At 67.0% G+C, this 52,015-nt stretch carries 49 protein-coding genes and 1 tRNA gene; 32 read left to right on the plus strand and 18 right to left on the minus strand.

What is annotated here, in order from left to right; genetic code table 11:
* Positions 1-145: 145 nt before the first annotated feature.
* The 3 genes from Q7V15_RS03740 (at position 146) to Q7V15_RS03750 (ending at position 1,794) form a co-directional block, all read left to right on the plus strand.
* The gene (locus Q7V15_RS03740; RefSeq protein ID WP_304753900.1) at positions 146-838 is read left to right on the plus strand and encodes a TVP38/TMEM64 family protein; all 693 of its coding nucleotides are present in this window, start codon (positions 146-148) and stop codon (positions 836-838) included.
* A gap of 44 nt (positions 839-882) precedes the next feature.
* Positions 883-1,362 carry a transcription elongation factor GreA gene (gene greA, locus Q7V15_RS03745; protein WP_304753901.1) on the plus strand — a complete coding sequence of 160 codons (480 nt, stop codon included), beginning with the start codon at positions 883-885 and terminating at the stop codon, positions 1,360-1,362.
* A gap of 72 nt (positions 1,363-1,434) precedes the next feature.
* Positions 1,435-1,794, plus strand: coding sequence for an argininosuccinate lyase (locus tag Q7V15_RS03750; RefSeq protein ID WP_304753902.1), 360 nt, complete (start codon positions 1,435-1,437; stop codon positions 1,792-1,794).
* Positions 1,795-1,842: 48 nt separating this feature from the next.
* Here the strand turns inward: Q7V15_RS03750 and Q7V15_RS03755 are convergent, their stop codons facing one another.
* Positions 1,843-2,037, minus strand: coding sequence for an alkylphosphonate utilization protein (locus tag Q7V15_RS03755; RefSeq protein WP_304753953.1), 195 nt, complete (start codon positions 2,035-2,037; stop codon positions 1,843-1,845).
* A 252-nt stretch (positions 2,038-2,289) separates the two neighbouring features.
* On the opposite strand from Q7V15_RS03755, the gene Q7V15_RS03760 reads away from it, so the two are divergent.
* Together Q7V15_RS03760 and Q7V15_RS03765 are read left to right on the plus strand one after the other, a co-directional pair.
* Positions 2,290-2,583, plus strand: a complete 294-nt coding sequence (locus Q7V15_RS03760; RefSeq protein ID WP_304753903.1) for a hypothetical protein — start codon at positions 2,290-2,292, stop codon at positions 2,581-2,583.
* Positions 2,584-2,608: 25 nt separating this feature from the next.
* Positions 2,609-3,766, plus strand: coding sequence for an iron-containing alcohol dehydrogenase family protein (locus tag Q7V15_RS03765; RefSeq protein WP_304753904.1), 1,158 nt, complete (start codon positions 2,609-2,611; stop codon positions 3,764-3,766).
* 6 nt (positions 3,767-3,772) lie between these two features.
* On the opposite strand, the gene Q7V15_RS03770 is transcribed toward Q7V15_RS03765, so the two are convergent.
* Complete coding sequence (locus Q7V15_RS03770; RefSeq protein ID WP_304753905.1) at positions 3,773-4,402, minus strand: TetR/AcrR family transcriptional regulator; 630 nt, start codon at positions 4,400-4,402, stop codon at positions 3,773-3,775.
* Positions 4,403-4,540: 138 nt separating this feature from the next.
* Between Q7V15_RS03770 and Q7V15_RS03775 the strand changes: the two genes are divergently transcribed.
* Both Q7V15_RS03775 and Q7V15_RS03780 read left to right on the plus strand, forming a co-directional pair.
* A complete protein-coding gene (locus Q7V15_RS03775) occupies positions 4,541-5,524 on the plus strand; it encodes an NADP-dependent oxidoreductase (protein WP_304753906.1) in 984 nt (327 codons plus the stop codon).
* Between the two features lie 63 nt (positions 5,525-5,587).
* Positions 5,588-6,727, plus strand: coding sequence for a zinc-binding dehydrogenase (locus Q7V15_RS03780; RefSeq protein ID WP_304753907.1), 1,140 nt, complete (start codon positions 5,588-5,590; stop codon positions 6,725-6,727).
* 113 nt (positions 6,728-6,840) lie between these two features.
* Here the strand turns inward: Q7V15_RS03780 and Q7V15_RS03785 are convergent.
* Positions 6,841-6,914, minus strand: a tRNA-Cys gene (locus Q7V15_RS03785).
* A 160-nt stretch (positions 6,915-7,074) separates the two neighbouring features.
* Between Q7V15_RS03785 and Q7V15_RS03790 the strand changes: the two genes are divergently transcribed.
* The 4 genes from Q7V15_RS03790 (at position 7,075) to Q7V15_RS03805 (ending at position 12,774) form a co-directional block, all read left to right on the plus strand.
* Entirely contained in the window at positions 7,075-7,644 is a 570-nt protein-coding gene (locus Q7V15_RS03790) for a protein-L-isoaspartate O-methyltransferase (protein ID WP_304753908.1), read from the plus strand.
* 123 nt (positions 7,645-7,767) lie between these two features.
* Positions 7,768-9,270 (plus strand): TolC family outer membrane protein, encoded by a 1,503-nt coding sequence (locus tag Q7V15_RS03795; protein ID WP_304753909.1) that lies wholly within the window; start codon positions 7,768-7,770, stop codon positions 9,268-9,270.
* A 112-nt stretch (positions 9,271-9,382) separates the two neighbouring features.
* Positions 9,383-9,982, plus strand: coding sequence for a DUF2497 domain-containing protein (locus Q7V15_RS03800; RefSeq protein WP_304753910.1), 600 nt, complete (start codon positions 9,383-9,385; stop codon positions 9,980-9,982).
* Positions 9,983-10,107: 125 nt separating this feature from the next.
* On the plus strand, positions 10,108-12,774 hold the full coding sequence (locus Q7V15_RS03805) for a valine--tRNA ligase (protein ID WP_304753911.1): 2,667 nt from the start codon (positions 10,108-10,110) through the stop codon (positions 12,772-12,774).
* A 13-nt stretch (positions 12,775-12,787) separates the two neighbouring features.
* Here the strand turns inward: Q7V15_RS03805 and Q7V15_RS03810 are convergent, their stop codons facing one another.
* A complete protein-coding gene (locus Q7V15_RS03810; RefSeq protein WP_304753912.1) occupies positions 12,788-14,857 on the minus strand; it encodes an ATP-binding protein in 2,070 nt (689 codons plus the stop codon).
* 193 nt (positions 14,858-15,050) lie between these two features.
* Here Q7V15_RS03810 and Q7V15_RS03815 point away from each other — a divergent pair, with 193 nt between their 5' ends.
* Both Q7V15_RS03815 and Q7V15_RS03820 read left to right on the plus strand, forming a co-directional pair.
* A complete protein-coding gene (locus tag Q7V15_RS03815; protein ID WP_304753913.1) occupies positions 15,051-16,808 on the plus strand; it encodes a class I adenylate-forming enzyme family protein in 1,758 nt (585 codons plus the stop codon).
* Positions 16,809-16,811: 3 nt separating this feature from the next.
* Positions 16,812-17,552 (plus strand): TlyA family RNA methyltransferase, encoded by a 741-nt coding sequence (locus tag Q7V15_RS03820; protein ID WP_304753914.1) that lies wholly within the window; start codon positions 16,812-16,814, stop codon positions 17,550-17,552.
* A gap of 26 nt (positions 17,553-17,578) precedes the next feature.
* Here Q7V15_RS03820 and Q7V15_RS03825 read toward each other — a convergent pair whose 3' ends face one another.
* Positions 17,579-18,268 carry a hypothetical protein gene (locus Q7V15_RS03825; protein ID WP_304753915.1) on the minus strand — a complete coding sequence of 230 codons (690 nt, stop codon included), beginning with the start codon at positions 18,266-18,268 and terminating at the stop codon, positions 17,579-17,581.
* A gap of 174 nt (positions 18,269-18,442) precedes the next feature.
* Between Q7V15_RS03825 and Q7V15_RS03830 the strand changes: the two genes are divergently transcribed.
* Positions 18,443-19,738, plus strand: coding sequence for a class I SAM-dependent RNA methyltransferase (locus Q7V15_RS03830; RefSeq protein WP_370689763.1), 1,296 nt, complete (start codon positions 18,443-18,445; stop codon positions 19,736-19,738).
* Here the strand turns inward: Q7V15_RS03830 and Q7V15_RS03835 are convergent, their stop codons facing one another.
* Positions 19,739-20,815, minus strand: a complete 1,077-nt coding sequence (locus Q7V15_RS03835) for a PA0069 family radical SAM protein (RefSeq protein WP_304753916.1) — start codon at positions 20,813-20,815, stop codon at positions 19,739-19,741.
* 100 nt (positions 20,816-20,915) lie between these two features.
* On the opposite strand from Q7V15_RS03835, the gene Q7V15_RS03840 reads away from it, so the two are divergent.
* Positions 20,916-21,347, plus strand: coding sequence for a universal stress protein (locus tag Q7V15_RS03840; RefSeq protein ID WP_304753917.1), 432 nt, complete (start codon positions 20,916-20,918; stop codon positions 21,345-21,347).
* Between the two features lie 31 nt (positions 21,348-21,378).
* Here the strand turns inward: Q7V15_RS03840 and Q7V15_RS03845 are convergent, their stop codons facing one another.
* A complete protein-coding gene (locus Q7V15_RS03845; protein WP_304753918.1) occupies positions 21,379-22,344 on the minus strand; it encodes a magnesium transporter CorA family protein in 966 nt (321 codons plus the stop codon).
* A 116-nt stretch (positions 22,345-22,460) separates the two neighbouring features.
* Here Q7V15_RS03845 and Q7V15_RS03850 point away from each other — a divergent pair, with 116 nt between their 5' ends.
* Entirely contained in the window at positions 22,461-22,919 is a 459-nt protein-coding gene (locus tag Q7V15_RS03850) for a hypothetical protein (protein WP_304753919.1), read from the plus strand.
* 24 nt (positions 22,920-22,943) lie between these two features.
* On the opposite strand, the gene Q7V15_RS03855 is transcribed toward Q7V15_RS03850, so the two are convergent.
* Together Q7V15_RS03855 and Q7V15_RS03860 are read right to left on the minus strand one after the other, a co-directional pair.
* Positions 22,944-24,563: a lytic transglycosylase domain-containing protein gene (locus Q7V15_RS03855; RefSeq protein WP_304753920.1), complete on the minus strand. Its 1,620-nt coding sequence runs from the start codon at positions 24,561-24,563 to the stop codon at positions 22,944-22,946.
* 69 nt (positions 24,564-24,632) lie between these two features.
* Complete coding sequence (locus tag Q7V15_RS03860) at positions 24,633-25,460, minus strand: uracil-DNA glycosylase (protein ID WP_304753921.1); 828 nt, start codon at positions 25,458-25,460, stop codon at positions 24,633-24,635.
* A 143-nt stretch (positions 25,461-25,603) separates the two neighbouring features.
* Here Q7V15_RS03860 and Q7V15_RS03865 point away from each other — a divergent pair, with 143 nt between their 5' ends.
* From Q7V15_RS03865 to Q7V15_RS03875, 3 genes are read left to right on the plus strand one after another with little or no spacing between them, the layout of a single operon-like run.
* On the plus strand, positions 25,604-27,277 hold the full coding sequence (locus tag Q7V15_RS03865; RefSeq protein WP_304753922.1) for an electron transfer flavoprotein-ubiquinone oxidoreductase: 1,674 nt from the start codon (positions 25,604-25,606) through the stop codon (positions 27,275-27,277).
* A gap of 48 nt (positions 27,278-27,325) precedes the next feature.
* A complete protein-coding gene (locus tag Q7V15_RS03870) occupies positions 27,326-29,038 on the plus strand; it encodes a tetratricopeptide repeat protein (RefSeq protein WP_304753923.1) in 1,713 nt (570 codons plus the stop codon).
* Positions 29,039-29,043: 5 nt separating this feature from the next.
* Entirely contained in the window at positions 29,044-29,937 is an 894-nt protein-coding gene (locus tag Q7V15_RS03875) for a 4-(cytidine 5'-diphospho)-2-C-methyl-D-erythritol kinase (protein ID WP_304753924.1), read from the plus strand.
* 93 nt (positions 29,938-30,030) lie between these two features.
* Here Q7V15_RS03875 and Q7V15_RS03880 read toward each other — a convergent pair whose 3' ends face one another.
* Positions 30,031-31,401 (minus strand): ammonium transporter, encoded by a 1,371-nt coding sequence (locus Q7V15_RS03880; RefSeq protein ID WP_304753925.1) that lies wholly within the window; start codon positions 31,399-31,401, stop codon positions 30,031-30,033.
* A gap of 70 nt (positions 31,402-31,471) precedes the next feature.
* On the minus strand, positions 31,472-31,810 hold the full coding sequence (locus tag Q7V15_RS03885; protein WP_304753956.1) for a P-II family nitrogen regulator: 339 nt from the start codon (positions 31,808-31,810) through the stop codon (positions 31,472-31,474).
* 377 nt (positions 31,811-32,187) lie between these two features.
* Here Q7V15_RS03885 and Q7V15_RS03890 point away from each other — a divergent pair, with 377 nt between their 5' ends.
* From Q7V15_RS03890 to ppdK, 5 genes are all read left to right on the plus strand, one after another.
* Positions 32,188-33,033, plus strand: a complete 846-nt coding sequence (locus Q7V15_RS03890; protein WP_304753926.1) for a fasciclin domain-containing protein — start codon at positions 32,188-32,190, stop codon at positions 33,031-33,033.
* A gap of 60 nt (positions 33,034-33,093) precedes the next feature.
* Positions 33,094-33,639 (plus strand): hypothetical protein, encoded by a 546-nt coding sequence (locus Q7V15_RS03895; protein WP_304753927.1) that lies wholly within the window; start codon positions 33,094-33,096, stop codon positions 33,637-33,639.
* Between the two features lie 78 nt (positions 33,640-33,717).
* Complete coding sequence (locus Q7V15_RS03900; RefSeq protein ID WP_293317788.1) at positions 33,718-34,620, plus strand: glycine--tRNA ligase subunit alpha; 903 nt, start codon at positions 33,718-33,720, stop codon at positions 34,618-34,620.
* Between the two features lie 3 nt (positions 34,621-34,623).
* Entirely contained in the window at positions 34,624-36,624 is a 2,001-nt protein-coding gene (glyS, locus tag Q7V15_RS03905; RefSeq protein ID WP_304753928.1) for a glycine--tRNA ligase subunit beta, read from the plus strand.
* Between the two features lie 8 nt (positions 36,625-36,632).
* Entirely contained in the window at positions 36,633-39,323 is a 2,691-nt protein-coding gene (gene ppdK, locus Q7V15_RS03910) for a pyruvate, phosphate dikinase (RefSeq protein ID WP_304753929.1), read from the plus strand.
* A gap of 63 nt (positions 39,324-39,386) precedes the next feature.
* On the opposite strand, the gene Q7V15_RS03915 is transcribed toward ppdK, so the two are convergent.
* Entirely contained in the window at positions 39,387-40,508 is a 1,122-nt protein-coding gene (locus Q7V15_RS03915; RefSeq protein WP_304753930.1) for a beta-ketoacyl-ACP synthase III, read from the minus strand.
* A gap of 204 nt (positions 40,509-40,712) precedes the next feature.
* Between Q7V15_RS03915 and Q7V15_RS03920 the strand changes: the two genes are divergently transcribed.
* The 3 genes from Q7V15_RS03920 (at position 40,713) to Q7V15_RS03930 (ending at position 42,730) form a co-directional block, all read left to right on the plus strand.
* Positions 40,713-41,261 carry a porin family protein gene (locus Q7V15_RS03920; RefSeq protein ID WP_304753931.1) on the plus strand — a complete coding sequence of 183 codons (549 nt, stop codon included), beginning with the start codon at positions 40,713-40,715 and terminating at the stop codon, positions 41,259-41,261.
* A gap of 117 nt (positions 41,262-41,378) precedes the next feature.
* Positions 41,379-41,768, plus strand: coding sequence for a hypothetical protein (locus tag Q7V15_RS03925; RefSeq protein ID WP_304753932.1), 390 nt, complete (start codon positions 41,379-41,381; stop codon positions 41,766-41,768).
* Positions 41,768-42,730 (plus strand): sterol desaturase family protein, encoded by a 963-nt coding sequence (locus Q7V15_RS03930; protein WP_304753933.1) that lies wholly within the window; start codon positions 41,768-41,770, stop codon positions 42,728-42,730. Before Q7V15_RS03925 ends, Q7V15_RS03930 begins: the two co-directional genes overlap by 1 nt.
* On the opposite strand, the gene Q7V15_RS03935 is transcribed toward Q7V15_RS03930, so the two are convergent.
* Genes Q7V15_RS03935 through Q7V15_RS03945 form a run of 3 tightly spaced genes read right to left on the minus strand, consistent with a single transcriptional unit; the run spans position 42,666 to position 44,848 of the window.
* Positions 42,666-43,685 (minus strand): NAD regulator, encoded by a 1,020-nt coding sequence (locus Q7V15_RS03935; RefSeq protein WP_304753935.1) that lies wholly within the window; start codon positions 43,683-43,685, stop codon positions 42,666-42,668. The genes Q7V15_RS03930 and Q7V15_RS03935 overlap by 65 nt on opposite strands.
* Positions 43,685-44,197 (minus strand): tyrosine phosphatase family protein, encoded by a 513-nt coding sequence (locus tag Q7V15_RS03940; RefSeq protein ID WP_304753937.1) that lies wholly within the window; start codon positions 44,195-44,197, stop codon positions 43,685-43,687. The genes Q7V15_RS03935 and Q7V15_RS03940 overlap by 1 nt, the downstream gene beginning before the upstream one ends.
* 6 nt (positions 44,198-44,203) lie before the next feature.
* A complete protein-coding gene (locus tag Q7V15_RS03945; protein WP_304753938.1) occupies positions 44,204-44,848 on the minus strand; it encodes an HD family hydrolase in 645 nt (214 codons plus the stop codon).
* Positions 44,849-44,966: 118 nt separating this feature from the next.
* Here Q7V15_RS03945 and Q7V15_RS03950 point away from each other — a divergent pair, with 118 nt between their 5' ends.
* Positions 44,967-45,779 carry a universal stress protein gene (locus Q7V15_RS03950; protein WP_304753940.1) on the plus strand — a complete coding sequence of 271 codons (813 nt, stop codon included), beginning with the start codon at positions 44,967-44,969 and terminating at the stop codon, positions 45,777-45,779.
* A gap of 13 nt (positions 45,780-45,792) precedes the next feature.
* Complete coding sequence (locus Q7V15_RS03955) at positions 45,793-46,164, plus strand: hypothetical protein (RefSeq protein WP_304753942.1); 372 nt, start codon at positions 45,793-45,795, stop codon at positions 46,162-46,164.
* A 17-nt stretch (positions 46,165-46,181) separates the two neighbouring features.
* Here Q7V15_RS03955 and Q7V15_RS03960 read toward each other — a convergent pair whose 3' ends face one another.
* From Q7V15_RS03960 to Q7V15_RS03970, 3 genes are all read right to left on the minus strand, one after another.
* Positions 46,182-47,000: a hypothetical protein gene (locus Q7V15_RS03960; protein WP_304753944.1), complete on the minus strand. Its 819-nt coding sequence runs from the start codon at positions 46,998-47,000 to the stop codon at positions 46,182-46,184.
* Between the two features lie 81 nt (positions 47,001-47,081).
* Positions 47,082-47,951 carry a MoxR family ATPase gene (locus tag Q7V15_RS03965; RefSeq protein ID WP_304753946.1) on the minus strand — a complete coding sequence of 290 codons (870 nt, stop codon included), beginning with the start codon at positions 47,949-47,951 and terminating at the stop codon, positions 47,082-47,084.
* Positions 47,952-48,099: 148 nt separating this feature from the next.
* Positions 48,100-49,914 (minus strand): tetratricopeptide repeat protein, encoded by a 1,815-nt coding sequence (locus Q7V15_RS03970; RefSeq protein ID WP_304753948.1) that lies wholly within the window; start codon positions 49,912-49,914, stop codon positions 48,100-48,102.
* Positions 49,915-50,110: 196 nt separating this feature from the next.
* Between Q7V15_RS03970 and flbT the strand changes: the two genes are divergently transcribed.
* The 3 genes from flbT (at position 50,111) to Q7V15_RS03985 (ending at position 51,978) form a co-directional block, all read left to right on the plus strand.
* Complete coding sequence (flbT, locus tag Q7V15_RS03975) at positions 50,111-50,536, plus strand: flagellar biosynthesis repressor FlbT (RefSeq protein WP_304753949.1); 426 nt, start codon at positions 50,111-50,113, stop codon at positions 50,534-50,536.
* A complete protein-coding gene (gene flaF, locus Q7V15_RS03980; RefSeq protein WP_304753950.1) occupies positions 50,496-50,861 on the plus strand; it encodes a flagellar biosynthesis regulator FlaF in 366 nt (121 codons plus the stop codon). The genes flbT and flaF overlap by 41 nt, the downstream gene beginning before the upstream one ends.
* A gap of 283 nt (positions 50,862-51,144) precedes the next feature.
* Complete coding sequence (locus tag Q7V15_RS03985; protein ID WP_304753952.1) at positions 51,145-51,978, plus strand: flagellin; 834 nt, start codon at positions 51,145-51,147, stop codon at positions 51,976-51,978.
* The last annotated feature ends 37 nt before the right edge of the window (positions 51,979-52,015 follow it).

Consider the following 52,015-nt stretch of genomic DNA (forward strand, 5'->3'; position numbering starts at 1 on the left):
GTAATCGGCGCCGAGGAACGGGAAGCCTTCCTGCGCCGGGCGGCGGCGCTGGGCTTGACGCTCCGGCCCTCGGGCCAGGTGGTGGGCCAGAACTATTCCGATGGCGAGGACCGTGAGCTCACCCTCTATGTCACGGCGCCGGTCGATGGGACGGGACGTGTCGGCCCCTGATCCCCGCCCTGGGCGTCGCGGGGCTCTGGTCGCCATCGGCGTCCTGTCCCTGGTGACCCTGCTGGGGTTCGCCGCCCCCCTGCTGCCCCTGGGGGACGCCGAGAGCCTGGCGCGGACGGTGGACGCCCTGGGGGAAGGACCACAGGCGCCGGTTCTGGGAATCCTCACCTTCGCCGCCCTGGCCAGCCTCGGGGCGCCGCAATTCGTACTGATCACGGCGCTGGTGCTGGTGTTCGGTCCCTGGGCCGGATTCGCCTATAGCTGGATCGGCAAGATGATCGCCTGCAGCCTGGGTTTCCTGGTGGGGCGGAAGTTTGGCGCGCGGCTGCTCCTGCAGCACCAGTCGAAGTCCATCGCCGCCCTGATGATGGGGCTGGCGCGGCGCGGCTTCTGGGTCAGCGCCGGCATCCGTCTGGCGCCGACGGTTCCCTCGGTGATGGTCAATATCGCCGCCGGCGCTACGCCCATGGGCTATTGGCCTTTCATCGCCGGGGCCGGGATCGGCAGCCTGCCCAAGATGGCGCTCATGGTGTTCGGTGGGGCCGCCGCCATTCAGGCCCTGCGCACCGGCGATCCGAGCGCCTGGGGGGCGGTGGGCCTGGCCCTGGTCCTGACCCTGATCATGTTTCTGGGCGTCCGCGCCTGGCGTCGCCGGCTGTCGCCCTGAGCGTCCTCTTTGCATCTAGGGGGCGCAACCCCTAGATTCCCACGATGAGCGTCGCCTTCACCCGAGAGGAAGACTACGAGTCCCAGGCCGCCGACCTGCCGGACCGTCCCGTCTCCGCCCATCCAAACCTCGTCACCGCCTCAGGCCTCGCGGCCATTGAGGCGGAGCTCGCCCAGGCCCGGACCGCCTATGGCGCCGCCCAGCAGCAGGGCGGAGTCAGCGCCGACCGCACCGCCATGGCGCGCGCCACCCGCGATCTACGCTACTGGTCGGCCCGCCGGGCCACAGCCCAGCTCACCGAACCCGCGACGGAAGTCGACAAGGTCCAGTTCGGCCGGACGGTGGATCTTGAGCGGGAGGACGGCCGTCGGCAGACCTTCCGCATCGTCGGCGAGGATGAAGCCCAGCCGGGGCAGGGGAGCGTCTCGTATGTCTCGCCGATCGCCCGCGCGCTCCTGGGAAAAACGGTGGGGGAGGTGGCCCTGGTCAATGGCGCCGAGGTCGAGGTTCTCGCCGTCCGGTAGGCGGGGAAAACTCTGTCGCCTGAAAGTCTTGGGTGCTAACGCTCAAGCTTGATTCACACAGAGTGACCCCCAATGAAGACGCTTGCCGCGGGCCTTGCCGCCCTTCTGTTCCTGGCCGCCGCCCCAGCCGTGGCTGGCGATCAGGATTTCACCCTGACCAACGCCACCGGCTACACCATCGAGCAGGTCTATGTGGCCCCCAGCCGGTCCAATAACTGGGAAGAAGACGTCATGGGCGCCGACGTCCTCGGGGACGGGGAAGAGGTCGATATCGTGTTTGACGCCGCTGAAGGCGCCTGCAGCTTCGACCTCAAGGTCGTCTATGACGACGGCGAGGAGGCCGTGTGGTCGCGCCTCGACCTGTGTTCGATCTCCAGCGTGGCGATCTACTATAATCGCGCCACCGGCAGGACCTGGGCCGAAACCGAATAGTCCACCGCGTTCGGGGCTCCTGCGCTTCAGGGCGCGGGAGCCTTCACCTCAGGCCTTGCGTACGAACTCCGCGCGCAGCACCAGGCCCTTGATCCCCTCGTAGCGACAGTCGATCTCCTGGGCGTCCCCCGTGAGCCGGATCGACTTGATCACCGTGCCACGCTTCAGGGTCTGGCCGGCGCCCTTGACCTTCAGGTCCTTCACCAGGGTGACGCTGTCGCCGTCGGCCAGCAGGGTCCCCATGGCGTCACGCACCTCGACCTGGTCGGCCTTGGCCGCATTGGCCGCCGCCTCGCTGGCGGACACCCATTCGCCGGTGGTTTCGTCATAAACGAAGTCGTCGCCCTGCGCGCTCATGCGGATCTCCTGCTGCGCCTCCCCTTAGCCGATGATGGCTGACCACCTCAGGAAATTCTCCCGCCGGCTCATGCCAGGCGACAATTTGCAATGATATAACATTGCACGTTAGATGCCCTTTCCAGAGGGAGGCGGGGTATGGCGACGAGGCGGGACGGAAAGTCGGGCGGCCTGGCCCTTGACCCCCATGAGGCCCGGCGGCTCATCGAGGCCGTCGAACGGGAAGACCTCGAGCGGGCCCGCCGCGTCGTCAATGGCGCGCTCGAGGAGGCCGGCCGTCAGTGGATTCCCCTTGGCGCCACCGCCATGGCTCTGGCATTCGCCCTGGGAGAGCTGACCAACCGGGCCGGGAACGCCGCGGGGCTGGCCGACGCCCTGGAGCGGGCGGCGGCTCAGCTCCGCGCCAGTCCGAGCGACGGCGGCCTCCATTGATTGAAGAATTATTCGGGGAGACTCCATGCTTGCTAAACAGACCTTTCAGATCCGCCCCCTGCCGACCCTTGTGTTCGGCGTCGACGCCAGCCTGGATCTCGCCAGCCACGTAAAGGCGCTCGGTCGGACCTCGGCCCTGATCGTCACCGACAAGGGCCTGATGGCCAGCGGCGCGGCTACCGCCCTGCTGGAGAAGCTGGCCGCCGACGGCGTTCAGGTGGAGGTGTTCGACGGCGTGGCCGCCAATCCCACCGACGAGAATGTCGAGGCCGGCGCCCTGCGCCTGCGCGCCCTGGGCGACGCCGTCGTCATCGCTCTGGGCGGAGGATCGTCCATGGACTGCGGCAAGGCCATCGCGCTGCTGGCCACCAATGGCGACAAGGTCACCGACCTGCAGACCCGCGGGCGCAAGGAGCCTGGGGTTCCTGTGATCGCGGTGGCCACCACGGCGGGCACCGGATCGGAAACCAATTCGGCCTGCGTGATCACCAACACCGCCTTGGGCCGCAAGACCTATGTCATGCACCCAAGCATCGTGCCGGTGGTCTCGGTCCTGGACCCCAAGCTGACCCTGGGCCTGCCGAAGTATCCCACCGCCACCTGCGGCTTCGACGTGCTCACCCACGCCATCGAGGCCTTCACCTCGGCTCGCACCACGCCCTATTCGGACGCCGTGGCGCTCGGCGCCATCGAACTTGTGGCCAAATATGTGCGCACGGCGGTGGAGAATGGGGCTGACCTTGAGGCGCGCTCGCAGATGCTGATGGCTTCGAGCATGGCGGCGATCGCCTTCAACGTCTCGGGCCTCGGCGCCGCCCACGGCACCGGCCACGCCCTGTCGGCGCGGCTGAACGCGGCGCATGGCCAGACGCTGGCGACCATGCTGCCCCACGTCATGGGCTACAACCTCGAGGTCTGCGCGGCCAAGTACGCCCAGGTGGCGGAGGCCATGGGGGCGGCCAAGCCGGGCGCCTCCATCGAGGATCAGGCCCGGGCCGCCATCGAAGCGGTCGTCGCCCTGCGGGACGATATCGGCATCACCCGATCAATCCGCGACCTGGGCGGGACGGACGAGTTGCTCCCGTTGCTGGTGGGCGACGCCATGGCCGATGGGGTCAATCTGAGCAATGCCCGTCCCGTCGACGCCCAGGCCATCGAAGCCCTCTACCGCGCCGCCTGGTAGGCCGCCTCAGGACCGCCGCGGTCTGACGGCCGCGGCGGCCAGATCGGCGATCTGGCGCAGCCGCCCCCGATAGGCGGCCAGCTCCAGCGGTCCATCAGGTCCCTGCTTGGCGCCCCGGGTGGCGGCGAGCAGGGTCTCGACCACCGCCTGGGCGCTGAGACCTGCGCTCTCCAGATCAATCTCTCGGGCCGTGTCTGCGGCTTGGAACACCCGCAGCAGACGTTCGGCATAGGCCGCGTCCGCCGCCCGCCCCAGATCAGCGCCGATGCGGGTGCGCGTGTCGTCCAGCTCCAGCAGGTGCGCAGACCTTGCGTAGCGCTCATGGGCCTTGCCGCACTGGGCGTCGAGCAGCAGGTAGAGGCGTTCGGCGAAGGGCAGGTCGGCCGCCTCCGCATGGTCGCAGCTGCAGCTCAGCTCCGCCAGGGTGCGGGCGTGCATGGCCCGGAACACCGCCTCCTTGCCATCGAAATAGAGATAGAGCGTGCCCTTGGCGACGCCCGCGGCCCGGGCGATGTCGTCCATGGCCGTGCGCCGGAATCCGAAGGCGGCGAACAACTCCTGGGCCGCATCCAGGATGGCGGCGGTCTTGCCGCGGGCCTCGGCGGCGTCCCGCGCCTCGGGGATGGGATCGGACATGACCCCTGTTTGGCGCCTGCCGCGATTGACAGCAAGCGGCTGACTGCACCAAATGACCGTATAGACTCATTTGGTCATTTTTCCGGCTGGGGCCTGTCGTTCACACCCCTGGGCCGCGCCTGCGCAAGGACTATCGCCATGACCCTCTCCCGCCAGATCCATCTCGTGCGCCGCCCCAATGGCGTGCCGACCCTCGACGACTTCGCCCTGGTCGAGGCTCCCGTCGCCGACGCCGGGGAGGGGCAGGTGCAGGTCGAGGCCCTGATGATGTCGGTGGATCCCTATATGCGGCCGCGCCTGGACGCCGATCAGCCGCTCGGCGCGCCCCTGCTGGGCGGCGGCATCGGCCGGGTGGTCCAGTCACACAATGACCGCTTCGCCGTCGGCGATCTGGTGCGGCACGGGGCCGGCTTTCAGGAGCGCTTCGTCTCGGACGGGAAGGGACTGTCGGTCCTCAAGCGCGATCCTGAGCTTCCGCTCAGCGTCTATATGCACGCCCTGGGCGCCACCGGCATCACCGCCTATGGGGGCCTCTTGGAGACCGGCGCGCTGAAGGACGGCGAGCAGGTGTTCATCTCGACCGCCGCCGGCGCCGTGGGATCGGTCGCCGCCCAGATCGCCAAGATCAAGGGCTGCTATGTGGTGGGTTCCACCGGCTCTGACGACAAGGTCGCCTGGCTCCGCGACGAGGTCGGCCTGGATGCGGTGATCAACTACAAGACCCAGGATCTGGCCCAGGCCCTGAAGGACGCCACCCCCAAGGGGATCGACGTCTATTTCGAGAATGTCGGCGGCGGGCATCTGGACGCCGCCCTGCCGCGCATGAATGTCCGCGGCCGCATCCCGGTCTGCGGGATGATCTCGACCTATAACGGCGGCGGCGAGGGGGTGAAGAACCTGTTCAGCCTGATCTACGGCCGAATCCGCATGGAAGGCTTCGTGGCCAGCGACTTCGGCCACCTGAACGCGGCCTTTCTGTCCGACATGACTGGCTGGCTGAAGGGCGGGCGGGTCAAGTACCAGGAGACCATCCTGGAGGGCTTCGAGCGGGCGCCCGAGGGCCTGATCGGCCTGTTCTCCGGCGCCAACAACGGCAAGATGCTGATCCACATCGCCGACTGACGCCTGCTTAAGCGTCCTATCGATCCAATCACATAAAAACCTGAGATTATTGGGAGACTCTAGATGACCTTCGACATGCAGACGACCGGCCTCCAGTTGCGATCCCTGGTGAAGGCCAGCGGCGAACTGGAACTCTCCCTGGTCAGCGTTCCGGTGCAGCCGCCGGGGCCCGGCGAAGTCCTGGTCCGGGTGGAAGCCTCGCCCATCAACCCATCCGATCTCGGCCTGCTGGTCAGCGCCGCCGACATGAGCCAGGCCAAGGCCAGCGGAACCGCCGCAAGCCCGGTGATCACCGCGCCGATCCCCCCGGCCTATATGAAGGCCATCGCCGCGCGGGTGGATGAGTCCATGCCGGTGGGCAATGAGGGCGCGGGCGTCGTGGTGGCCGCCGGCGAAGGGGCGGAGGGTCTGGTGGGCAAGACCGTCGCCCTGCTGGGTGGGGCGATGTACGCGCAGTATCGCACCGTACGCGCGGCCGATATTCTTCTGCTGCCGGACGATGTGACGCCGGCCGAGGGCGCCTCCTGCTTCGTCAATCCCCTGACCGCCCTCGGCATGGTCGAAACCATGCGCCGCGAGGGTCACACCGCCCTGGTCCATACGGCGGCGGCCTCGAACCTTGGCCAGATGCTGAACCGCCTGTGCCTCAAGGACGGCGTGCCTCTGGTGAACATCGTCCGCAGCGCCGAACAGGCGGCTCTCCTGAAGGGGCAGGGCGCGGTCCATGTGCTCGACAGCACCTCGCCGAACTTCACTGAGGAACTCACCGAGGCCTTGGTGACCACCGGCGCGACTCTGGCCTTCGACGCCATCGGCGGAGGCCGCCTGGTGGGCCAGATCCTGACCGCCATGGAAGTGGCGGCCAATCGCAAGGCCACCGAGTACAGCCGCTATGGCTCCACCACCTACAAGCAGGCCTATATCTATGGCGGCCTCGACACCCGGCCGACTGAGCTGAACCGCGGCTTTGGGATGTCGTGGGGCGTCGGCGGCTGGCTGTTGACGCCGTTCCTCATGAAGATCGGGGCCGAAGCCGCACAGGCCCTGCGCCAGCGGGTGGCTTCGGAGCTCAAGACCACCTTCGCCAGCCACTACACGGCCGAGATCTCCCTGGCCGAGGCTCTGCAGCCGGACATTCTGGCGGCCTACAACCGCCGCGCCACGGGCGAGAAGTATCTGATCACCCCCAACAAGGGGGTCTGACACCCCCCAACGACTCTGGAATCCGACGCCCCCTGAGGCTCAGCCTCAGGGGGCGTCGACGCGCGTCTGGCGATTCGCGCCAGATGCTGGACGGGGCAGGGAGGGGAAAGGTTTGGAGGCCTGGCCCGGAATCGAACCGGGGTGCACGGATTTGCAATCCGCTGCGTAACCACTCCGCCACCAGGCCATCCGGTGACTGGCGCCCCTGATCCAGGCGCGCCGTCTCGTGCGGAGGCGGATCGCTAACAGAACCGCCCGCCCGCGGCAATCTCTCTTGCAGCGGGTGATTGCGCTCCGGTCCGGGCCGGACCTATAAGCGCGCTTCACCTGCACGCTTCCGAGGTCACATGGTCGACTTCTCCGCCGCCCGCCTGAACATGGTCGACAGTCAGGTCAGGACCAACGACGTGACGGATCTGCACGTGCAGGACGCCATGCGCGCCATCCCCCGCGAGGGCCTGCTGCCGCCTGAGAGGGCCTACTTGGCCTATGCGGACGCCGAGGTCCCCTACGCCCCCGGCCGCGCCCTCCTGGCGCCCCGGGACGTGGCCAAGCTGCTGCATGGCCTGGCCATCGCCCCAGGCCATAAGGCCCTGGCCATCGCCGCTCCCTATGGCGCTGCGGTCCTCGAACATGCGGGCCTGCGGGTTGAGCGTCTGGATGGCGAGGAGCTGATCCCTTCGGCGACCCAGGCCTATGACGCCATCATCTGCGAAGGCGCCGTGGTCAAGGCGCCGACGGCCTGGACCGACGCCCTGGCGCCCGGGGGCCGGCTGGCGGTGATCGAACGGCTCGGCCCGGTGGGCAAGGCGGTGATCTATACGCAGAGCCCCACAGGCCTGGCCCGTCGAGAAATCTTCGACGCCACTCCCAGCTATCTTGGCGGATTTGAGCCTGAGCAAGGATTCGCGTTCTGAGACGTGCTGAAACACATGCGAAAGCCGCGTGTGAAAAAAGCTTAAGGTTGCGCCCCCTGGCCGAGTTGGAAACAGCCGGCCATATAGGGCGTAGAGCTATTTCGCCTTAGTCGGGGACTACGTATGTTCATCAGCCGTCGCGGAGCCTTGGTGGCCGCCGTCTTCAGTACGGGTTTGACGCTTGGAGGGCCGGCGTCGGCCGAGTCCCTGGCTGATGCTATCGCGCTCGCCTACGAGACCAATCCTGTCCTTCAGGCGCAACGGGCGACCCAGCGAGCGTTGGACGAAAGCATCGTTCAGGCGCGTTCCGGTTGGCGTCCGTCGCTGAGCGCCTCGGCCTCAGGTCAGTACACTGAAACCCGCACCCCGCGGCAGTTTGCCGACCTGGATGGCGACGGCGTGCCTGAGACTTCGGTCGGCGGGATCACCGAGACGAACTCGGCGGCCACCAGTCTCAATCTGACCCAGCCGGTCTGGACCGGGGGACGGGTCGGGGCGACGGTCTCCGCGGCTCAGGCCGATGTGCTTGCTGGGCAGGAGAATCTGCGGCGCATTGAGGCGGAGGTCCTGGGCGGCGTCATCGTCGCCTATGTGGACGTCCGCCGTGACCAGGAGGCGCTGCGTATTCGCCAGGACAATGTCCAGGTCCTGACCCGGCAGCTGGAAGAAACCGACGCCCGCTTCGAAGTGGGCGAGATCACCCGGACCGACGTGGCCCAGGCCCAGGCCCGCCGCGCCGCCGCCGAGGCCCAGATGCGTTCGGCCGAGGCGCAACTGGCCATCAGCCGCGCAGCCTATGCCGCCATCGTCGGCCAAAATCCTGGCGACCTCGATCCCGAGCCGCCGCTGACCGCGGCGCTTCCGGCGACCGTCGATCAGGCCTACGAGGCCGCCGAGCGCAACAATCCGCAACTCCGGCAGGCGCGCTACAACGCCCAAGGCGCCGCTGCTCGGGTGGCCGCCGCCCGGGCCGAGCGGATGCCGAACCTGTCCTTGACCGGCAGTGTCGGCTGGAGCGGCCTGGCCGATCCCTTTGAGCCTTCGGACTATTCGCGAAACGTCACCGGCCGGGCGACCCTGACGGTGCCGCTCTTCACCGGCGGGCTGAACAACTCCCGGGTCCGTGCGGCGCGGGAGCGGGAGAACGCCAGCGAGCTTTCCGTCGAACAGGCCCGCCGCACCGCCCTCCAGAACGTGACCCAGGCCTGGAGCCAGCTCCTCGCCGCCCGGGCCAATATCGGCTCCACCGACGTTCAGGTTCGCGCCGCCCGGATCGCCGCCGAGGGTGTTCGTCAGGAACAGCAGGTGGGTCTGCGCACCACGATCGACGTGCTGAACGCCGAGCAGGAGTTGCGGGCCGCCGAACTGGCCCAGGTCTCCGCCCGTCGCGATGAATATGTCGCTGCGGCGTCTGTCCTGGCCGCTGTGGGTCGACTGGACGCGGCGAACCTTGCGCCTGATCTCGCCGCCTATGATCCCAAGGCCAATGGGCGGGCCCTGCGCTACACCTGGGGTTGGACCCCGTGGGAGGAGCCAATTGGCGTCGTCGACTCTGTTTTCGCCCCGCAGCCGGTGGAATACGCCCGCGACGCCCCAATGACCACTGCGGGCGCCCCGGCCCAGTAAGGCGGCGCGGCGACGACAACCGCCTTGCGTCGCAAAGCTAAAATTGCAGGATTGCTCTATCGCGCCTAGGCTGGCGCACGGATTCCCTACCGCATCAAACACGGCGCGCCTCATGTCCGATCAGACCTCCCAAGAACCGACGATGGAGGAGATTCTCGCCTCCATTCGCCGCATCATTTCGGAGGACGACGCTCCAGCGGACGAACCGAAGGCCGAAGAAGAGGCGCCGGCCGAGCCGGCCGCGCCCGAGCCGGTCGAAAGCTATGCGCCGGAACCCGAGCCGGAACCTGCGCCCGCCTACGAAGCCGCCGCCCCGGAGCCCGAGCCCGAGCCCGAGGATGACGCCCTGGAGCTGACCGATCGCGTCGATCAGGTCGGCGACCTGGATGTCTATAGTCCCACAGCGGCGCCGGCCTCCTCAGAACCTGAATCGGCGGTCTATTCGCCGCCGCCGGCCAGCTACGAGCCTGCCGCCAGCCAGGGCGGCGACGAGGGCCTGCTGAGCCAGACGGCGGCCACGGCCGCGGCCTCGGCCTTCGGCCAGCTTTCGGCGGCCATTGGCATGCCGCACACCGATCGCACCCTCGAGGACGTGGTTCGCGAAATGCTGCGCCCGCTGCTCAAGCAGTGGCTGGACGACAACCTTCCGCAGATTGTCGAGGCCTCGGTCCGCGAAGAGGTCGAGCGTATCGCCCGCGGGCGCGTACGCTAGGATCAGGCCTCCCACGCCCAGGCGTGTGAGCCGCCGAACCCGCCCCGCCCGGGCGGGTTCGTTCGTTTTCGGAGCCCCCGTCTTTCCTGGCGGGACTGGCGCCTGTATGGACCCCGTGATCCGCCATGCTTGAAAAGACCTTCCATCCCAAGACCGCCGAGCCCCGCCTCTATGAGGCCTGGGAGCAGTCGGGCGCCTTCGCCCCGACCGATGATCCGAACGCCGAGCCGTTCTCCATCGTCATACCGCCGCCGAATGTCACCGGCTCCCTGCACATCGGTCATGCGCTGAACAACACGCTGCAGGACGTGCTGATCCGATTTGAGCGGATGCGGGGCAAGGCTGCGCTCTGGCTGCCCGGCACCGACCATGCGGGCATCGCCACCCAGAACATCGTCGAGCGCCAGCTGGCGGAGGCCGGCAACATCAGCCGCCGCGAGATGGGCCGCGAGGCCTTTGTCGAGAAGATCTGGGAGTGGAAGGCCAAGTCCGGCGGGACCATCGTCAACCAGCTGCGCCGTCTCGGCGCCTCCTGCGACTGGAGCCGCGAGCGCTTCACCCTGGACGAGGGCCTGTCGGACGCCGTGCGCAAGGTGTTTGTCCAGCTCTACAAGGAAGGTCTGATCTATCGCGACAAGCGGCTGGTGAACTGGGACCCCCACTTCCAGACCGCCATCTCCGACATTGAGGTCGAGCAGCGAGAGGTCGATGGCCACTATTGGCACTTCGCCTATCCGCTGGAGGACGGCTCCGGCGAGATCGTCGTGGCCACCACGCGCCCTGAGACCATGCACGGCGACACGGCCGTGGCCGTCCATCCTGACGACGCCCGCGACAAGCATCTGGTCGGCAAGGCCGTCCGCCTGCCGATCGTGAACCGGCCCATTCCGATTATCGCCGACGAGTATCCCGATCCGGAAAAGGGCTCGGGCGCGGTCAAGATCACCCCGGCCCATGACTTCAACGACTTCCAGGTGGGCAAGCGCCACAACCTGCCGGTCATCAACGTTTTCGACGACTATGCGAAGATCAACGAGAACGCCCCGCCGGAATATCGCGGCCTGGACCGGTTCGCCGCCCGCAAGAAGGTGGTCGAGACGTTCGAGGCCCTCGGCCTGCTGCGCGAAATCGAGAAGACCCGCCATGTGGTGCCGCACGGGGACCGCTCGGGCGCCGTGGTCGAGCCCTATCTGACCGACCAGTGGTACGTTGACGCCAAGACCCTGGCCGGCCCCGCCATCAAGGCGGTGGAGGAGGGGCGGACCGTTTTCGAGCCCCGCAACTGGGACAAGACCTATTTCGAATGGATGCGGAACATCCAGCCCTGGTGCATCTCGCGCCAGCTCTGGTGGGGGCATCGCATCCCGGCCTGGTACGGCCCGGACGGCAAGCCCTTCGTGGCCGAGACCGAGGACGAGGCCAAGGCCGCGGCCCGCGAGCACTATGGCCGTGACGAACCTCTGAAGCAGGACGAGGACGTCCTCGACACCTGGTTCTCCTCAGGGCTGTGGCCGTTCTCCACCATGGGCTGGCCCGACAAGACCAGCGATCTGGCGCGCTTCTATCCGACCCACACCCTGATCACCGGCTTCGACATCATCTTCTTCTGGGTCGCCCGGATGATGATGCAGGGGATCCACTTCACCGGCGAAGCGCCCTTCAAGCGGGTCTTCATCAACGCCCTGGTCCGCGACGCCGAGGGCAAGAAGATGTCCAAGTCCAAGGGCAATGTCCTGGACCCGCTGGAGCTGGTGGACGAGTTCGGCGCTGACGCCCTGCGCTTCACCCTGACGGCCATGTCGGGCCAGGCCCGCGACATCAAGCTCTCGCGCCAGCGCATTGAAGGCTATCGGAATTTCGGCACCAAGCTGTGGAACGCCACGCGCTTCTGCCAGATGAACGGCTGCGCCCGAGCCGAAGGCTTCGATCCGGCGACCCTGCAGGTTCCGCTCAACCGCTGGATCGTCGGCGAGGCGGCCCGCACCAGTCAGGCCGTGACCAAGGCCCTGGACGGCTGCGGCTTCGATGAGGCCGCAGGCCTGCTCTACCGCTTCATCTGGAATGTCTACTGCGACTGGTACGTGGAACTCGCCAAGCCGCTGCTCAATGGCGAGGACGCCGCCGCCAAGGCCGAAACCCAGGCCACCGCCGCCTGGGCTCTGGACGTCATCCTGACCCTGCTGCACCCGATCATGCCCTTCCTCACCGAAGAGCTCTGGGCGCAGACGGCGGGCGAGGGGGCGGCGCGCAACCATCAGGGCTTCCTGATGACCGCGCCCTGGCCGGAGCTGGGCGAAGACCTGATCGACAAGGCGGCCGAGGCCGAGATCGGTCTGATCATCGCCGCGGTCAGCGAGGGCCGGTCGGTTCGCGCTGAGCTGAACGTGCCGCCGGCCGCGCGGCCCGACCTGCTGGTGATCGAGGCCAGCGCTGAGCAAAGGGACATCCTCGAACGCTCGGCGCCGGTCATCTGCCAGACCCTGCGCGTGGCGTCGGTCCAGGCGGTGGAGCGCGCCCCGGACGGCGCCATTCCCTTCGTGGTCGAAGGCGCGACCCTGGCCCTGCCAGTGGCGGCCTTCATCGACCTGGCCGCCGAGCGGGCGCGCCTGACGAAGGAGATCGCCACCCTGGCCTCAGATGTGCAGCACACGGCCAAGAAGCTGGGCAATCCCGACTTCGTGGCCCGCGCGCCTGAAGAGGTGGTTGAGGAAAATCGTGAGCGCATGGCGGAGGCGCAGGCCGCCAAGGCCAAGCTCGAAGTGGCCTTGGATCGGCTGGCTGGAGTCGGCTGACCCGGATGGCCGCCTAGGCGATTTTGACCTGCAGGGGGACTTGCGGGGTCAGGATCTGGGTGGCCAGGGCCAACAGGTCGGCGTGGGAAATAGGCTTGGACAGCACCCCGTCCATGCCGGCGTCGAAGCACTTTTCCTCGATCTCACTTCCGGTCTGCGCCGTCAGGGCGACGATGGGGGTGTCGGCGTTCATCGGGCAGCCGGAGCGGATGGCGGCGGCGGCGGCCAGCCCATCCATGACCGGCATGTTCACATCCATCAGGATCAGGTCGAAGCGCTCCACCGTCGCCCGCTCTACCGCTGTGCGGCCGTTTTCAGCCTCTGCGGTGGTCACATCCGGGGAAGCGAGAAACAGGCGGACCAGCTCGCGATTGACCGGATGGTCATCAACGATGAGCACTCGGCCAGCGATGCTGGGGGCTGGGCCGGAAGGCGCCACATCCTCAGCGGCCGAGGTGGGGATGGGGACGGCCGGAGCTGCGGGAATTTCAAGCCAGAAGCAGGCGCCGGGTTGGTCCCGGGCGTCGGCCCCGATCTGGCCCCCCATCAACTCAATGAGCTCCCGGCAAATCGCCAAGCCCAGGCCGGTGCCCCCATGACGACGGGTGACGCTGGAATCCCCCTGGGCGAAACGCCGGAACAGCTTTTTGCGGTGCGCCTCGGGGATGCCTGGACCGCTATCGATGACCTCGATACGCAGGTTTTCACCTGCCGGTCCGGCCGACTGCAGATGAATGCGCACCGCCCCGTGGTCGGTGAACTTGACCGCATTGCCGGCCAGGTTCAGCAGAACCTGCCGCAAGCGCAGGCCGTCAACCTTGCGGCAGGGATGGTTCAGGTCGTTGATGATCTGCAACCTCACACCCTTGACCAAGGCCTGCACCGAGAGAATGTCCCGAACCTCCTCGACCAGGGCGGGAATCTCCGTCGGTTCCAGTTCGAGCTCGATCTGGCCGGCCTCCAGCTTGGAGACGTCGAGCACATCATTGATCAGGGCCAGCAGCGCATCTCCAGCCGTCGCGATGCGCCGGACGTGGCCAGCAGCGGCTGCGGGCAGGAGGGTTTGTTGGAGCAAGGCGGTGAAGCCGAGGATGCTGGTAAGGGGAGTCCGGAGCTCATGGCTCATATTGGCGAGGAAGGCGGCCTTGGCCTCCACCGCGGCCTCGAGCCGCGCCTGCAAGGCCCGCTGCACCGTCACGTCCCGGTAGAGGCTGACCAGTTCTGAGGGGTGGCCGGCGGCGTCCCGGACCACGCGGGAAGCCCCCTCCAGCCAACGGGTCTCCCCGGTCTTGGTCAGAGCCGGGTAGGGCTTCTGCATCACCTCGTCTGGGGATGCGGGATCAAAGTCAGGTGCGGTAGGGTCAAACAGGGTCGCAAGGCCGGCCAGGACCGCGGACCGATGGTCTGGTGGAACGAAATCGGCCAGGCTGAGCCCGATCACCTCGTCCGGGTCATAGCCAATCATCCGGGTGGACGGCGAAGCGTAGGAAATCTTGCCCGTGTGGTCCGTGCGCAGCAGGATGTCATGGCAGTGGTCGGCGAGCATCCTGTAGCTGGCTTCACTCCGCGCCAGCTGCGCCTCTGTCTCCTTTCGCAGGGCAAGCTCCGTTCGCAGGCGCAGGGCGTCTTCCACGGCGTCGGCGAGGCTGCGGAGCTGTCCGCGGGCAAGGGCGCTCATGGGGGGCCGCGGCGCCGTGTCCAGAACACAAAGCGTACCGATCGCCGCCCCCGTCGGACAGCGGATGACCGCGCCGGCATAGTAGCGCAGACCCATTTCTCCCCAGACCAGGGGGTTGTGGTCAAAGCGCGGGTCGAGGGTGGTGTCGGGCGTCTCAAAAACGGCCTCGCCCGAAGCCAGGGCGTGGGTGCAGAAGGAAATGTCCAGGGGGGTCTCGGACACCGTCAGGCCAACCTTGGCCTTGAACCACTGTCGATCGCTGTCGAGGATTGAGAAGACGCTGATCGGCGCGGCGAAGATCTGTGACGCCAGCGACACCAGCGAATCAAATGAGGTCTCAGGCTCCGTATCCAGGAGGCCGAGCCGACGAACGGCTGTGAGGCGTGCAGCGATGGCGGGATCCATGGGGCGCGCTCCGAACTTGGTCCTCAACCTGGGCGATTGGTCCTTAACGACATGCTTCCTGGCGGTGCGGCCCGCCGCCGCAGGTTGAGCGCGTTGAGGCGAACACATGTTTGCCACCGCTCCCAGGTTATGCTTGTTCACCCAGGAAGATGCGGGGGCTGTCTGACCCCTGCGCAGCATTAGGAGAACGCTCATGACCGAGGCCGCTCTGCCTCCCGGCTGGCCTGCCATGTCCATCGCTGACGCCCACGCCCTGCTCACAGCACCGGGTGTCCCGTTCGAGATGGAAGAGGTCACCATCCGCGGTGTGACCATGAAGGCCTGGAAGAACTCGCCCCCGACCCTGCGTTCGGTGGTCGAGGCCGGCCGCGCCCACGGGGAGCGGATCTTCCTGGTCTATGAGGATGAGCGGGTTTCCTTCGAAGCCTTCCACCGGGCGGTGGCCAACCTCGCCAAGGAATTCGCCGCCCGCGGCGTCACCAAGGGCGACCGGGTCGCCATCGTCATGCGCAACCTGCCCGAATGGGTGGTGGCCTTCTATGCCGGCGCTTCGCTGGGCGCCATCGTCACGCCGCTCAACGCCTGGTGGACCGGGCCGGAGCTGGAGTACGGCCTGACCGATTCCGGCGCCAAGATCGTGGTGCTGGACGCCGAGCGCTATGAACGCCTCACCGAGCACCTGCCCAACTGCCCCGACCTGGTGCGGGTCTATGTGTCGCGGGAGTCCGATGAGATCGCCCACCCCGACGTGACCAAGCTTGAGGATGTGCTCGGCGAGACCAACGGCTGGGGCGACCTGCCCGACCTGGGCCTGCCCGACGTCGAGATCGACCAGGACGATGACGCCACCATCTTCTACACCTCAGGCACGACCGGTAAGCCGAAGGGCGCGCTTGGCACCCATCGGGGGGTCAATTCCAACATCCTGACCGCCGCCAGCGCCGGCGCGCGGCGGTTCCTGCGGCGCGGGGAAATGCCGCCGGCGCCCGATCCGGACGGTCCGCAGCGCTCGTCCCTGATCTCGGTGCCCTTCTTCCACGTCACCGGCTGTTTCGCGGTCCTCAACCCCAGCCTGTTCGCCGGCGCCAAACTGGTGATGATGCACAAGTGGGATGCGGTGCGGGCTTTCGAGCTGATTGAGCGCGAGAAGATCCAGTCGGCCGGCGGCGTGCCGACCATCGCCTGGCAGCTGATCGAGCACCCGGCCCGGGCCAATTACGACCTGTCGTCGCTGGAATCCGTGGCCTATGGCGGCGCGCCCTCGGCGCCCGAACTGGTCCGTCGGCTCAGCGAAACCTTCCCCAAGTCGCAGCCCGGCCAGGGCTGGGGCATGACTGAGACCTGCGCCACCGTCACCAGCAATGGGGCTGAGGACTACACCAACCGCCCCGACAGCTGCGGCCCGGCCGCCCCGGTGGCCGAACTGAAGATCGTCGATCCGGCGGACGGCGTGACCGAACTGCCCATCGGCGCCGTCGGCGAACTGTGGGCCAAGGGGCCGATGGTCGTGAAGGGCTATTGGAACAAGCCCGAGGCCACCGCCCAGACCTTTGTTGACGGCTGGGTGCGCACCGGCGACCTGGCGCGGCTGGATGAGGAAGGCTTCTGCTTCATCATCGACCGGGCCAAGGACATGCTGATCCGCGGGGGCGAGAACATCTACTGCGTCGAGGTCGAGAACGTCCTCTACGACCATCCGGCGATCATGGACGCCGCCATCGTCGGCGTGCCTCACCGTACGCTCGGCGAAGAGCCGGCCGCCGTGGTCACCCTGAAGCCCGGCGCCGAGGTGACCGAACAGGAGCTGCGCGCCCATGTCGCCGAGCACCTGGCGGCCTACAAGGTGCCGATCGCGGTGAAGTTCTGGCACGAGACCCTGCCGCGCAACGCCAATGGCAAGATCCTGAAGAACGAGCTCAAGAAGCTGTTCGAGGAACCGGCTGACGCCTGACCCATGGGCCGTAAGCGCGTCGACCTGCTCCTGGTCGAGCGCGGCCTGTTCGACAGCCGCGCCAAGGCCCGGGCCGCCATTGAGGCGGGCCGGGTCATGGTCGGCGGGCAGGCGGTTCGCCGGCCGGCCGACCTGTTGGATGACGATTGCGAGATCACGGCTACGCCGGCGCATCCTTGGGTGGGCCGCGGCGCGCTGAAGCTTGCCCACGCCCTGGATCTCTGGCCCATCGCGGTGGAGGGCCGACGGGTTCTCGATGTGGGGGCCTCAACGGGGGGGTTCACCGAGGTGTGCCTGAGCCGCGGGGCCGCGCGCATCTGCGCCGTCGATGTGGGGCGGGGGCAGTTACATCCGAGGATCGCCGCCGATCCGCGGGTGCTGAGCCTTGAAGCGACCGACGCCCGAAATGTCGATCTTGGCCTGGTGGGGTTCGCTCCGGATCTGATCGTCTGCGACGTCAGCTTCATCTCCCTGGCCAAGGCCCTGCCGCGCGCCCTCAGTCTCGCAGGGGCGGGCGCTGAGGCGATCGTGTTGGTGAAGCCGCAGTTTGAGGTGGGACCAGGGGCCGTGGGCAAGGGGGGCGTGGTCAAGGACGAGGCGGCCCGCGCCCGCGCCCTGGCAGAGGTTGAGGCGTTCCTGGGCGATGTCGGGTGGCAGGTGAACGCCGTGGCGCAGAGCCCGATCACCGGCTCGGACGGCAATCTTGAATTTCTGCTCTGGGCCGCGAAAAAGCCGCCCGGCTGAACCGGGCGGCTTGATGCTGTCAGACCTTAGTCGACGACCTGATAGCGCCCCGAGCTGTCGCGGCAGACCCGGACGAAACGCTTCTGGGTCGAACCATCGGGCATGTAGATCGGGCTTTCGGCGATGCTGCAGCCGTCCGCGCCGGGACGCTGGGCTACCGAATAGGTCCGACCGTAGCGGTCATGCGCCTGGCCATAGGCGGACGATGAAGAATAGCCGTAGCGGTTGGCGTCATAGGACGAGCCGTAATAGCCGGGCGCCGCGCCGCTCTGGTAGTAGCCGCCCTGATACTGGTGCTGGGGCTGGCTGTAGGTCTGGCCGTAGGGCGCCTGGGCGTAGTAGCCACCACCGTACTGGCTGTTCTGGGTGGCCTGGTTGTTGTAGCCCGGCGCGCAGGCTGCGGACCGGTTGCCGACCGCTGCGCCGGCTGCGGCGCCAAGGGCGCCGCCCAGCAGAGCCCCTTCGGTGCGCACACCGCCAGCCGCGGCGTTGGAGCCGATCACCGCGCCCAGAGCGCCGCCGATCAGGGCTGCGGTGGTGCTACGGTTGGTCTGGTCGCGGCGGCAGGGATCGTAATAGGTGTTCCCCTGGGTCTGACCGTAATAGCCGTAGGACTGGGCCGAGGCCATGGTCGGGACCGCCGCGGCGGCGGCGAGAGTGGCGACGCCCGCAACCGCGGCGACGGCGCCCTTGGCGATGGTGGAACGGGTGGACATCGTAGCTCTCCCTTGAGCGGAAAATCGTGAACGGGTGCGAAACTCGCCCTTGTCGATTTCCAATATGGCGGCGCTTTCCTGAACGGCCCTTGAGCGGGTTGTTCATCTTCGTTCATCTTGCCGGCGACGCACCAGTCGTGGCGTCGGGCGTCGAAATGTGAAATGGCCCTGGGGATGCGAAGTTCCAAGCCCACACGCCGCTCCTCCGTCCGCCCTCCAGCCGGGCCTGCGCCCGAGACAGAGGTGACGATCACCGAAATGGGCGGTGAGGGCGACGGCATGGCCCCGGGGCCCATCTTCGCCTCCTTCACCCTGCCCGGCGAGCGGGTGCGGGTGGCTGGTGTGGGAGAGCGCCGCAAGACCCTGGCGATCCTCGAGCCGAGCGCCGAGCGGGTTGAGCCCCCCTGTCCGCATTTTGGCCAGTGCGGGGGCTGCGCCCTGCAACACTGGCGCATGGACGCCTACCTTGGCTGGAAGCGCGAGCGGCTGATCGGAACCCTCGCCCGCCAGCATATCGAAACCGAGGTGTCGCCGATCTTCGCCTCGCCGCCGTTCAGCCGCCGGAGGGTGGCCCTGCACGCTCGGCAAGGCGTCCGGGGCGAGGCGCGCCTGGGCTACAAGATCCGCAATTCCTGGGACCTGGTGGACATTCAGGTCTGTCCTATCGCTGATCCCAAGATCACGGCCGCCCTGCCGGCCATGCGACGGCTGGCGGCCCCGCTGTTTGAGCATCCGAAATCAGCGCCAACTCTGCACGTCACCCTGACCGATGATGGAATCGACATCGACATCACCGGCGTAGAGCGCAAGAGCGGCGGACTTTCGGCTGACGCCCGCATGCGACTGGCCGAGCAGGCTGCGGCCAGCGGCTTCGCCCGGGTCTCCATGGATGGCGAGATCGCCTATATGGACCAGGCCGCCCCCAGCGTCCGTCTTGGCGACATCCGCGTGGTCCTGCCGCCGGGCGCCTTCCTGCAGGCCGTCCCCGCCGCCGAACGGGTCATGGTGGATTTCGTGGCCAAGGCCGCGGCCGGCGCCGAACGGATCGCCGACCTCTATTGCGGGGTGGGCACTTTCACCTTCGCCCTGGCGGAAATCGCGCCGGTCTACGCCGCCGATGGTTCAGCGCCCGCCATCGCCGCGCTGAACGCCGCCGTCGCCACCGCGCCGGGCCTGAAGGGCGTGACGGCCGAGGCGCGGGATCTGGTCCGGCGGCCGCTGCTGATTCAGGAAATGAAGAAGATCGACCTGGTCGTCTTCGATCCGCCCCGGGCCGGCGCCGCCGAGCAGGCCGGTGAGATCGCTGGCTCCAAGGTCAGTCGGGTCATCGGCGTTTCGTGCAACCCGGCGACCTTCGCCCGAGATGCGCGCACCCTGATCGATGCGGGCTTCCGCCTGGATCAGGTGCTGCCCGTGGATCAGTTCCTGTGGTCGCCGCATGTGGAGCTGGTGGGCGTCTTTTCCCGCTAGCTAGCCGAACAAGTCCACCTGATCGCCCACGCGGGGCGGGACCTTGAAGGCCGACAGATCGAGGTCAGGCAGAGGCCGGTCCAGGCCATAGCGCCGCCTGGCTACGCGAAACCTCTGGCCCATCATCTGGGCCACCGGCCCCTGGCCCTTCATCCGGGCGCCGAAGGTGGCGTCATAGGCCTTGCCGCCGCGCATCTGGCGCACCAGCGACATCACCCGCGCCGCACGGTCGGGGTGATCGGTGGCCAGCCATTCCTCGAACAGGTCCTTGATCTCCAGGGGCAGGCGAAGGGCCACATAGCCGGCGCCCACAGCGCCGGCCTGGGCGCTGCGCTCCAGCACCGCCTCCATCTCGTGGTCGTTCAGGCTTGGGATGGCCGGGGCGAACATCACCACCACGGGCACGCCAGTCTTGGCCAGGCCCTCGACGGCGGCCAGGCGACGCTCTGGCGTGGCGGCGCGTGGCTCCATGCTGCGGGCGAGCCTGCGGTCGAGGGTGGTGATGGAGATGGCGACGCGGGCGAGGCCCCGGGCGGCCATGTCGCCCAGTATGTCGGCGTCTCGCAAGATCAGGGCCGACTTGGTGATGATGGTGAAGGGGTGGGCGAACCGTTGCAGCACCTCCAGCACCTGGCGGGTCACCCGATGCTGGCGCTCAATGGGCTGATAGGGGTCGGTGTCGCCGCCGATGTGGATGACTCGCGGCGCATACCGGGGCGCAGACAACTCCCTTTCCAACAGTGTGGCGGCGTCGGGCTTGAAGAACAGCCGGCTCTCGAAATCCAGACCCGGCGACAGGCCAAGAAAGGCGTGGGCCGGCCGGGCGTAGCAGTAGATGCAGCCGTGCTCGCAGCCCCGATACGGATTGATCGAGCGGTCGAAACCGACATCGGGGCTGGTGTTGCGCGCGATGATCGTCCTCGCCTTGTCCGGCAAGACATGGGTTTGAAGCTGGGCCGGCGTCTCGTCGTCAAGGGTCCAGCCGTCATCGAAGGCCTCAAGCTTGCGACTCTCGAACCGACTGCTGGCGTTGGTGCGCGCCCCGCGGCCGCGGATCTGCTGGGTGAAGGTGACCACATTCCCAGGCTACCCAACCGGCGAGAACAAAGCAAGAACTCCTGGTGGGTGGGGGTGGCGGATGCTAGCTTGGCTTCAGGGTCAATCGCGGAGGTGATGTGTGTCCGGATCGGCCAAGAACGTCGAGCTTGTCTGCGGAATAGACGGCAGCCCCCATGCGGCGATCGCGATAGATCTGGCTTGCCGTCTATCCAAGGGGCTGGGCCTGGGCCTGTGTCTGATCGCGGTCAATCGTCTCCGCTCTGCAGGGGGCTACCCCGATCTGCGAGACTGGAGCGAGGTGGAGGCCAGGGCCATTTTGCGGGGGGCCGAAGATCAGGCGCGCCGGAGCGGGGCGGCCCCGCGGCTCATGCTTGCCGAGGGTCGGGATGTGGCCAAGGCGCTTCTGACTGCGGCCGAGGAAGTGGGCGCAAGGCACATCGTGGTGGGAACCGGAGACCCTAAGGGGTTGGGGAGATTGTTGATGGGGTCGGTCGCCACAGCCGTGGCCGAACAGGCCCACGTCAGCGTGACCATCGCCCGCGGCCCATAGCCAAGGGGCGTGCTGCGATAGGCAGGAGGGTTCAGAGCCAGCCGCGCTTCTTGAAGTAGAGGTAGGGCAGGCCGGCGGACAGGACCATGAGGCCTAGGGCGGCTGGATAGCCCCAGGGCTGAGACAGCTCGGGCATGTATTCGAAATTCATGCCGTAGATTGAGGCGATCAGGGTGGGGGGCAGCAGCGCGACCGAGGCCACCGAAAAGATCTTGATGATCTGAGTTTGCTGAACATTGATCAGGCCCAGGGTGGCGTCCAACAGGAAACTCAACTTCGCCGACATGCTGTCACACAGCTCCCCCAGCGCGGCGGCGTCCCGTTGCAGCATCCGCACCTTTTGTCGGCTCTCCCGGGGAGCGCGGCGCGCCGTGGAGTCCAGGGCGGCGTGGTAGGCGAGCAGCCGCTGAAAGCTCGAAAGGCTCTCCCGCACCATGCCCAGGAGGTCGCCCTTGCGACCGATATCGCCGATCAGGATTTCCAGGGCTTCGCTCTGGGTTCGCCCCATGGCGCTCCGACGGAAGACGCCGGCTGAAATCGCATCGATCTCAGCGGCGGTGTGCTCCATCGTATCGGCGTAGCGGTCGATCAGTCCTTCGATCAGCGAGAGCATGACGCTCTCCCCGTCCGTCAGCGGCTCCGGCGCCCGCGCCGATGCGCGGCTGATGAAGGAATCGAACGCCTTGATGCTGACGTGCCTGATCGTCACCAGCTGACGGTCGCGCAGGACGAAGGTTACTGGAGCCTTGCTCGGCGTCTCCGTGGTCAAGCCGATCGCCACCGTGGCCGTCATCACCTCGGCGCCGCCATCGGTGTAGAGCCGGGCCGAGGGCTCAATGTCCGACATTTCTTCCGGGGTCGGAAGATCAATCTTCTGCCAAGACTCGGCCAGCGCCGATTCTTCACTGGAGGGGGAGGTCAGGTCAGCCCACACCGCCTCGGGGTCCAGCGACCCCACTTCAAGGCGCCCCTCCCGCAACTGATAGACCATGAGCATGAAGGGCCTCCTGACTCTGCGGCGGCCGTCACACCAGCCGCGGGGAGGGCCGTCAACCCCGGCCCGTCAGGACAACGGCCCTTGACCAGATGGTTTCCGCACGGCTCATGCGGCCAATGCTCACCGTCATCATCCCCGCCCATGATTCTGCTGAGGCCCTCGCCGGCCTGCTCGCCGCCCTGGTGCCGGCCGCCGTCGATGGGCTGGTGCGGGAGGTGATCGTCGCCGACGGGGACTCAGACGCGGCCACCGCGGCGCTCTGCGAAGACGCCGGCGCGCAGCTGCTGAGGGGCTCGATCGCTGCGGCCGCGGCGGTCGCCAAGGGCAACTGGCTGTTGATCCTGGAGCCGGAAATGCGGTTTCCGAGCCGCTGGATCGAGGTGGTGGCTGACCACAGTTCGCGCGCCACCCAGCCGGCCCTGCTGCTGCCCCCGCTGGGGACGGGCTGGCTCGCTGGTCGTCGGCAGGCGAACAGCGCAGGTCTGCTCATTCGCACACGGGACTTCGGCGGAACCCAGGGGGATATGAAGACCCTGCGTGCGCAGTTCGGTCGTCGGGCCTTGCGTTTGGGTTGAGCCCCGCGGCTCTAACCAGCGGCTCTAAAAGGTCATCTTGCCGTCGAAGTCGAGACGGGCGTCGATCATGCGGGCGCCCCGGGCGGCGGCGTCCAGGGTGCGAGACGACTCACCAAAGTGATCGCGATAGGCCCAGTAGGCGGCGACGACCTTTTCCACATAGTTACGGGTCTCGACCGATGGCAGGCACTCGATGACCAGCAGGCTGTCGGCCTGCTCGCCGACCATGGCGACGGTCTTCTGCAGCGTGCCAGGGCCGCCATTATAGGCCGCCACAATCTGGAGCAGGTCATAGCCGACCCCACGCTCCATCAGCCAGGTCAGGTAGTCCTGGCCAACCCGCAGATTGAACGCCGGGTCAAACAGCGGGCTCATATCCTGTTTCAGCTTGTCGTCGCCGGCGGCCCGCGCGGCGGCTTCCGGCATGAGTTGCATCAGGCCGACAGCCCCGGCCGGAGAGACCGCCGCCGGATTGAACCGGCTCTCCTGGTGGACAATGGCGTAGACCAGGGCCTTGTCGATCGTGAAGCCCCACTTGGGCTCCAGGGATGGCGTGGGGTAGGCGAAGGTCGCCCGAAGCCGCGCCGGAGACCTGTCAGCCTGAGATGTGAGGGGGGCGTTGAGGGCGAGGGCCAGCGTCGTCCAACGGCTCCGCTCGGCCTCGGACCTGGCGAGCATGAGGCCAGCCCGCAACTCCATGCCAGCCTCAAGGGCCAGACCCAGTTGCGACAGCGCCACGGCGCGGTGAGCCCTGGGGTCAGACTTGGCGAAGCGAACGATTTCTATGCTGTCGCCGCCCAGGCCAGACGCCCGGAACAGCTGAGCCTTCGGCGCCTGTTCTGAGAGGCGAAGCGGCGCAGCCTCCTCGCCGCCGAGGGCCAGGCGTCGGTCGGCGATCATGCCGTAGAAGGTTTCAGGATGACCGGCGGCCACCCGGAGGTGGGCGATCGCCCGCTCGGCCTCGGACTCCCGTCCGGCCGCCCGGGCCGCCCAGAAGCCCGCGCCCGACTGGAGCCAGGCCCCTTCTTCAGGGTCCCGGGCCACGGCGCTGAAAAAGCCCTCAGCCTCCTCGTAGCGGCCCATCCGGTAGGCCGCCATGCCGGCGATCCAGCGTTCGCCGGCGCTGCCGGCGAGGTCATAGGCCCGGGTGACGTCGCCGCCATAGAAGGCCTGGCGGGCGGCGCGGCCCTTATCGGCGTTCAGCCGTCCGCCGACCCGCTGGGCTGCGTTCTCCACCCGGCCCCAGTCCAGGCCCGTGACCACCGGCGTCCGAGGCGCCGGCGCGCCGGTGGGACGGCGTTTCAGAGCCAGGGCGTAAACCCGCTCTGCGCCGGGGAGATCGGCATAGTCCGCCAGCCAGCCGCTGAGCTCCTGATAGGACGACACATGGGCTGTGGGGTGCATCAGCTGTCGCAGGGCCACATGTCCGGCGAGGCTGCGATCCTTCAGCTCGGCCATCTGCATCTGGGCGTCGATGAAGTCGCCCCGGTCCACCGCGGCGAAGACCCCGCGATAGCGGGCGAGGTCCCAGGGGTTCAACACCTGAGGCGCGGCCCAGGCACGGGTGGCGCCGCCTGCCGTCACAGCCGCGCTCACAGCGCCCAGACCCAGGCTAAAGACCTGCCTTCGCGTCGATGTCGTCATGCGACCTTCCACGTCCGCCGACATGTCGCAGCGGTTCCGTGGCCCTTTTCTCGAAGCTCAGCCCCCGGTCTAGTGGGGTCGCTCCGGGCGATCAAGTCTTTGCACCAATGACACGAGGTCGCTCCAGGCTTTCTTCTTGGCTGCGGGCTGACGCAGCAGAAAGGCCGGGTGCAGCGTCGGCATGGCGGGCAATTCCAGGTTTTCGTCCTCGGCCCGCCACTCGAACCAGCGGCCTCGCATCGCCAGGATGCCTTCCTCGCGCTTGAGCATGGCCTTGGCCGAGGCGCCGCCCACCAGCAGCAGCATCCTTGGTCGGACCAAGCTGATGGCCCGTTCCACAAACGGGGCGCAGACCCTCTGCTCGTCGAGAGTCGGGGTTCGGTTTCCTGGGGGGCGCCAGAAGACGGTGTTGGTGATGAAGGTCCGGTTTGTGAGGCCGGCGGCGTCGAGCATCCGGTCCAAAAGCTGCCCCGCGCGGCCGACGAAGGGCTCGCCCCGGGCGTCCTCTTCAGCGCCGGGGCCCTCGCCGATGATCATCACAGGAGCGTCCGCGGGACCGCGGCTGAACACCGCCTTGGTCGCCGCGCCGTCAAATCGGATGGGGCACCCCTGGAAGGCGGCGATGGCCTCGGCCAGGGCCGCCAGATCCTGCGCCTGGCCGGCCAGGACGCGGGCCTGCGCGATCGCCGCCTCGAGGTCCGACGCCTTGGAGCCTGCGGCGCTTGCGGCTGGCGAAGGGATGGGGGCGGGCTCGATCCGCCGGGGGGGCGGACGCAACCCCGCGGCGATGCGATCGATGGCCTCGTCCTGATAGAGGCAGTCCACGCCCACATCGGCCCAGAAGGCCAGCAGGCTCTCGGCCAGGATCTGGGGCGATGGCGAGTTGGTAAGGTCCATACTGTAGGGTCGAAATCCTTGAGATTCGCGGGGTTTGTCCTTGACCGCGTAGGGGCGACCTTCCGATAAGACGGCCAAAGGATCAACGCTGTCGGTGAAGGTGAGGGGGCCTGGCCGATGGATAATGGAGTTCAGAGGGGATCATGAGCGAAGACGTCGAACGTGAAGCCATGGAATACGACGTCGTCATCGTCGGCGCCGGACCTGCTGGCCTGTCGGCGGCGATCCGCCTCAAACAGCTGGCCGCCGAAGCCGGTTCGGAGATCAGCGTCGCCGTTCTGGAAAAAGGCTCCGAGGTTGGCGCTCATATCCTGTCGGGCGCGGTGATTGACCCGATCGCCCTCAATGAACTGATCCCCGACTGGAAGGACCAGGGCGCGCCCCTGGAGACTCCGGTCAAGAAGGACAAGTTCATCTATCTGGGCCCCCAGGGCGAGCTGGACATCACCTGGCTGCCCATGCCGAAGTTCATGCTGAACCACGGCAACTACATCGCCTCCCTGGCCAACGTGGCCCGGTGGCTCGGCCAGCAGGCTGAGGCGCTCGGCGTCGAAATCTATCCGGGCATGGCCGCCTCCGAAGTGGTCTTCGACGAGAATGGCGCCGTAAAGGGCGTCGTCGCTGGCGTGTTCGGCATCGACAAGGACGGGAACAAGGGGCCCGATTACCAGCCCGGCGTGGAGCTGCTGGCCAAGTACACCTTCATCGGCGAAGGCGTCCGCGGGTCGCTGGCCAAGCAGCTGATCGCCAAGTTCGGCCTGGCCGAGGACAGCGAGCCTCAGAAGTTCGGCATCGGCCTGAAGGAACTGTGGCAGGTTCCAGACGACAAGTTCCAGCCGGGCCTCGTTCAGCACACCCTGGGCTGGCCGCTGGACAACAAGACCGGCGGCGGCAGCTTCATGTACCACTTCGGGGACAACTACGTGGCCATCGGCTTCGTGGTTCACCTGAACTACAAGAACCCCTGGCTGTCGCCCTTCGACGAATTTCAGCGCTTCAAGCAGCACCCCGCGGTGCGTCCGCACTTGGAAGGGGGCAAGCGCATCGCCTATGGCGCTCGCGCCATCACCGAGGGCGGCCTGCAGTCGGTGCCCAAGCTGTTCTTCCCGGGCGGGGCCCTGATCGGCTGCTCGGCGGGTTTTGTGAACGTGCCCCGGATCAAGGGCAGCCATAACGCCATGAAGACCGGCATGCTGGCCGCCGAGGCCGCCTTCGCCGCCATCCAGGGCGGCCGTCAGGGCGATGAGCTTGCCGAGTACGAGGCCGCCTACAAGGCCTCCTGGGTCCATAAGGAACTCAAGATCGTCCGCAACGCCAAGCCGATCATCTCCAAGTACGGCACCGCGCTCGGCACCCTGCTGAGTGGCATGGACATGACGATCAGCAATCTGACCGGCGGTTTCTCGATCTTCGGGACGATGAAGCACGGCAAGACCGACGCGGAGTCCACGGGCCTGGCCAAGGACTACAAGCCCATCGTCTATCCCAAGCCCGACAATGAGATCAGCTTCGACAAATTGTCCTCGGTCTTCCTGTCGGCCACCAATCATGACGAGAACCAGCCCGCCCACCTGCGGCTCAAGGACCCCTCGATCCCGATCTCGGTGAATCTGCCGCGGTTTGGCGAGCCGGCCCGCCTCTATTGCCCCGCCGGGGTCTATGAGGTGCTCTATGATGAGGCCGGTCAGAACCCGAAGTTCCAGATCAACTTCCAGAACTGCGTCCACTGCAAGACCTGCGACATCAAGGATCCGTCGCAGAACATCGTCTGGACGACGCCTCAGGGCGGGGACGGGCCGAACTATCCCAATATGTGAGCCGCCGTCGCGCTTGCGGCGGGGGCCGGAAAAGGAAACCCTACGGGGATGCGCCTTCGTTCTCTGACCGTGACGGTCCCTGTGCTGCTCCTGGCCGCCTGCGCCAGTCCCTCTGCCGGTGGCGGGGGACTGGAGGCGCGCTCCCCCTATGGCCTGTTCCTGGCCGGGCAGGCGGCGCTCAATGACGGCGAAAGTCGGCAGGCTGCCGACTATTTCGAGCGCGCCACCCGCAGCAGCGAAACGACCAGCCTGATCTCTGAGCGCGCCTTCACGGCCGCTGTCCTGAGCGGGGAGATTGAGAAGGCCGCGGCCATGGCGCCCGCGACGGAGGAGGCCTCCGAAGGCGCCAAGCGGCTGGGCCGGCTGGTCATGGCGGTCGAGGCCCTGGCCTCTGGCCGCGGGCAGGCGGCCTATGACCTCCTGACCACCCAGGAGATCGGCTTTCCCCACCGTACGGCTGCGGCGCTGCTCACCCCTTGGGCGGCGGCCCAGGCGGGGGACATGCAATTGGCGACCCGTCGTCCCGACGTGCCCGGCGACAAGCTGGTGGAGTATTTCGGAATGCTCGGCCAGGCCCACCAGTATGAGCGGGTCCGGCGGTTTGACGAGGCCGAGACTGATTTCAAGGCCCTGACGGAAGGCGCAGACGCCCCGCCCATGCTAGTGGTCTATCACGGGGAGTTTCTTGAGCGCCGTGGCCGTCGGGATGACGCTGTCGCCCTCTATGAGCGGGCGATGGCGGTCTATCCACGGGATGTCTCCTTGAACCTCGCCCGGATGCGGGCCCTGGCGGGGCGCTCGCCCCCCGCTGCGCCGACCGTACGCCAGGGGGCGGCCCAAGCCCTGCTGACCCCGGCTGCGGCCATGCTGGCCGCGCGCCAGAGCCAGTTCGCCCTGGCCTATGTGCGCATGGCCCTGCGGCTCGACCCAGAGCGTATGGACGCCTGGATGATGGTGGGCGACCTCATGGGCGCCGCAGGCGATGTGACGGCGGCGCGCGCCGCCTATGGCCGTGTGCCGGCCGGACACCCCGACCATGCCGCCGCCCAGAGCAAGCTCGCCTGGAGTCTGCAAGGCGCAGGCGATATCGACGCCGCCCTTGAGACAGCCCGCGCCGCGGCCTCAGGCGGAGATCCCATCGGCCTGCTGACCCTGGCTGACCTGTTGCGGACCAATGAGCGGTACGAAGAGGCCATTGCGCCACTGAATGAGCTGGTGGAGTCGAGCCAGTCGCCCGACTGGCGGCTGCTGTTCGCCCGCGGGGCGGCCTATGAGCGGATGGGGGATTGGCCTCGGGCCGAAGCTGATCTGTCGGCCGCCCTCGCACTCAATCCCGATGAGCCTGATATTCTGAACTACCTGGCCTATGGCTGGATCGACCGGGGCGAGCGTCTGGAAGAGGCCCTGGCCATGGTTCAGACCGCCGTGGACGCCAATCCCCGATCTGGGGCGATGATCGACAGCCTGGGCTGGGGTTATTATCGCCTGGGTCAGTACGACAAGGCGGTCGAGGTGCTGGAAGAAGCCGTCGGGCTTGAGGCCGGCGACCCGGAAATCAATAACCACCTCGGGGACGCCTACTGGCAGGTGGGCCGGCGGGACGAGGCGGTCTTCCAGTGGCGTCGCGTCCTGACCCTTGAGCCCGATGCGCGCATCCGCGCCGATGCGGAGGCCAAGCTCGCCTCGGGTCTGGGCCCTGGGGCCACTGCGGCGGCGGCCCAGGCGGCGGCCGAACCAGTCATCCCGGCCCTTGTTCGATAAGTCTGATGCTCGGCCAGGCCTTCGCCCCCGCCAAGGTGAATCTGTTCCTGCATGTGGGTGCGCCAGCGGCCGATGGGTATCATCCCCTGTGTTCGCTGATGGTGTTCGCCGATGTCGGGGATCGGGTCTCGATCGCGCCGGCTGAAGCGCTGGACTTCGCCCTGACCGGCCCATTCGGTCGTGAACTGAGCGCTCAGGCCGGCGACAACCTCGTCCAACGGGCTGCGCAGGCCCTGTTGAAGCAGGTGCGGGGACCGCGGGCGCCAGTCCTGCTCGCCCTGGATAAGCAATTGCCCATCGCCGCAGGTCTGGGGGGCGGCTCCAGCGACGCCGGCGCGGCCCTGCGGCTGCTGCGGACGACCTGGGCGCCTGAACTGTCTGACGAGAATCTGCAGGCGATAGCGGGCGCGCTTGGCGCCGACGGCGCCGCGTGCCTTTGGGGGGCGCCCGTCATGGCGGAGGGGCGGGGAGAAGTGCTGTCTCAACCCCCGGCCTTGCCGGTCATTCCGGCCGTGCTGGTCAATCCCCGCGCCCTGGCTCCGACCGCCCAGGTCTATGGCCGTTACGACGCGCTCGGCCAGTTCGGTGACGTCGTACCGCCAGCTGCGCCCGCGGCGTTCGAAACGGTCGAGGAACTGGCGGGCTGGCTCAGCCTTCAGCGCAATGACCTGGAGGCCGCCGCTATCGAGCTGACGCCAGAGATCGGTGATGTGCTCGCCGCCCTGAGCGGGGAGCGCGAGACCTTGCTCGCCCGCATGTCGGGTTCGGGCGCCACCTGCTTTGCGATCTGCGGCAGCGATATCGAGGCCGAGCAACTGGCCGAAGGGGTCGAGCGGCTGCGTCCCGACTGGTGGGTGAGCCGCTGCCGCCTGGGCGGTCCCTGGCCAGATCCGGCCTGACCGCGCCCCTCGGCGACGACCTTCCTTTCCACCAAACGAAAACGGGGGCCCCGAAGGACCCCCGTTCCGCAATCCTGACCCGAAGGGTCCAGATCAGTTGTGGATGGCTTCCCCATGTTGGGAAAGATCCAGGCCCTCGACTTCTTCTTCCTCGGAGACCCGCAGCCCGATGGTGAACTTCAGGACCATCAGGATGACGAAGCTGGCGATGGCGGACCAGGCGACGGTCCCCAGCACTCCGATGAACTGGGTGCCCGCATTGGCCGCGGCCGCAGTCTCTTCGCCGGCGATGACCGCATCGGCGAGGACGCCGGTGAGGATGGCGCCGACGATGCCGGCGATGCCGTGCACGCCGAAGACGTCCAGGCTGTCGTCGTACTTCAGCAGCTTCTTCAGCCACACAGCGCCCACATAGGCCGCAGCGCCGCCGACAAGGCCGATGATCAGGGCGCCCTGCGGGCTGACAAAGCCAGCGGCCGGGGTGATCGCCACGAGACCCGCAATGGCGCCAGACGCCATGCCGAGCATGCCGGGCTTCTTACGCTCGACCCACTCGATGACCAGCCAGGACAGGATCGCGCCGGCAGTGGCCACTTGGGTGTTGAGCATGGCCACAGCGGCCAGACCATCGGCGGCGACGGCGGAGCCGGCGTTGAGGCCGAACCAGCCGACCCACAGCATGGCCGCGCCGATCATGGTCAGGACCAGGTTGTGCGGCGCCATATTGTCGACGCCGTAGCCCTTGCGCTTGCCCAGAACGATGGCGCAGACCAGACCGGCGATGCCGGCGTTGATGTGCACCACGGTGCCGCCGGCGAAGTCCAGCACGCCTTCGTCGCTGAGGAAGCCGCCGCCCCAGACCCAGTGGCAGACCGGCGCATAGACGATCAGCGACCACGCGACCATGAAGAGCAGCATGGCCGAGAACTTCATCCGCTCGGCGAAGGCGCCGGTGATGAGGGCCGGGGTGATGATGAAGAAGGTCATCTGGAACACCACGAACAGGTATTCCGGAATGGTGCCCGCCACGCCGTCATAGGCCACGCCCGCCAAGAAGGCGTTGCTGAGGCCACCGACGAAGGGCTGCAAAGCCGGATTGCTGTTTTCGGAGAAGGCCAGCGAATAGCCGACAACCATCCACAGTACGCTCATCACCGCGGTGATCGCGAAGCTCTGGGCGACCGTGGCGATGACGTTCTTCTTGCGGACCATACCGCCGTAGAACAGGGCCAGACCCGGAATGGTCATCATCAGGACGAGCGCAGTGGAGGTCAGCATCCAGGCGGTGTCGCCGCTATCGACGGTGGCGACCTCTTCCTCAGCCGGCGCCTCTTCGACCGGTGCGGCCTCGGCGACCGGCGCGGCCTCCTCGACCGGGGCTTCCATCATGGCCTCGGCCGGCGGCGGCGCCTCTTGCGCCCATGCCGAGGCGACCGGCGCCCCGACAATGGCGGCGGCGAGCATTAGGCCCGCCAACCCTTTGAATTTCAACGACATCATTGTGGCTATCCCCTTGTCCCGTTCAGTTGCGCCCTTAAAGGGCGGCGGCCCCGGTCTCGCCGGTGCGAATCCGCACCGCGTCTTCGACGTTGACGACGAAGATCTTTCCGTCGCCGATCTTGCCGGTGGCCGCTGCGGCCTTGATGGCCTCGACAGCCATGGCGGCGGCCGCGTCGTCCACGACGGCCTCCAGCTTGACCTTGGGCACGAAGTTCACCTGGTACTCCGCCCCTCGGTAGATTTCGGTCTGTCCCTTTTGCCGGCCGTAGCCTTTGACTTCGGAGACCGTCAGACCTTCAACGCCAGCCGAAACGAGCGCTTCGCGCACGTCGTCCAACTTGAAGGGTTTGACGATCGCAATGATCAGTTTCATCCGCTCGCTACCGCACGGGCTTTTACGCCGCGCGTCCCCTTTTTGGTTCGAGCCGTCACCAAGCCCCATGGCCCCATTCCGACGGTGTCGGTCGACGGCGACTGTGACGCTATCGGCGGGGAGGGATGCGGGGGCAGGTCTGGCCATGCCCAGTTAAGGAAAGCCAAGTCCTGCGCAAAAAATGGGCGCCAAAATGCGCCGGGCGCCGTGAAACCAAGCAAATGGATGGGGCGAGCTGGATTTGGCGCCCGGGTCCTCCGCCCACCAACGATCACGAACCCGTGATCGTTGGCAACCCCTGGGACGCCCCTGCGTAATGGTCTCGACCCGTGAGCCTGGCGTTGGCCGCCTCACACCCCACAGTCGATAGGATGACCATGCGTTTGTCTCGTCTCATGACCGCCACGGCGGTGGCTGCGCTGATCGCTGGCGCCGCCCAGGCTCAGCAGGTTCCGGCCGGTGGCGCGCCTGCGCCACAGACTGGGGCTACGGCCAGCGCCAATGTCGCGCCGGCTGGCGATATCGTCGAGACGGTCAAGGCCTCGGGGCAGTTTACGACCCTGGTTACGGCGCTCGAAGCCACGAACCTTGTTCAACTTCTGAAGACGACGCCGAACCTGACGGTCTTCGCCCCGACAGACGCCGCCTTCGCCGCCCTGCCGGCCGGGGAGCTGGACCGCCTGATGGCGGAGGAGAACCGTGCGGAGCTCCAGAAGCTGCTGACCTATCACGTGGTCAACGCCCGGGTGGAATCCAGCAAGATCCAAGGCGCCCAGGGGCCGGTCCCCACCGTTGCGGGCGAGAATCTCCAGGTCGACGGCGTGGGCGAGACCATGATGGTCGGCCAGGCCCAGATCACCCAGTCGGACATCAATGCTGAAAACGGCTTGATCCATGTGGTGGACAAGGTGCTGACGCCGGGCGCCATGCCGGTCCAGGCCAGTCCCGCGGCCGATGCAGGAACCGACGCTTCGGCGACGGCGGCCTCGAAGAAGGCTGCCAAGGCTGATCAGGTGATGTCGGAGCCCAGAGACGCGGCCGCCGTTCCGGCCGAGGAGGCGGTGGTGTCGGCCGAGGGCGCGCCCACCGGCTCGGCCGCCGACGTCGCAGCCACGGAACCTCAAACCGACATGCAGCCGATTCCGGACACTCCGGATAACCGCGCCACCCATGGCGCACCGCTCTCGAACGCCGGCAAGCGGACCTCCGCGGAAGGCAACTAGGGGAAACTGGCAGGACGCCGGGGGGACCTGCGGACGACTTCAACCCAAAGGAATCCAGCGATGAAACTCAATATGATCCTCAGCGTGTCGGCCGCCGCCCTCCTGGCCGCCGGCGCCGCCCAGGCCCAGACCGTCCAAGGCGGGTTGACGGGCGACGTGACCGGCCAGGCCGGGGCGGTCCTCAGCAGCCCCGCAGATCACACCCGGTCGAGCACCGGCCTGCCCTCGGTCGATTCCACCCGCCCCACCGGCGCGGATGCCGGCCGCACCATGTCGGGCGGTCAGGTGACGGGCTCGGCCGACATGCAGGCTGGCCCGGTCAATTCACCGGACGCCATGTCGGGCTCCATGAGCGGGTCGGCTCAGGCCGGCGCCACTATGAATCGCGATGGGATGTCGGCTGACACCTCCGTCGGCGCCACCGCCCAGCAGGAGCAGATGGACGGTCAAACCCAGTCGGCGGGCTCCATGGGGACCATGGCCTCCAGCACGACCGGTGTGCGTGTGACGGCCAATGATCCGATCCCCGACACCGAGGAAAATCGGGCGAAGTATGGCCAGCCCGAGTCTCGGGCGGGTAAGGCGAGCACGCCCGGCGGCAACTGATCTTCGCCGCGCGCTTGATGCACAGGTCGGCGGGCCCTATGGTCCGCCGACTTTTTTTGCGCCTGCAAATCAGCCCAGATGTCCTCAGAAAAACCGCTCTCGTTTCAGGGCCTGATCCTGAAACTCCATGACTATTGGAGCCGCCAGGGTTGTGTGATCCTGCAGCCGCACGACGTCGAGGTGGGGGCAGGCACCCTTCACCCGGCCACGGTGCTGCGCGCGCTCGGTCCAAAACCGTGGCGGGCGGCCTATGTTCAGCCCTCCCGCAGGCCTGCGGACGGCCGCTATGGGGAGAACCCCAACCGCCTGCAGCACTATTACCAGTACCAGGTGATCCTGAAGCCGAACCCGGACGATCTGCAGGATCTCTATCTGGGCAGCCTGGAGGCCATCGGCCTCGACACCCGTCTGCACGACATCCGTTTCGTCGAGGATGACTGGGAGAACCCTACTGTGGGCGCCTGGGGTCTGGGCTGGGAAGTCTGGTGCGATGGTATGGAGGTCACCCAGTACACCTACTTCCAGCAGGTGGGGGGCGTGGACGTCTGGCCGGTGGCCGGCGAGCTCACCTACGGGCTGGAGCGGCTGGCCATGTATCTGCAGGGGGTCGACCATTTCACCGACCTGGCCTTCAACGATCCGGACGGGCCTGCGCCCATGACCTATGGCGAGGTGTTCCTGGAGAACGAGCGCCAGCAGTCGACGGCCAATTTCGACGGCTATGACGTGGCGACCCTCAAGCGCCAGTTCGAGGACATGGAAATCCAGGTCCCGCGCCTGCTGGCGATGAAGGGGCCGCAGGGCCAGGCCATCGTCCTGCCGGCCTATGACCATGTGCTCAAGGCCAGCCACCTGTTCAATCTGATGGACGCCCGCGGCGCCATCGCGGTCGCCGAGCGCCAGAGCTATATCGGCCGCATCCGCGACCTGACCAAGATGTGCGCCGAGGCCTGGGTGGCCAATGAAGGGGGCAACGCCTAAGTCATGCCCCAACTGCTTCTTGAGCTCTTTTCCGAAGAGATTCCTGCGCGCATGCAGGTTCAGGCCGCCCGCGACCTGGAGCGCATGGCCCGGGAGCGTCTGGCCGAGCAGGGCTTCCTGCCTGAGGCCATGACCGCCTTCGCCGGCCCCCGTCGCCTGACCCTGGTGATCGAGGGCCTGCCCGAAGCCCAAGCTGACCGCACCGAAGAACGCAAAGGCCCCCGGGTCGGCTCGCCGGAAAAGGCCATGGAGGGCTTTTTGCGCTCCACCGGTCTGACGATGGACCAGTTGGTCGATCAGGACGGGGTCTGGTTTGCGAAGATCGAGCGCAAGGGCCGGCCGACGCCGGAGATCATCGCCGAGATGGTCGAGGCCATCGTCCGCAACTTCCCCTGGCCCAAGTCCATGACCTGGGGGCGGGGGACCCTGCGCTGGGTCCGGCCGCTGAAGCGGATCGTCTGCCTGTTTGACGGGACGGTTGTGCCGATCTCCATCGACGGGATCGAGAGCGGCGACGTCACCGAGGGCCACCGCTTCATGGGCGAGGCTCAGCCCTTCCGCGTGAAGGACTTCGACACCTATCGCGACGGACTGACGGCGCACTTCGTCGTGCTGGACGTGGAAGAGCGCAAGGCGCGCATCCTCGACGCCGCCCGTACCCTCTGCTTCGCCCGCAATCTGGAGCTGGTGGAGGACGAAGGGCTGCTGAACGAGGTCGCCGGCCTCGCCGAGTGGCCGACGCCGGTCCTGGGCGACATGGACCCCGACTTCCTCGACCTGCCGCCGGAGGTGATCCGCACCTCCATGCGCACCCACCAGAAGTACTTCGCCGTCCGCAATCCAGCCACAGGCGGCCTCGCGCCTCACTTCATCACCGTGGCCAATATCCAGGCCGCCGATGGCGGCGCCGCCATCGCGGCGGGCAACGCCAAGGTGCTGTCGGCCCGCCTGTCTGACGCTCGCTTCTTCTGGGACGAGGACCGCAAGCTGCGGCTGGAAGACCGGCTGGAGAAGCTCAAGGGCGTCACCTTCCACGCCAAGCTGGGCGCCATGTCCGACCGGGTGGCGCGCATCACCGACCTCGCCCGCAGCCTGGCCCCCCGGGTCGGCGCCGATCCAGACGCCGCGGCCCAGGCCGCCCGCCTGGCCAAGGCGGACCTGGTCACCGGCATGGTCGGCGAGTTTCCTGAGCTTCAGGGCCTGATGGGCGGCTACTACGCCCAGGCCGAGGGCTTGCCCGCCGACGTGGCCGAGGCCATCCGCGATCATTACAAGCCGCAAGGTCCCGGCGACGCTCTGCCGGCCGGCCCTGTCGGCGCGGCGCTGGCCCTGGCCGACAAGCTCGACAGCCTGATCGGCTTCTTCGGCATCGATGAAAAGCCCACCGGCTCGCGCGATCCCTACGCCCTGCGCCGCTCGGCGCTCGGTGTGATCCGCATCGTGCTGGAGGGCGGGATCCGACTGCCCCTGCGCGAGCTGGCGGGGGATGAGCTGGTGGCCTTCTTCGCCGACCGCCTGAAGGTGCTGCTGCGCGATCAGGGCAGGCGTCATGATCTGGTGGACGCGGTCTTCGCCCTGGGGGACGACGACCTGGTGCGGATCGTCGCCCGGGTCGAGGCCCTGGACGGCTTCCTGACCACCGAGGACGGCGCCAACCTGCTGGCGGGCTACAAGCGCGCCACCAACATCCTGCGGGCCGAGGAAAAGAAGGGCGCCATGCCCTCTGGACCGGCGATCGCCATGGACGGCGCGCCGGCGGCGGAGACCGCCCTGGTGGCGGCCCTGGCCGGTGTCGAGCCGGCTGTGGCCCAGGCCCTGGCCGCTGAGGACTTCGTGGCCGCCATGCAGGCCCTGTCGGGTCTGCGCGGTCCAGTGGACGCCTTTTTCGAGCAAGTGCTGGTGAATGCTGAAGACCCCGCGGAACGGGACAACCGCCTGCGGCTTCTGAGCCAGGTCCGCGACGCCATGGGGCGCGTGGCGGATTTCAGCCAAGTGACGGGATGAGTGGGACGATGACGAGCCTGACCAAGACGCGCTGGGTCTACGCCTTCGGCGGCGGCGCGGCCGACGGGGACTCCTCGATGAAGAACCTGCTGGGGGGCAAGGGCGCCAACCTGGCCGAGATGTCGTCCCTGGGCCTTCCGGTGCCCCCCGGCTTCACCATCACCACCGAGTGCTGCACCCATTACTACGCCAATGAGCAGCGCTATCCCGACGACATGAAGGCCCAGGTCACCGAGGCGCTGGGCCGGGTCGAGGAGCTGACCGGAAAGCGGTTCGGCGAGGCCGCCAATCCCCTGCTGGTCTCTGTGCGCTCCGGGGCGCGGGCTTCGATGCCGGGCATGATGGACACGGTCCTGAACCTGGGTCTGAACGACCAGACCGTGGAAGGGCTGGCCAAGCTGTCGGGGGACCGGCGGTTCGCCTTCGATTCCTACCGTCGCTTCATCCAGATGTATTCGAACGTGGTCCTCGACCTGGATCACCACATGTTCGAGGAAATCCTGGACGAGCATAAGGAGCGCCTCGACGTCACCGTCGACACTGCCCTGTCGGCCGGGGACTGGGAAAAGGTGGTCGCCGACTACAAGAAGGCTGTCGCCGCCGAACTGGGCTCTGAGTTCCCTCAGGACCCACAGGCTCAGCTCTGGGGCGCTGTGGGCGCCGTCTTCGCCAGCTGGATGAACGACCGGGCCAAGTTCTATCGCCGCATGCACGACATCCCCGAAAGCTGGGGCACGGCGGTGAATATCCAGTCGATGGTCTTCGGCAATATGGGCGAGACCTCGGCCACGGGCGTGGCTTTCACCCGCAACCCCTCCACCGGCGAGGCGCGCCTCTATGGCGAGTTCCTGATCAACGCCCAGGGCGAGGACGTGGTGGCCGGCATCCGCACACCTCAGGCCCTGACCAAGATCGCCCGGGAGGAGATGGGGGACAAGCAGCCCTCCATGGAGGAAGCCCTTCCGGAGGTGTTCGAACAGTTCAAGGCGGCTGTCGAGCGGCTGGAGAGCCACTATCGCGACATGCAGGACATCGAGTTCACGGTCGAACAGGGCCGGCTCTACATGCTGCAGACGCGCAATGGGAAGCGTACCGCCAAGGCGGCCCTGAAGATCGCCGTCGACCTCGCCGCCCAGGGTGTGATCACCCAGGAAGAGGCCGTGATGCGGGTTGAGCCTTCCTCTCTTGATCAATTGCTGCACCCCACCATCGACCCGAGCAGCGAGCGTGACGTCATCGCCCGGGGCCTGCCGGCCTCGCCGGGCGCCGCCACCGGCAAGGTGGTGTTCGACGCCGACGAGGCCGAACGCCTGGCGGCCATTCATGAGTCGGTGATCCTGGTCCGCGACGAGACCAGCCCCGAGGACATCCACGGCATGCATGCAGCCAAGGCCATCCTGACCGCCCGCGGGGGCATGACCTCCCATGCCGCCGTGGTCGCCCGGGGAATGGGCCGCCCTTGCGTCTCCGGCGCCGGAGAGGTGCAAATTCACCCCAAGGCGGGTGAGTTCCGCGTTCGTGGCCGGACGTTCAAGGCGGGCGACATCATCACCGTCGACGGCTCCACCGGCGAGGTTCTGGCCGGGGCGGTCAACATGATCGAGCCTGAGCTCACCGGCGACTTCGCCACCCTGATGGTCTGGGCCGACGCCCTGCGTCGCCTGAAGGTCCGGGCCAACGCCGAGACGCCCCTGGACGCGCGCACCGCCCGGCAATTCGGGGCCGAGGGCATCGGCCTGTGCCGCACCGAGCACATGTTCTTTGAAGAAGACCGGATCGCCGCTGTGCGCGAGATGATCCTGGCCTCCGACGAGAAGGGCCGCCGCACCGCGCTCGCCAAGATCCTGCCCATGCAGCGGGCCGACTTCGTCGAGCTCTTCACCATCATGGAGGGCCTGCCGGTCACCATCCGGCTGCTCGACCCGCCCCTGCACGAGTTCCTGCCCCATACCGAGGAAGACCTGAAGGCCCTGGCCCATACGGCCGGCCTTGAGCTGGCGGTGCTGGAGCGTCGGGTGAAGGAGCTGCATGAGACCAACCCGATGCTGGGCCATCGCGGCTGTCGGCTGGGGGTCTCCTATCCCGAGATCTATGAGATGCAGGTCCGCGCCATTTTCGAGGCGGCCTGCGAGATCGCCGAGAGCGGCAAGACCCCGCCGTGCCCGGAGATCATGCATCCCCTGGTCGCCAAGGGCGAGGAGATGAAGTTCCTGCGGCTGCTCACCGATCGGGTGGCCAGGCAGGTTCTGGACGAGCGTAAGCTCGACTTCCCCTATCTGGTGGGCACCATGGTCGAGCTGCCCCGCGCCGCCATCCGCGCCGCCGATCTGGCGGAGAACGCCGAGTTCTTCTCCTTCGGCACCAACGATCTGACGCAGACCACGTTTGGCATCAGCCGCGACGACTCCGGCCGCTTCCTGGCGGCCTATATGGACAAGGGCATCTTCGAAAAGGACCCCTTTGTCAGCCTCGACCAGGAAGGCGTCGGCGACCTGATCCGCATCGCCACCGAGCGGGGCCGCGCCCAGCGGCCGGAGATCAAGCTCGGCATCTGTGGCGAACATGGGGGCGACCCGGCCTCCATCGACTTCTGCGAACGGGTCGGCCTCGACTATGTGAGTTGCTCGCCCTACCGGGTGCCGATCGCCCGCCTGGCCGCGGCCCAGTCGGCCATCGGCGAGCGCGAGAAGGATCGCTAGACAGACAAAGGGCCCCGCCGGCAGTCCGGCGAGGCCCTTTTTCCTTGCGGCTGAACCTGCGGCTTAGCGCTTGCGGACGAACACCGTGCCGGCCGAATAGCCCGCGCCGAACGAACAGATCAGGCCCATTTCGCCCGCCGCGAACCCGTCATTGGCCTTGTGGAAGGCGATGATCGAGCCGGCCGACGAGGTGTTGGCGTACTCGTCCAGGATGATGACGTTCTCCTGCGGCGTCGGATCGCGGCCCAACACCTTGCGGCCGATCATGTCGTTCATGTTGATATTGGCCTGGTGCAGCCACAGGCGCTTCAGCGCCGTGGGATCCAGGCCCAGATCGCCAGCGTGATCGACGATCATCTCCGAAACCATCGGCACCACCTCGCGGAAGACCTTGCGGCCCTCCTGGACGAACAGCTTGTCCTTGGCGGCGACGCCCTCGGGGGCTGCGCGATTGAGGAAGCCGAAATTGTTGCGGATATTGTTGGAAAAGACGGTCTTCAGACGCGTGCCGATAATGTCCCACCCCTGGCCGGGGGCAGCGTCATCCTCGGCCTCGACGATCACTGCGGTGGCCACGTCGCCGAAGATGAAGTGGCTGTCTCGGTCGCAGAAGTTCAGGTGGCCCGAGGTGATCTCCGGATTGACCATCAGCACCGCCTTGGCTGAGCCGCTGGCGATATAGTCGGCGGCCGTCTTGATGCCGAAGGTGGCCGAGGAGCAGGCCACATTCATGTCGAAGGCGAAGCCGTCGATGCCGAGGGCCTGTTGCACCTCGATGGCCATGGCCGGATAGGCCCGCTGCATGTTGGAGGCCGCGCAGATCACCGCGCCGATCTCGCTGACCGGCTTGCCCCAGGCCTCAATGGCCTGGCGGGCCGCGGCCACGGCGATCTCGGCCAGCACCGAAATCTCCTCGTTGGAGCGCTCAGGGATCACCGGGCGCATCACGTCCGGATCAATCAGGCCGGACTTGTCGATCACATAGCGCGACTTGATACCTGAAGCCTTCTCGATGAAGGGCTCCGAGGACGGGGTCAGCGCCTCGACCTCGCCCGCGGCGATGGCCTCGGCGTTGCGGGCGTTGAAACGCTCCACATAGGCGTTGAAGGTCTCCACCAGCTCGGCGTTGGTCAGCGTGTGGGGCGGGGTGTAGAGGCCGGTGGCGGCGATGACGGCGTGGCGCAAGTTGGCTTCTCCGAAGGCAGCCTCTTCCGGGCTTGCCAGCCCTAGATAGCACAGCAGCGGAAAAATGCAGGGGAGGGCGCTGTGGCTCATGAGCCACATGATGTGGCCGCCCTGCAATTGTCGGCCCAGGGACAGGAATCCGCCCAGATTGGCGACGATGAAGGCCGGGTTCGGGGCGTTAGTCCCCAAGTCGGAGTAAAAAATATGAAAATTCTCATCGCCGCCACCGCGACGGCCGCCGTCCTCGCCGCCGCACCGCTCGCCGCGCAGGCCCAGTCCATGTCGGCCCCGGAAATCTACGGCTCGGTCGGCTACGCCCATGCCGACGCCGGTGACTTCGATCTCGGCGCCGTGCAGGGTCGCCTGGGCGCCAAGCTCACCCCCTATTTCGGCGTTGAGGGCGAACTCTCCTTCGGCGTGAAGGATGACACCTACAGCCCGCCGGTCAGCATCGGTGGTTCGCCGATCAAGGTTGAGCTGAACCACAGCGCGGCGATCTATGGCGTCGGCTTCCTGCCGGTGGCCCCCAATGCCGATCTCTTTGCTCGGGTGGGCTACGGCACGACCGAGATCAAGGCTTCGGCGGCCGGCATCAGCAGCAAGGCTGATGGCGAGAGCTGGAATTTCGGCGTCGGCGGTCGCTATTTCCTGGATGGCCAGAACGGCTTCCGCGCCGACTACACCCGCCAGGAATTCCAAGACGACGGCGGCTCGGCTGACGTCTGGGCGGTGGGTTACGTCCGGAAGTTCTAAGCCTTCGGATCTGCTTGCAAGGTTCTCGTACGACGGCGCGTCCCCAGAGGGGGCGCGCCGTTTTGCTTGACCATCGGTCTTCGGAGGTGAACCGTGCCCCCTGGGGAGGACACCGCGTTGGATCAGGCGTTCCTTATACAGTTTACCGGCTCGATGGCTGCGGTGGCGGTCCTGGTCGGTTTGGCCGCCTGGGCGCGAATCGGCCGCCCGGCCCCCGGATTGGATGAGGCCCGCGCCCGCGATCTCCTCGGCGAGGACTTTCCTGAACAGCGTATCGACCAGCTCTGGATCGCCCGCGAAGGCAAGGGCGCGCTGGCCAGGTCAGGCGCCTGCGCCCTGGTTCTGGTTCAGGTCGGGGACGGCTATGCGGCCCGTCGTCTGTCCTGGTGCCAGGCGACCTCGGCCATGTTCAAAAACGGCCTGCTCGACATCCGCCTGGGGGAGGTGGCCGCGCCGCGAGCTGTTCTCGCCTTTGACAACTGGCCGCCGGCGGACCTGGCCGCCTGATGGACGACCTCGATCCGGTCAGCCTCGCCGTCCCTTTCTTCATCCTGGCGATCGTCCTGGAGATCGTCCTGGCGCGCATGGGCCTGGTGCGGGCCAACTATGAGCCCAAGGACACCTTCACCTCCCTGGCCATGGGGCTGGGCAGTTCGGTGGCCGGACTGGCGACGGCGGGTGTCATCTTCGCCGCCAGTCTTTGGGTCTATCAGCACCGGCTGTTCGACATTCCCATGACTGCAGTCTGGGCCTGGGTGCTGGTCTTCCTGCTGGAGGACAAGATCTACTACTGGTTTCACCGTCTGGCGCATGAGCGCCGGTTCTGGTGGGCGAGCCATGTGAACCACCACACTTCGCAGCACTACAACCTCTCGACCGCCCTGCGACAGACCTGGACCGGGGGCGTGGCGGGAACCTGGCTACTGTGGCTGCCCCTGTCGCTGATCGGCTTTCCCCCGGCCATGGTGGCGATTCAGAAGGGGATCAGTCTGGTCTACCAGTTCTGGATTCACACCGAGGCCGTCGGAAAGATGCCCCGCTGGTTCGAAACGGTGTTCAACACGCCCTCGCACCACAGGGTCCACCACGCCCGCAACCCGCGCTATCTCGACCGAAACTATGCGGGCATCCTGATCATCTGGGACCGCATGTTCGGCACCTTCCAGCCTGAGCTGGAGGGCGAGCCATGCCGCTATGGAATCGTGAAGAACCTGGCGACCTTCAATCCCATACGGGTCGCCTTTCACGAATGGGCTGCGATCGGGCGAGATCTGATGGGCGCGCGCTCCCTGCGGGACGCCGCCCTCTATCTGTTCGGACGTCCTGGGTGGAGCCCGGATGGCTCCCGCGAAACCTCCGAACAGATTCGCGCCCGTTGGGCTGCGGCCGCCGGCGCCGCGCGGCCTAGTCCCGCAACAGGGGCAGAGACAGGCCTGACACCGGACGTGCGCTCAGAATCTCCCGCCTGAAGCGGAACAACTCGGCGGGCCGGCCGCCGGTGTCGGCGTCAATGCGGCCCAAGCCCTCGACCAGGCCGCCGCGCTCCAGCGCCCGGCGGAAGTTCTGCTTGTGCAAAGAGGCGCCGGCGATGGCCTCCACCGCCCTCTGCAGCGCCAGCAGGGTGAAGGCCTCAGGCATCAGCTCGAAGACCACGGGTCTGTACTTGATCTTGCCGCGCAGTCGGCTGAGCGCGGTGGCCAGGATCCGCCTGTGGTCGGAGATCATCGGCGCCCCCAACGCCGCCCGCAGGGCGTCGGACCGCTCCCCGGTGGCTTCGCCACGATCCCGAGCCGCCTCGGGGGCGAGGCCTGCCCCATAGAGGAGCTCATAGCGCTCCAACACCCGCTCCTCGTTCCAGGGGGCGCCGTCCAGGGCGAAGGCCAGGCGCGCGCGGGCGAGCCGAAGCTCTCTTTGCGCTGGCGGTGCGCGATCAGCCCACTGGCGCAGGGCGTCTTCGATCAGCAGGGCGGCCGCGGGGCGGCCCTGCCGCCAGTCCTCCCAGGGGAAGAACCGCGTCCACGGCGCCCATGCGGTGTCAGGCGCCGCAGTCTCCACAGCCTGGGGCGTCAGGGCCAGATAGCCGACAGAGATGACGCGGCTGGGGCGTGCGCCCGGGGCGCTGTCGGCGCCGGCGCCCATATCAGCCAGCGGCGCGTCCCGACCCCGGTCGCCAAAGGTGTAGAGCTGCTCCACATAGCCGAGGTCGAACCGGGTCTGTGCGGTCACAAAGGCCCGCAAGGCCAGTTCGAAGGTGCGATGGCCGTCCGGGTCGAAGGGACCGAATGGCAGGCCGGCCGGTTCTGAGGCCGGCTCCCCATCGCCGCGGGATCGGACCGTCAGCACCATGGCCTCGCCGTCGCGCACAGCCACCACCACCGCTGAAAGTCCGATGACGACAGGGGATGGGGTCGGGCCGCGAGCCATCAGTGCCGGGCAGCGAAGTCGAAGGGCGCGCCGAGACTGACGTAGCCGTTGCCGCCAATCGCTTCGATCGCATCCACCATCCGTCCGCCACGGCCGAGCATGTCGTCAGCCAGAGCCACGATCCGGCGATTGGGGTAGGCGTGGGGCGCGAGGCTGCGCAGGGTGCGGGCGATGGCGGCCTCGTCCGTCTCTGGACTGCGGGCGCAGGCGAGCGTGAAGGCGCTGGCGGTGGACCGGCTCACGCCGGCCCAGCAGTGCACCACCATGGGCGCGCTTTCGTCCCATGAGGCGGCAAAGTCGAGAAGCCGCATGACCAGGCCCTCCTGGGGAGCGGTCATGCCCTCAGCGGGCTGATTGATGTCATTCACCCCCAATTGCAGGTGCCGATCAGCGGCCACGCCTTCGGGGGTGGGGATCATGGTCGTCGGGTCGAGCAGGGTGACCAGATGTGACGGGCGCCGGGCCGAAATCACCCGGGGCAGGTCCGCCAAGCCGCAGACGATCATCGTCATGTCGGTCTACTCCGTATCAAAGGCCGCATCGACCGGGGCGAATCCCGCAGCCTCCGAGAGCACATGATAGCGCTGAATGTATCGCCCCTGGGCGACGGAGGCCGGCAGCGGCTCGATATGCAGATCATAACCCTGCGGCGGGGCGCCGAAAAATTCCAGGGCCTCGTGCGGGGCGAACCCCGCAAGCTGGGTCGCCTCAAAATAGGCGCAGGCATGATCTGCGCGCTTGATCAGGGTCTTCACCACGGCCGGCGACTTGGCCGGAAGGCCGAACCGGACATGAATCGCGGTCTCCAGGCGTTCTTCGAACTGCTTGTAGTCCAGGCCCAGGGCCGACTTGAACGGCGAGATCATGTCGCCGATCACATACTCAGCCGCATCATGCAGCAGGGCCGCCAGCCGCCAGCGGGGTTCGATGTCCGGCTGCAGGTGGGCGACGATCTCCTCGACGACGAGGGAGTGCTGGGCCACTGAGAAGGCGTTTTCACCCACGGTCTGACCATTCCAGCGCGCCACCCGGGCCAATCCGTGGGCGATGTCCTCGATCTCGATGTCCATCGGAGAGGGGTCGAGCAGGTCCAGCCGACGACCTGAAAGCATCCGTTGCCAGGCGCGCGGTTCCCGCGGCTTTCGACGCAGCCCTTTCCTCATCAAGGCGTTCCTTCCACACTGCCACGGTTAAGGCGTTCGACCGCGGTGAGATTGGCAAAGATCAATGCACGCTTCGAACGCGGGAAGCATCATCCCGACCTGTGGAAAAGGGAAGCAAATGACCTGGGCAAGAATCATGGCGCCGCTGTCCGGCGGCGAGGGCGACCAAGTGGTGCTTGAGGCCGGGGCCCTGGTGGCCGGGGCCTTCGGGGCCGAACTGGCCGGAGTCTACACCCCGGCGGACGTGGCCGATGTCATGCCCTGGATGGGCGAAGGCTTTATGGGTGGCGTCCAGGCGACGGCTCTGGAGTCCCTCAAGGAGGCCGCGGCGGTCGGTGAAAAAAAGGCCCGCGCCGCGGTGGCCGCGCTGGCCTATGACGCCAAGAGTTTCCTGGCCTTGCAGACCCCGGTCTGGGCCAATTTGTCGGCGGAAAGCCGGCTTTCGGATGTGGTGGTGTTCTCCGACGAGCCTGGCCGTGGTCGTGGGCCCCTGGCGGAGGCCTTCCAGGAGGTGCTGGCCGATGAGCAGCGTCCGGTGATCGTCGCCCGTCCTGGCCTGAAGGTGGGCGGCGTGGTCGCCATCGCCTGGGACGGCGGCAAGGAGGCGTCCCGGGCGGCCCGACAATCGACCCCGCTTCTACAGAAGGCGAGCAAGGTGGTGATCCTGACTGCGCCGCGGGCCACAACGCGCAGCCTCGATCCCGCCCGTCTGCAGGCCTATCTGGCCGCCCGTGGCGTGACCTCGGAATTCGAAATGTTGCCTGACTCCGGTGAGGCGGCCCCGATGCTGCTCTATGCCGCGCAAAAGGCTGGCGCAGACATCCTGGTCGCCGGCGCCTTCGGCCATCCCCGGCTGCAGGAGTTCATTTTCGGCGGAACCACCCGTTCGCTTCTCCAGGCGGACGCGCCTTCGCTTTTCCTGTCCCACTAGTACGAGGTCGATCATGCCCCTTTCGCGCATCGTTATGCGGCTCGCCCGCAATCCCGGCACTGAATTCGCCGGGGGGGATGACCACCGCGGCTACGCCCTGACCGCCCCACTGACCGCCGATGGCTATCTGGACGAGGCCGCCTATGCCGAAAAGCGGGCCGAATGCGTGGTGCGCCGTTTTGCGCCGGACGAGGCGCCCGCCGACGGCCGTCTGGCCCGGCGTGGCAGCCGCTGGTTCTTTGACTATGACGCCAGCGACACCGATGACGATGAACCCGTCCATCGTCTTGGAGAGCATCGTTTCGCCCTTGGCGAATACGTCACGGTCACAGACGAGGACGGGCGCCCCCTGACCTACAAGGTGATGGAAGTCGTCCCGGCCTGACGGAGCGGCGGGGTCGTTCAGACCCCGCCGTTCTCGCGGACCAGGGCCTTGATCTCGTCGAGCATGTCGCCGGTGTGCTTATCCCCGTGCCGCGATCCCTCGGTCGCCGAGACGATGGCCACCGTCAGGGGGCCTGTCTTGGGTCCGCCCGCTTCCAGGCCCACATAGCTCATGCCCTGGGGCTGGCGGCTGCTGGCCAGGATATAGGTGGCCCTGACGCCGCGCCGTTGGCGGGAGAGCGCTTCCCCGCGCAGCCTCACCTCCCGATAGATTCTGACCGTGGCGCCATCGTCCGAAGCATTGATGTTGACTGGGCCGATCTTGACCCTGGCGTCCGCCTCATTGGCGTCGATGCTCAGCCCAGGCAGCCGGATACTGACCGACTCGTCCCCCGCATCGACCTTCGCCCCCGGAATGTTGACCTGGACTCTCTCGCTCGGACCGGCGCTGCCGCCATTGGCGTCAGATTCGGCCTGGGCCACCGTCTTGGCGGCCAGGGCCGACACGTCGCTGTCGAGTGACCCGCTGGTCACGGCCGTCGCATGGTTACTGTCGGGGCCGGCGCCGGAAAGCAGGCCGCTGAGTTCGGCTTCCAGCCGGGCCAGGACGGCCTGAGGATCTCCCTCGACTGGCACTAGACGCAGGTCCACATCGGCGCCGTCTTTCGTGCGATAGCGGCAGGACTGACCATCCGCCGCAGCGCTGACACGGACCAGTTCACCCTTGGACTCAGGGCAATTCAGCCGCCCTGTGAGCGCCGCCGACTCCGGGCGTTCTGCGCAGCCCGCCAGGGCCACGAGGGCGCCTGCCGCGCCAGCCATCAAGAGGGTCTTCATGCAGAGGCTCCCGTTCACCGTCGTCAGTGACGGTGAACGGGCGCAACCACGAGGTCGAGTGAAATCGCGGTAAGCTCGGCCCTACTGGCCGGGACGGGAGCCAGCGCCTTCGCGCCGCGCCAGGAAGGCCAGGCGTTCGAACAGGTGCACGTCCTGTTCGTTCTTCAAAAGGGCGCCATGCAGCGGCGGGATCAGCTTGGTGGGGTCGCGTTCCTTCAGCGCCTCGGCGTCGATGTCCTCGACCATCAGCAGCTTCAGCCAGTCGAGAAGCTCCGACGTGGAGGGTTTCTTCTTCAGGCCAGGAACCTTGCGCATGTCATAGAAGATGCGCAGGGCCTCGGCGACCAGCTTCTGCTTGATCCCGGGATAGTGGACTTCGATGATCTGGTTCATCGTCTCGGCGTCGGGGAACCGGATGTAGTGGAAGAAGCAGCGGCGCAGGAAGGCGTCCGGCAGCTCCTTCTCGTTGTTCGAGGTGATGATCACGATCGGGCGGATCGCCGCCTTGATCGTCTCATTGGTCTCGTAGACGTAGAATTCCATCCGATCGAGCTCCTGCAGGAGGTCGTTGGGGAATTCGATGTCGGCCTTGTCGATCTCGTCGATCAGCAGGACGGGGCGCTTGGGCGCGTCGAAGGCTTCCCAGAGCTTGCCCTTCTTGATGTAGTTCTTGACGTCCTTGACCCGCTCGTCGCCCAGCTGGCTGTCGCGCAGGCGGGTGACGGCGTCATATTCATAGAGGCCCTGATGGGCCTTGGTCGTCGACTTGATGTGCCAGGTGATCAGTTCGGCGTCGAGCGCCTTGGCGATCTCGTAGGCCAGCACGGTCTTGCCGGTGCCGGGCTCGCCCTTGATCAGCAGGGGACGTTCCAGCGCGACGGCCGCATTGACGGCGACCTTCAGATCCTCGGTGGCGACGTAATCGTCTGTGCCTTCGAAACGCTCGGCCATATGAGCTCCCAATATGTGCGGGTTCAATGACGCCCGCATTCGAACAAATGTTTCAACTGACGCCAACCTAAAGGGCGGCGCGGGACATTCAAGCGGCTTGAGCGTCTGGCGCGTCTTCGCCACGGCCGGTTGTCCGTCAGAGGCGATTTCAGGGCTGAGGGGTGCGTCGCAAGGCAGGACCATCGGCGTCCGCCAGAGCCTCCGCCATCTGGGTCAACATCGGTCCCCAGTCCCCCAAGGCCTTTGCCGTGAAGACCCGCATCTGAGGGTACCAGGGATAGTGGTCGCTTCCGAGGCGCGGCCAGGCGCCAGGCGCCGAGGCGATCCAGGCGCTCGCGCCGCAGGCCCCGGCCAGATTCACCGTGGCGTTGGGAAAGCCGATCACCAGGTCCAGAGCGCAGGTGAGGGCGGCGATCTCGTCCAGGTCCTGTTTCAGGTCGATGCCGGGCGGAGTCCAGATGCTGACGCCCATGTCCCGTTGGGCGTGGGCGAGTTCGGCGGCGCAGTCGCCATACTGAAGATTGACGAAGGTCGTCCCCGGGACGGCCAGGACGTCTCGCCAGGCCTCGAAGGCCGAGAAGTAGCGACGCCGTGCGCCGGTCATCAGTCCGCTTTTCCACAGGAGGCCGACCTTCAGCCCGGCCGGCGCCTGGTCAAGGACGTCGCGCCAGTGGGCGACCCTCTGCGGATCAGGTCGCAAATAGCCCGCCTTGTGGGGAAACGAGGCGAGGGATGGCCGAAAGCGGCGCAAGAGTGAGCCCAGGGGCGCCCAGATTTCCGGCGGATCCTCGTCGGTCACGAAGGGGGCCACCCGCACCGAGCGCCCGGCGACGGCATAGGTGGCGTGCGCCCCCACCACCGCCTGCGGAAAGCTCCGCTGAAAGAGGGGAACAAGGCGCGTCTCCACGGCCAGGAACAGGCGCCCTTTCGGCCCCAGGGCCTCCAGGACATCAGGGATGAGATTGGCGAACATCACCTCATCGCCCAGGCCCTGCTCGCCGAAAATCAGCAGCGAGCGTCCCGCGAGTTCGGTGTCCGGCGTCCAGGGCCGCCCGAGCGCCTGGAAATGTGTGCAGTCGGAGAACTGGGGGTGGAGTCGGGCCTCATAGTCTTCCCAGCCTTCCGCGATCTGTCCGAGCTCCATCAGGATGGTGGCCCGCGACAGCCGCATCATCAGCTGCTCGTCCTGAGCCACAGCTCCGGCGAGGGCGACATCGCAGTCCGCGAGGGCCGCCTCCGCCTCCCCAAGGGAGAGGCGGACATTGGCCCGGTTGTACTGCGCCTTGGGAAAGTGCGGCTGCAGCCGCAGGGCCTCGTCAAAGAAGGTGTGCGCCGCCTCAAGCTCGCCCTGCTCGGTGACGATGGTGCCCAGGGTGTTCCAGGGCATGGCCGCGGTGGGATTGGCCTCGATGGCCGGCCGCAGGATTTCGATGGCTTCCTCGGCCCGGTCCTGGTCGCGAATGGCGCAGGCCAGGTTGTTGGCGCCCTCAGGATGGTTGGGCTTGGCGGCTAGGAAGTGCCGAAACAGCTTCTCCGCCTCAGCCTTCATGCCCATCCGGAAGGCCAGACGTCCCAGGTCATTGGCCACGTCGGCCTGATTGGGCAACAGGGCCAGGGCCGATTCGTAGCAGGTGATGGAGGAGACGAAATCACCGGCCCGCTCCCGCGAAATGGCCAGGAGATACCAGGCAAAGCCGTTGCGTTCGTCCTGTTCCAGGGCCTGGATGGCCAGCCGTCCGCCGGTCTCATGGTCTTCGGCCTCCAGGGCGGCGACGGCGCGCCGGAGGATGGGGGCGACCGAGAGGGCCCGAAGTTCACTGATTCCAGCATTGAGCCGCTGCAAGGCGTCGTGAGTTCCCGCCGCGCCCATGGCGTCTGCGGCTCGCCCGAGATGGGCCGGGCCGGGCTGGGCGGCGGCGAGGGCGATGGCCGATGTTTCGCCGGTGCGGGTGGGTCGCGTCATCCCGATTCCATTTCCTGGGTGAACACGGCGATGGTTCGCGCCATTATGGTTACTCCTTGCTTAAGCGCGGCCTTCCGTCGCAGGGCCAGCAAGGGCTCGTTAATAGTCCCCGCCTAGCTTGGGCTTGTCCGCTGCGCTGCTCGAGTGCGGTCCAGCAGGCTCAACGCGGCCGGGGCGCGTAATTGGGGGTCGAGCATTGCCGCTCAAGCTATCGCTGAAACCAGGCGAAAAGTTCGTTCTGAATGGCGCCGTCGTTCAGAACGGCGACCGCCGTGGAACCCTGGTGCTCCAGAACAAGGCTTCGGTCCTTCGCGAGAAGGACATCATGCAGCAGGATGAGGTGACGACGCCGGCGCGGCGCGTCTACTTCCCAGTCATGATGATGTACCTCGATGAGGCTGGCGCTGAGCGCTACTACGACGAATTTGTACGACGGCTTTCGGAATTCATGAGCGCGGTTCGTAATCCCGCGATCCTTGCCGACTGCGTCTCCATATCTAAGCACGCCATGACGCGCGAATACTATAAAGCGCTCATGCTGTGCCGGAAGCTCATCGACTACGAGGACGAGGTGTTCGGTAATGTCCCTACGAGCCTACCAGCAGGCGGCGCAGAGAGCTGAGTCACCCCGTGAGGCGGAGTATCGCCTCTTCGCCCAGGTGACTCGCGCCCTCATTGAAGCCTCCAAGGCCGATCCCCTGGATTTCGGCACGCGCGCCGACGCCCTCGATTGGAACCGTCGGCTGTGGATCGCCTTGGGAGATGATTGCGCCCACGTCGATAATAATTTGCCGGAGTCGCTGAGGGCGCAGATCATCTCGCTCAGCATCTGGGTTCAGAAGCACACCAGCGTGGTCATCCGTCGCGAGGACGACTTCGAGGCTCTGATCGACGTCAATCGGATCATCATGCAGGGGTTGTCCCCCTCGGCGGCCGAGGCCGCCTGAGGCCCAAGGCGCCCCAAGAATCTCACCCAAAGGCCCGGCCCTTCGCCGGGCCTTTTTCTTTACCCGCAGTTCCTGCCGACCCGGCAGGTTTGACTCGGCCGTTCCTGCCGGGCCCGGCGCGGCCATGGTTTCCGCGCTCTGAAAAATACAGGTAAATCAGCCGTTTACCCTGGCGCGGCTTGGGGCGCCGACTGGCCTGAGCATTGCGATGCGTTCTGGGAGCCAAGAACGGCTCGCCGGTGAAAAATCGCCGGGTACCCGACCAGAACGGAAGGACAAGATCATGGCCATGAATTCGGTCAACACCAATGTCGGCGCTATGGTGGCGCTGCAAAACCTCAACAAGACGAACACGGACCTCAACACCACCCAGGGCCGGATCAACACCGGCCTGAAAGTCGCCAGCGCCAAGGACAATGGGGCCATCTGGGCCATCGCCCAGAACCAGCGTTCGAATTCCGGCGCGCTGAACGCGGTCAAGGAATCCCTCTCGCGGTCGATCTCGACTGTGGATGTGGCCTTGTCGGCGGGGGAGAGCGTCTCTGATCTGCTCCTGCAGATGAAAGAGAAGTCCCTTGCGGCTTCCGACACCACCCTGGACGCGGCCAGCCGCACGGCTCTGAACGATGACTTCAAGGCCCTGCGCGACCAGATCACCAAGGTGGTGACTAACGCCACGTTCAACGGCGCCAACATGATCACGGCCACCACGCCGACCACGGTTGCGGCTCTCGCGAGCGCTGACGGGGTGAACAAGATCACTGTGGCGTCCCAGAGCCTGGCGCTTGGCGGCGCCAATGTGACGATTGCGGCGACGGCCTCCATCGGGACGCAGACCACGGCGGCGGCGATGATCGCTACGATCAACACGTCGATCGCCAACGTGTCTTCGGCCCTGTCCAAGCTCGGCACCGGTTCCAAGGCGCTGAGCTCGCACCTGGAGTTCGTCGGCAAGCTGCAAGACTCCATCGACGCCGGGGTGGGCAACCTGGTCGACGCCGACCTGGCGAAGGAGAGCGCCAAGCTTCAGTCGCTGCAGACAAAGCAGCAGCTGGGTATTCAGGCCCTGTCCATCGCCAATCAGTCGTCGGGCTCGATCCTGTCGCTGTTCCGTTAACGTCTTGAGGCCGGGCGGCGCGCGTTGCGCCGCCCGG

Origin of the sequence: Phenylobacterium sp. (genome assembly GCF_030651755.1) — a bacterium.
GTDB lineage: Bacteria > Pseudomonadota > Alphaproteobacteria > Caulobacterales > Caulobacteraceae > Phenylobacterium.

Excerpts from the sequence above, each read along its gene's own strand:
- flaF (WP_304753950.1), top strand. The coding sequence starts at position 50,496 with ATGTCCCTACGAGCCTACCAGCAGGCGGCGCAGAGAGCTGAGTCACCC.
- Q7V15_RS03860 (WP_304753921.1), bottom strand. The coding sequence starts at position 25,460 with ATGGACCTTACCAACTCGCCATCGCCCCAGATCCTGGCCGAGAGCCTG.
- Q7V15_RS03845 (WP_304753918.1), bottom strand. The coding sequence starts at position 22,344 with ATGCTCATGGTCTATCAGTTGCGGGAGGGGCGCCTTGAAGTGGGGTCG.
- Q7V15_RS03950 (WP_304753940.1), top strand. The coding sequence starts at position 44,967 with ATGACCTGGGCAAGAATCATGGCGCCGCTGTCCGGCGGCGAGGGCGAC.
- Q7V15_RS03985 (WP_304753952.1), top strand. The coding sequence starts at position 51,145 with ATGGCCATGAATTCGGTCAACACCAATGTCGGCGCTATGGTGGCGCTG.
- Q7V15_RS03790 (WP_304753908.1), top strand. The coding sequence starts at position 7,075 with ATGGTCGACTTCTCCGCCGCCCGCCTGAACATGGTCGACAGTCAGGTC.
- Q7V15_RS03875 (WP_304753924.1), top strand. The coding sequence starts at position 29,044 with ATGCTCGGCCAGGCCTTCGCCCCCGCCAAGGTGAATCTGTTCCTGCAT.
- Q7V15_RS03930 (WP_304753933.1), top strand. The coding sequence starts at position 41,768 with ATGGACGACCTCGATCCGGTCAGCCTCGCCGTCCCTTTCTTCATCCTG.
- Q7V15_RS03940 (WP_304753937.1), bottom strand. The coding sequence starts at position 44,197 with ATGACGATGATCGTCTGCGGCTTGGCGGACCTGCCCCGGGTGATTTCG.
- glyS (WP_304753928.1), top strand. The coding sequence starts at position 34,624 with ATGCCCCAACTGCTTCTTGAGCTCTTTTCCGAAGAGATTCCTGCGCGC.
- Q7V15_RS03850 (WP_304753919.1), top strand. The coding sequence starts at position 22,461 with ATGCTCACCGTCATCATCCCCGCCCATGATTCTGCTGAGGCCCTCGCC.
- Q7V15_RS03795 (WP_304753909.1), top strand. The coding sequence starts at position 7,768 with ATGTTCATCAGCCGTCGCGGAGCCTTGGTGGCCGCCGTCTTCAGTACG.
- Q7V15_RS03800 (WP_304753910.1), top strand. The coding sequence starts at position 9,383 with ATGTCCGATCAGACCTCCCAAGAACCGACGATGGAGGAGATTCTCGCC.
- Q7V15_RS03895 (WP_304753927.1), top strand. The coding sequence starts at position 33,094 with ATGAAACTCAATATGATCCTCAGCGTGTCGGCCGCCGCCCTCCTGGCC.
- ppdK (WP_304753929.1), top strand. The coding sequence starts at position 36,633 with ATGACGAGCCTGACCAAGACGCGCTGGGTCTACGCCTTCGGCGGCGGC.
- Q7V15_RS03935 (WP_304753935.1), bottom strand. The coding sequence starts at position 43,685 with ATGGCTCGCGGCCCGACCCCATCCCCTGTCGTCATCGGACTTTCAGCG.
- Q7V15_RS03885 (WP_304753956.1), bottom strand. The coding sequence starts at position 31,810 with ATGAAACTGATCATTGCGATCGTCAAACCCTTCAAGTTGGACGACGTG.
- Q7V15_RS03920 (WP_304753931.1), top strand. The coding sequence starts at position 40,713 with ATGAAAATTCTCATCGCCGCCACCGCGACGGCCGCCGTCCTCGCCGCC.
- Q7V15_RS03755 (WP_304753953.1), bottom strand. The coding sequence starts at position 2,037 with ATGGGGACCCTGCTGGCCGACGGCGACAGCGTCACCCTGGTGAAGGAC.
- Q7V15_RS03740 (WP_304753900.1), top strand. The coding sequence starts at position 146 with ATGGGACGGGACGTGTCGGCCCCTGATCCCCGCCCTGGGCGTCGCGGG.
- Q7V15_RS03780 (WP_304753907.1), top strand. The coding sequence starts at position 5,588 with ATGACCTTCGACATGCAGACGACCGGCCTCCAGTTGCGATCCCTGGTG.
- Q7V15_RS03815 (WP_304753913.1), top strand. The coding sequence starts at position 15,051 with ATGACCGAGGCCGCTCTGCCTCCCGGCTGGCCTGCCATGTCCATCGCT.
- Q7V15_RS03870 (WP_304753923.1), top strand. The coding sequence starts at position 27,326 with ATGCGCCTTCGTTCTCTGACCGTGACGGTCCCTGTGCTGCTCCTGGCC.
- Q7V15_RS03865 (WP_304753922.1), top strand. The coding sequence starts at position 25,604 with ATGAGCGAAGACGTCGAACGTGAAGCCATGGAATACGACGTCGTCATC.
- Q7V15_RS03855 (WP_304753920.1), bottom strand. The coding sequence starts at position 24,563 with ATGACGACATCGACGCGAAGGCAGGTCTTTAGCCTGGGTCTGGGCGCT.
- Q7V15_RS03770 (WP_304753905.1), bottom strand. The coding sequence starts at position 4,402 with ATGTCCGATCCCATCCCCGAGGCGCGGGACGCCGCCGAGGCCCGCGGC.
- Q7V15_RS03900 (WP_293317788.1), top strand. The coding sequence starts at position 33,718 with ATGTCCTCAGAAAAACCGCTCTCGTTTCAGGGCCTGATCCTGAAACTC.
- Q7V15_RS03805 (WP_304753911.1), top strand. The coding sequence starts at position 10,108 with ATGCTTGAAAAGACCTTCCATCCCAAGACCGCCGAGCCCCGCCTCTAT.
- Q7V15_RS03750 (WP_304753902.1), top strand. The coding sequence starts at position 1,435 with ATGAAGACGCTTGCCGCGGGCCTTGCCGCCCTTCTGTTCCTGGCCGCC.
- Q7V15_RS03955 (WP_304753942.1), top strand. The coding sequence starts at position 45,793 with ATGCCCCTTTCGCGCATCGTTATGCGGCTCGCCCGCAATCCCGGCACT.
- Q7V15_RS03765 (WP_304753904.1), top strand. The coding sequence starts at position 2,609 with ATGCTTGCTAAACAGACCTTTCAGATCCGCCCCCTGCCGACCCTTGTG.
- Q7V15_RS03810 (WP_304753912.1), bottom strand. The coding sequence starts at position 14,857 with ATGGATCCCGCCATCGCTGCACGCCTCACAGCCGTTCGTCGGCTCGGC.
- Q7V15_RS03890 (WP_304753926.1), top strand. The coding sequence starts at position 32,188 with ATGCGTTTGTCTCGTCTCATGACCGCCACGGCGGTGGCTGCGCTGATC.
- Q7V15_RS03965 (WP_304753946.1), bottom strand. The coding sequence starts at position 47,951 with ATGGCCGAGCGTTTCGAAGGCACAGACGATTACGTCGCCACCGAGGAT.
- Q7V15_RS03760 (WP_304753903.1), top strand. The coding sequence starts at position 2,290 with ATGGCGACGAGGCGGGACGGAAAGTCGGGCGGCCTGGCCCTTGACCCC.
- Q7V15_RS03830 (WP_370689763.1), top strand. The coding sequence starts at position 18,443 with ATGCGAAGTTCCAAGCCCACACGCCGCTCCTCCGTCCGCCCTCCAGCC.
- greA (WP_304753901.1), top strand. The coding sequence starts at position 883 with ATGAGCGTCGCCTTCACCCGAGAGGAAGACTACGAGTCCCAGGCCGCC.
- Q7V15_RS03820 (WP_304753914.1), top strand. The coding sequence starts at position 16,812 with ATGGGCCGTAAGCGCGTCGACCTGCTCCTGGTCGAGCGCGGCCTGTTC.
- Q7V15_RS03775 (WP_304753906.1), top strand. The coding sequence starts at position 4,541 with ATGACCCTCTCCCGCCAGATCCATCTCGTGCGCCGCCCCAATGGCGTG.
- Q7V15_RS03960 (WP_304753944.1), bottom strand. The coding sequence starts at position 47,000 with ATGAAGACCCTCTTGATGGCTGGCGCGGCAGGCGCCCTCGTGGCCCTG.
- Q7V15_RS03945 (WP_304753938.1), bottom strand. The coding sequence starts at position 44,848 with ATGAGGAAAGGGCTGCGTCGAAAGCCGCGGGAACCGCGCGCCTGGCAA.
- Q7V15_RS03825 (WP_304753915.1), bottom strand. The coding sequence starts at position 18,268 with ATGTCCACCCGTTCCACCATCGCCAAGGGCGCCGTCGCCGCGGTTGCG.
- Q7V15_RS03970 (WP_304753948.1), bottom strand. The coding sequence starts at position 49,914 with ATGACGCGACCCACCCGCACCGGCGAAACATCGGCCATCGCCCTCGCC.
- Q7V15_RS03880 (WP_304753925.1), bottom strand. The coding sequence starts at position 31,401 with ATGCTCGCCGCCGCCATTGTCGGGGCGCCGGTCGCCTCGGCATGGGCG.